The organism is Paraburkholderia sp. WS6 (assembly GCF_030464835.1).
In the GTDB taxonomy this organism is placed as follows: domain Bacteria; phylum Pseudomonadota; class Gammaproteobacteria; order Burkholderiales; family Burkholderiaceae; genus Paraburkholderia; species Paraburkholderia madseniana.
On record NZ_JALQCK010000035.1, the window covers coordinates 57,672 to 105,746 of the forward strand.

Annotated in this window: 36 protein-coding genes and 1 pseudogene (1 of these 37 cut by a window edge); 7 read left to right on the forward strand and 30 right to left on the reverse strand. The window is 57.7% G+C overall.

Annotated features, from left to right (window positions below):
• The 14 genes from M0D64_RS32090 to M0D64_RS32155 all read right to left on the reverse strand — a co-directional run.
• On the reverse strand, positions 1-1,056 hold the 5' portion of the coding sequence (locus M0D64_RS32090; protein WP_266260761.1) for a DUF1329 domain-containing protein. It extends 348 nt beyond the left edge of the window; 1,056 of the gene's 1,404 nt are visible here — the first part of the coding sequence; its start codon is at positions 1,054-1,056; the stop codon falls past the left edge of the window.
• 33 nt (positions 1,057-1,089) lie between these two features.
• The gene (locus M0D64_RS32095; protein ID WP_266260762.1) at positions 1,090-2,769 is read right to left on the reverse strand and encodes a DUF1302 domain-containing protein; all 1,680 of its coding nucleotides are present in this window, start codon (positions 2,767-2,769) and stop codon (positions 1,090-1,092) included.
• 759 nt (positions 2,770-3,528) lie between these two features.
• Positions 3,529-3,828: a hypothetical protein gene (locus M0D64_RS32100; protein WP_266260763.1), complete on the reverse strand. Its 300-nt coding sequence runs from the start codon at positions 3,826-3,828 to the stop codon at positions 3,529-3,531.
• Positions 3,829-4,284: 456 nt separating this feature from the next.
• Positions 4,285-5,517 (reverse strand): EAL domain-containing protein, encoded by a 1,233-nt coding sequence (locus tag M0D64_RS32105; protein ID WP_308102525.1) that lies wholly within the window; start codon positions 5,515-5,517, stop codon positions 4,285-4,287.
• Positions 5,518-5,553: 36 nt separating this feature from the next.
• Complete coding sequence (gene istB, locus M0D64_RS32110) at positions 5,554-6,369, reverse strand: IS21-like element helper ATPase IstB (RefSeq protein WP_007178552.1); 816 nt, start codon at positions 6,367-6,369, stop codon at positions 5,554-5,556.
• Complete coding sequence (gene istA, locus M0D64_RS32115) at positions 6,366-7,865, reverse strand: IS21 family transposase (RefSeq protein ID WP_266260764.1); 1,500 nt, start codon at positions 7,863-7,865, stop codon at positions 6,366-6,368. The genes istB and istA overlap by 4 nt, the downstream gene beginning before the upstream one ends.
• A gap of 1,498 nt (positions 7,866-9,363) precedes the next feature.
• Complete coding sequence (mmsB, locus tag M0D64_RS32120) at positions 9,364-10,263, reverse strand: 3-hydroxyisobutyrate dehydrogenase (protein ID WP_266260765.1); 900 nt, start codon at positions 10,261-10,263, stop codon at positions 9,364-9,366.
• A 30-nt stretch (positions 10,264-10,293) separates the two neighbouring features.
• Positions 10,294-11,412, reverse strand: coding sequence for an enoyl-CoA hydratase/isomerase family protein (locus tag M0D64_RS32125; RefSeq protein WP_266260766.1), 1,119 nt, complete (start codon positions 11,410-11,412; stop codon positions 10,294-10,296).
• A gap of 7 nt (positions 11,413-11,419) precedes the next feature.
• Positions 11,420-12,208: an enoyl-CoA hydratase gene (locus tag M0D64_RS32130; protein ID WP_266260767.1), complete on the reverse strand. Its 789-nt coding sequence runs from the start codon at positions 12,206-12,208 to the stop codon at positions 11,420-11,422.
• A gap of 395 nt (positions 12,209-12,603) precedes the next feature.
• Complete coding sequence (locus tag M0D64_RS32135; RefSeq protein ID WP_266260768.1) at positions 12,604-14,109, reverse strand: CoA-acylating methylmalonate-semialdehyde dehydrogenase; 1,506 nt, start codon at positions 14,107-14,109, stop codon at positions 12,604-12,606.
• A gap of 61 nt (positions 14,110-14,170) precedes the next feature.
• Entirely contained in the window at positions 14,171-14,704 is a 534-nt protein-coding gene (locus tag M0D64_RS32140) for a DUF2889 domain-containing protein (protein WP_266260769.1), read from the reverse strand.
• Positions 14,705-15,141: 437 nt separating this feature from the next.
• A complete protein-coding gene (locus M0D64_RS32145) occupies positions 15,142-16,305 on the reverse strand; it encodes a MaoC family dehydratase N-terminal domain-containing protein (RefSeq protein WP_266260770.1) in 1,164 nt (387 codons plus the stop codon).
• The gene (locus M0D64_RS32150; RefSeq protein ID WP_266260771.1) at positions 16,302-17,261 is read right to left on the reverse strand and encodes a CoA transferase; all 960 of its coding nucleotides are present in this window, start codon (positions 17,259-17,261) and stop codon (positions 16,302-16,304) included. The genes M0D64_RS32145 and M0D64_RS32150 overlap by 4 nt, the downstream gene beginning before the upstream one ends.
• Positions 17,248-18,399 carry a CoA transferase gene (locus tag M0D64_RS32155; RefSeq protein ID WP_266260772.1) on the reverse strand — a complete coding sequence of 384 codons (1,152 nt, stop codon included), beginning with the start codon at positions 18,397-18,399 and terminating at the stop codon, positions 17,248-17,250. The genes M0D64_RS32150 and M0D64_RS32155 overlap by 14 nt, the downstream gene beginning before the upstream one ends.
• A 211-nt stretch (positions 18,400-18,610) precedes the next feature.
• On the opposite strand from M0D64_RS32155, the gene M0D64_RS32160 reads away from it, so the two are divergent.
• A complete protein-coding gene (locus tag M0D64_RS32160; RefSeq protein WP_266260773.1) occupies positions 18,611-19,051 on the forward strand; it encodes a MaoC/PaaZ C-terminal domain-containing protein in 441 nt (146 codons plus the stop codon).
• Positions 19,052-19,242: 191 nt separating this feature from the next.
• Complete coding sequence (locus M0D64_RS32165) at positions 19,243-20,109, forward strand: IclR family transcriptional regulator (RefSeq protein ID WP_266260774.1); 867 nt, start codon at positions 19,243-19,245, stop codon at positions 20,107-20,109.
• A gap of 27 nt (positions 20,110-20,136) precedes the next feature.
• Here the strand turns inward: M0D64_RS32165 and M0D64_RS32170 are convergent, their stop codons facing one another.
• The 5 genes from M0D64_RS32170 to M0D64_RS32190 all read right to left on the reverse strand — a co-directional run bounded on the left by M0D64_RS32170 (position 20,137) and on the right by M0D64_RS32190 (position 27,160).
• A complete protein-coding gene (locus M0D64_RS32170; protein WP_266260775.1) occupies positions 20,137-21,027 on the reverse strand; it encodes an SMP-30/gluconolactonase/LRE family protein in 891 nt (296 codons plus the stop codon).
• 367 nt (positions 21,028-21,394) lie between these two features.
• A complete protein-coding gene (locus M0D64_RS32175; RefSeq protein WP_266260776.1) occupies positions 21,395-23,053 on the reverse strand; it encodes an AMP-binding protein in 1,659 nt (552 codons plus the stop codon).
• A gap of 126 nt (positions 23,054-23,179) precedes the next feature.
• On the reverse strand, positions 23,180-24,802 hold the full coding sequence (locus M0D64_RS32180) for an NAD(P)/FAD-dependent oxidoreductase (RefSeq protein WP_266260777.1): 1,623 nt from the start codon (positions 24,800-24,802) through the stop codon (positions 23,180-23,182).
• 1,382 nt (positions 24,803-26,184) lie between these two features.
• Positions 26,185-26,358, reverse strand: a complete 174-nt coding sequence (locus M0D64_RS32185) for a hypothetical protein (protein ID WP_266260778.1) — start codon at positions 26,356-26,358, stop codon at positions 26,185-26,187.
• Between the two features lie 559 nt (positions 26,359-26,917).
• A complete protein-coding gene (locus M0D64_RS32190) occupies positions 26,918-27,160 on the reverse strand; it encodes a hypothetical protein (protein ID WP_266260779.1) in 243 nt (80 codons plus the stop codon).
• Positions 27,161-27,567: 407 nt separating this feature from the next.
• Here M0D64_RS32190 and M0D64_RS32195 point away from each other — a divergent pair, with 407 nt between their 5' ends.
• Positions 27,568-28,224, forward strand: a complete 657-nt coding sequence (locus M0D64_RS32195) for a TetR/AcrR family transcriptional regulator (RefSeq protein ID WP_266260780.1) — start codon at positions 27,568-27,570, stop codon at positions 28,222-28,224.
• A 1,117-nt stretch (positions 28,225-29,341) separates the two neighbouring features.
• Here M0D64_RS32195 and panD read toward each other — a convergent pair.
• The 5 genes from panD to aceF form a co-directional block, all read right to left on the reverse strand.
• Positions 29,342-29,749, reverse strand: coding sequence for an aspartate 1-decarboxylase (gene panD / locus M0D64_RS32200; RefSeq protein ID WP_266260781.1), 408 nt, complete (start codon positions 29,747-29,749; stop codon positions 29,342-29,344).
• Positions 29,750-29,824: 75 nt separating this feature from the next.
• Entirely contained in the window at positions 29,825-30,658 is an 834-nt protein-coding gene (gene panC, locus M0D64_RS32205) for a pantoate--beta-alanine ligase (protein WP_266260782.1), read from the reverse strand.
• Positions 30,659-30,903: 245 nt separating this feature from the next.
• A complete protein-coding gene (gene ilvB, locus M0D64_RS32210; protein WP_266260800.1) occupies positions 30,904-32,637 on the reverse strand; it encodes a biosynthetic-type acetolactate synthase large subunit in 1,734 nt (577 codons plus the stop codon).
• 96 nt (positions 32,638-32,733) lie between these two features.
• On the reverse strand, positions 32,734-34,473 hold the full coding sequence (gene lpdA, locus M0D64_RS32215) for a dihydrolipoyl dehydrogenase (RefSeq protein ID WP_266260783.1): 1,740 nt from the start codon (positions 34,471-34,473) through the stop codon (positions 32,734-32,736).
• A gap of 128 nt (positions 34,474-34,601) precedes the next feature.
• Positions 34,602-36,236, reverse strand: coding sequence for a dihydrolipoyllysine-residue acetyltransferase (aceF, locus tag M0D64_RS32220; RefSeq protein ID WP_266260784.1), 1,635 nt, complete (start codon positions 36,234-36,236; stop codon positions 34,602-34,604).
• A gap of 268 nt (positions 36,237-36,504) precedes the next feature.
• On the opposite strand from aceF, the gene M0D64_RS32225 reads away from it, so the two are divergent.
• Positions 36,505-37,032: an Lrp/AsnC family transcriptional regulator gene (locus tag M0D64_RS32225; RefSeq protein ID WP_266260785.1), complete on the forward strand. Its 528-nt coding sequence runs from the start codon at positions 36,505-36,507 to the stop codon at positions 37,030-37,032.
• A gap of 214 nt (positions 37,033-37,246) precedes the next feature.
• Here M0D64_RS32225 and mdeB read toward each other — a convergent pair whose 3' ends face one another.
• Together mdeB and M0D64_RS32235 are read right to left on the reverse strand one after the other, a co-directional pair.
• Positions 37,247-39,961, reverse strand: coding sequence for an alpha-ketoglutarate dehydrogenase (gene mdeB, locus M0D64_RS32230; RefSeq protein ID WP_266260787.1), 2,715 nt, complete (start codon positions 39,959-39,961; stop codon positions 37,247-37,249).
• 842 nt (positions 39,962-40,803) lie between these two features.
• Positions 40,804-41,196 carry a nuclear transport factor 2 family protein gene (locus M0D64_RS32235; RefSeq protein WP_266260788.1) on the reverse strand — a complete coding sequence of 131 codons (393 nt, stop codon included), beginning with the start codon at positions 41,194-41,196 and terminating at the stop codon, positions 40,804-40,806.
• A gap of 447 nt (positions 41,197-41,643) precedes the next feature.
• Between M0D64_RS32235 and M0D64_RS32240 the strand changes: the two genes are divergently transcribed.
• Both M0D64_RS32240 and M0D64_RS32245 read left to right on the forward strand, forming a co-directional pair.
• Positions 41,644-42,681, forward strand: coding sequence for a methyl-accepting chemotaxis protein (locus M0D64_RS32240; RefSeq protein ID WP_266260790.1), 1,038 nt, complete (start codon positions 41,644-41,646; stop codon positions 42,679-42,681).
• A gap of 103 nt (positions 42,682-42,784) precedes the next feature.
• Positions 42,785-43,486, forward strand: a complete 702-nt coding sequence (locus M0D64_RS32245) for an IS6 family transposase (protein ID WP_266260791.1) — start codon at positions 42,785-42,787, stop codon at positions 43,484-43,486.
• A gap of 678 nt (positions 43,487-44,164) precedes the next feature.
• Here the strand turns inward: M0D64_RS32245 and M0D64_RS32250 are convergent.
• The gene (locus tag M0D64_RS32250) at positions 44,165-45,184 is read right to left on the reverse strand and encodes a helix-turn-helix domain-containing protein (RefSeq protein WP_266260793.1); all 1,020 of its coding nucleotides are present in this window, start codon (positions 45,182-45,184) and stop codon (positions 44,165-44,167) included.
• 541 nt (positions 45,185-45,725) lie between these two features.
• Here M0D64_RS32250 and M0D64_RS32255 point away from each other — a divergent pair.
• A complete protein-coding gene (locus M0D64_RS32255; protein ID WP_154567754.1) occupies positions 45,726-45,920 on the forward strand; it encodes a hypothetical protein in 195 nt (64 codons plus the stop codon).
• Positions 45,921-46,132: 212 nt separating this feature from the next.
• Here M0D64_RS32255 and M0D64_RS32260 read toward each other — a convergent pair.
• The 3 genes and pseudogenes from M0D64_RS32260 to M0D64_RS32270 all read right to left on the reverse strand — a co-directional run.
• A pseudogene (locus M0D64_RS32260) lies at positions 46,133-46,548 on the reverse strand (DDE-type integrase/transposase/recombinase); the annotation flags it as partial.
• 76 nt (positions 46,549-46,624) lie between these two features.
• Complete coding sequence (gene ltrA / locus M0D64_RS32265) at positions 46,625-47,878, reverse strand: group II intron reverse transcriptase/maturase (protein WP_266260795.1); 1,254 nt, start codon at positions 47,876-47,878, stop codon at positions 46,625-46,627.
• The coding region (locus M0D64_RS32270) for a hypothetical protein (RefSeq protein WP_266260797.1) at positions 47,871-48,075 on the reverse strand (205 nt) is incomplete at its 5' end. The genes ltrA and M0D64_RS32270, both read right to left, overlap by 8 nt.

Below are 48,075 nucleotides of genomic sequence, written 5' to 3' on the forward strand. Positions count from 1 at the left end.
TTTCTCCATTCGGACAGCCGCCGGATTGATATGTTGTGGTCCGACGGCGTCTTTGGTCAGCATCGTGTTGGTGACGCCGTACACGTTGTACGGGACGATCATTTCCTTCTTGCCAACAAGTTTGAAGTCGAAGCGATCAAGTCGGCCTCGAAACCCGTCTACGTCGTCCCAAAAAAGGGAGCCACCAAAGGAGGCGATCGGCGTGTCATAGCCAAACTCAGGTGCGGCGCGGACGCGCCGCTGACCAGGCGTATAGAACCAAACTTTTTGCCCTCCATCACCACCTTCCACCTCGGGCAGGTAGTAGGTCAGAAAAACCGTACCGGCCGACGAGGGTGGCGCGATCAGTTTGGAAGACGCGCCATACGTCGCGTTAAAGGTGGACTGGCGCATCTTTCCGCTGTGCTCAGCCCACGGGCGCAAAACATAGGCATCAACATCCGGCAGCAGGGCGATCTTCCCCGCGGAGTCCACTTGAAAGGCCTTGACTCGCTCTTCTGTCACGACCGGTCCGAATCCTTCCTTGAAGTTCCACATAACTTCGTAGCCATTCTTGGGAATCGGGAACGGCACACCTGCGAAGGGCAAGCCGTCGCTGGCGGCTCCCTTCAAATTGTCCCCTTCGACTGCTCCGCCCAACGTGGCGGTCGTTGCGTTTTTTTGCGTGTTTTCCAGGAACCATGCTGAGTAAGCTACTGAGCGGCGCGTCGGATAGACATCCAGGCGATAGGTTGGAAATTTTGCAAGAAGCGCCTTGTCACCCTCGGTGAGAACAGCCTGATACTTGTCCGCGTTCTTCGCGTCGATGGAATAGAGCGGCTTGTCGTCGGCGAACGGATCAGCGTAGTGATCCGCCTGCGCCGGTGGCTTTGTAAGGCCACCAGCGTAGGCCGGGATCGAACCGTCGGAACTTGCGCCCGCTTCGGCTCCGAATTTCGTGAGGGTAGAGCCAAGCGCTTTTGCTTCGTCAGCCGTGACGGCAGCTGTAGCGAGGCCGGATGACAGGAAATATGCGCTGCAGACGACAGCAGCAGTCTTCAAAATAAACAAATTCATTTGAAATTACCTCTTACTAAAGTCCGTGCCGGTTCAGAACGACGTCTTGAACGTGAGTTGTACCCATCCCTTATCGTTTAAAGCGATCGGCCCGTTCCCGCTGGAATAGAACTGGCCAACACCAGGAAGATTTGATTTTTGATTCGCTCTCGAGTGGTAGCCGTTGTACTGCAGCGTTACGGTTGACCCCCGTGGCGCAGTAGCTTTCACCCCTATTGAGTAGACGCTGCTTCCTTGAGCCGAGCCGGCGGCATACGCCGCATTCCCATAGATCCCTGTCGAAAGGCTCATAGGCATACTCAGATTGATGTTGGGGAAAGCTTGCAGCCACTGCGGCTCAAAAGAAATAGACATACTGACCGCGTGCTTGGTGGCACACCCATCCCATTTGCTGTTGGTTGTGCAGGCGGCATAGCCAACGCCATTGAACATTGATGCGTTGTCCGTCACTTTCAGCAGATTTGTGTAGCTGATTTCTGCCAGCAAGACGCCAGCGTCCCACAAAGGTGTCGAACCCAATTGGATGAATGCGTTCGCGATGGCGCTCACAACATCGCCCCGAGCTCCAGCGGTGGTCGGGACCCCTGGAATTCCATTGGTCAATGCACTGTTCAGTGCGGTGTCCTTTCGATAACTGGTTTCGAATCCAGTACTAACGTTGCCAAAGGCGCGCTCAAAGCTCAGGCCGAGCAGTTTGACGTTCTGCGCGTAGCTTTCGTGTAGAAATCCGCCGCCGTTGGCATTCAGGTCCAGCAACGTCCACGGCTGGACTTCGTCGAACTGCCGGTAGTAAAACCCAAGATCGCCCCCTGCCCAATCGGGAGACCAGGTTGCTTTCACGCCAAAATTGTTGTTGGTGTTCCTCGGCTTGATTTCATTACCTGCGGACACAGGACCACCTGCGACCCCCGCCAGAGCGCCGCCGCTTTGTGGACCTGTGCCCAAAAAGTCGGCCGCGCCAAGGTAGGTACCGCCTTGCGGATATCTGTTGCCACGGAATTCGAAGAAGTACTGCGCGGACACAGAGAACTGTGGGTTCACCTCGGCCGTTGCCATGATCTGAGTGCGCGGCAGGAACAACTCTTTCACTTCCGATCCGGGCTGCGTAAAAGCCTTGATGAAGTCGACTGGGTGTTGTGAATAGGAAATACTGCCGAACGAGTCGAACAACGCGTTGCCCCATTGCTGGGTGAATCGCCCTACTTTGAAATACAGTGGGACGCTACCTACCCGCGGGTTTGCAAACACGAATGCGTCAAGCAGCTCGGCACCCTCGATGTGATATCTCTTCGTATCCCCCGAATACTCACCACTTGGATAAGTCAGAAACGACGGAGGGAATGCTGGATTTGTCGCTACGGAGTCGCTGTACGCAAAGTCTTTCCAGGCGGACGCCGAGACCCGAAATCCTGCTTGCTTTTGATAGGATCCCTGGAACTCGAAGAGACCCTGAACTCGATTAGTTACCAACTCGCCCGGATCGAACTTGTAGTCGCCTTCGGCATAGAACGGGCCATTTCCGATATTGCTGTCACGTCCTTGCGCCCGCATACCCACTGTGTACTGCAATGAGGTATCCAGATTTAGATCCCACTCGGGGGGGGTCGTGAACTTGTAAGCATGAGCAACGCCAGTCGTCGCCATCATTGACGCTGCCACGGCCAGCTTTTTCCCGCCGCACCAACCACGCGCATTCTTAGGCTTTGGTTCCATCGTGTCTCCTACTGTCTGTTTTTATATGAACAGGTAAAGCACTACGTACTAGACTTCACGCCCGCGGATTGCCGGTTTTTTTTGGGGTCTGACTTCGACATCTGGCCTGCGTGAAGGTCTGAGGAACTCACCCTAGCTCGCGCCGCGGTCAACCGTCTGTCGCAGTAACGAGATGCTGGAGCGTCAGCGTTATCTGGTAATCGCTCATCGCATGGAGTTGTCTAGGGACAAAAGCTTTGCATCAACACAAACCAATTCTAGCGGGATGAAAAAATAATGCAAAGGTTGATTGCGTTGAAAGCGCTAGGGATTCCACTGATAGGTGGATTGGCATGGGTCCGGATTCCGGATCAATCTGCGAGGCGCGAACGTTTCGCGCGCAGCGCCGGTGCGATCGTCGCCTGACCTTTAATCGCCATTGGTCAGCGATATCGGGCCCTGACTCGGTGGCCCGCGTTGGTGTGGACGTGATGAAGCGTCTTCTGTCTCGAGCGGTGGGTGCGGAGAGCGCTAGGCCGAGATCCGGCAGAAGCCTTCGGAAGAATGGGGGAAGCCGTCGTGATGAGGCGCGACGGTCATTGGATCACTGGGGGACTTCCTCTGAAATTCAAGGACGTGTCTGTGCGACGCATGACGAGAACAGGTTACCGACCACGAGCCAATGATTGGGGAAAAATGACCGCGTAGACAATGGATCCATCACGCGGACCAAAATCCGCACCCCCGATTCTGGTTCGTGGGTCTTTCTTCTGCGCAGGCTCAAGGTCGTTCGTATGAGCAGGTGCGCGTGAAGCGTTTGCGTGCCATTGGAGCGGAGCCTGCGCCCGAACCCAAAGTCGAGTGATGCGCATGCAGAGAAAGCTGCTGGCCGTGCCGGCTGCGTCGAATGCGAACGGTCCCCGAGGCCTTGTGCATCATCAAATGGGCAGCGGCCGCAGCATGATGCCGATCAATGTCATTACTGCGCACGGGAATAGCCGCAGCCAGCTCGGGGTATTGAATTATTTTTCGGACCACCCGTAAATTGATCAAACAGCGCGAAATTTTTTCCAGCTTCATTCTGAAGTTACGTAGCCGTAGACCCCCTATGCGTCGCAATGAAATCGATCATCCGGCCGCTCTCCGAAGTGAGTGGGCTGCGAGGCGCGAGCAGGTCTTGTATAGGGCGCTGAACACAGCTAGACCGTGAAACACGTCGGACCATGCTCAGCTGTCATCGACCAACATGCTCTTCGGCGGGAAGAGCAGCACGACGCTTCACGGGACTCCTCAAATAGCGTCTGGACAAGTGCGAGGTTCATGCTTCACCCGAAACGCGATGATCATATTTTATGTTCGCTCGCGATTCGATTGAAACGCAACGGGTTGGTGGCGCCGGGGAATGGGGAGTGGTCTTCCGTCGCGCCATAGTCCGGTACGGCCAAGGACTCTTTTGCTAACGGGACACTCCCTGATGTGGCAGTTCCGCCCGGGATCCGCGCTGGAATTCGAGACACCTCGGTACCCCCGCACGCGTCAACCCAGCATGGACATGGTATTGGCAGTGGTTGGTCCGGGAGTCGTTTCATCGCAACCTTTGAGGAAACGTGTTAATCGCGTGACGTTGAGAGTACGACTGTAGAAGAAACCTTGCCCGAAGTCAGCCTGACTTTCCTGGGCAATTCCGTGATGGATGGCGCTTTCGACGCCTTGAACAACAACCATTGCACCAAGATCGTGTCCCATTTTCGCCAATGCCCTGATCCTCGCCGCTCGCTCGTCGTTGTCAAGGGCCAACACAATTCTGTCGATTTTCAACATTTCAAATGACATACCCCGGGGCAGTTCGAGTTCCGCCTTAACACCCGATAGGGCAAAGCGCACGCCCTTCCCGCGTGCGTGTTTCATCGCCGGAATGAGCTGTTTGCTGAATTGCCCGAAACGGGTTGCATCGATGTTCACGAAGAGCGATGACAGTGCGCTCGCGCCGACGCTGTCGAGATCCTCCATAAAATCACGGCTCAAGATGTACGCGGGCGGAACGGTAATGCTGAGATAGAAGGTATCTGGCACACCCGCCTGACGCATTTCCTCGCCAGCCTGCTTCAAAATATGACGTGTCAGGGGTCGGATCACACTGCTTTTCTGGATGAACGACATGAAGTGCCCAGGGCCGCGTACACCGTATGTTTCGCTACTCCACCTTAGCAATACGTCAAAGCCGACGCATCGGGCGCGCCTTATGCCAAAGACGGGCTGATAGTCCAGCTGGAACTCGCCCCGTCGTAGTCCGGCGCGCGCTGCTCGCAACAAGGATCTGTCATAACGCACCGAAGACTTCAGCAACCATTCGGCGGCCGCGAGCAAGAGCGAAAACAAAAGCGTCCATAGAACGAAGCCGACATACCAGAATGTCGTCCCGTCGGCTGACCTCACTGATAAGCGCGTGACATACGCGCCGACTCGGGCCGAGAGCGATGTCGGCCGGTGCCCGTAAATTTCACCAGATGGACACGAGGAGGCGGACGAACGCGATTCGCATTGCGACGCTTCGCGCATTTCATCGGATTTCGTCGAGTCGACGTTCGCGCGCATATGATTTGAAGGTGTATCGCCCTGCGCGTTTACCCGCGATACATGGGTGGTTGAAGGCCAATCCAGCGACTGGGAATCCGTGATTAGGCTCGACCGTAGGCTGGGGTCTACTAGTGGGTTGTGCAGCAAGGAGCAGGTGGACAGCGTCAAGCAGAACGTCCGGTTTACCGACATTCATCTTGGCCGGTCGGCCGAGGTGATTGTCGCTGTTTAGCTGGCCATGGTTGTCGCTCCGTTCGGGTTGTCAGTGGGTAATTGACGGCGTCGCTCCTTCTGTTTGTCGCTGGCTTTGCGGCGCCGGTAGCTTTCGACGTTCAGCTCGAAGATCGTCGAGTGATGGACCAGCCGGTCGATGGCGGCCACCGTCATGCCGGGGTCAGGGAAGACATCATTCCAGCCCGAGAACGGCTGATTGGCCGTTATCAGAAGACTTTTGCGCTCATACCGCTCGGCGATCAGCTCGAACAGCACGCTGGTTTCCGCCTGGTCCTTTCGCACATACGACAGGTCATCGAGGATGATCAGGTCGAACCGGTCGAGCTTCGCGAGCGCCGAAGGCAGTTGCAGACTCTGACGCGCGACCTGGAGCTTCTGCACGATTTCGCCGGTGCGCGTGAACAATACGCGGTAGCCAGCGTCGATGAGTGCATGGCCGATGGCGGATCCCAAGTGACTTTTCCCGCCGCCGGGTGGGCCGAACAGGAGGATCGTGGCGCCTTTCTCAAGCCACGAATCGCCGGTGGCCAGCGCCATCACATGCGCCTTCGAGACCATGGGCACAACGCCGAAGTCGAAGGTGGCGAGCGTCTTGGTCGGATCCAGATGCGACTCGGTGCGATGGCGCTCGATTCTGCGTTTGGCCCGCTCGGCGAGTTCATGTTCGAGCAATGCACCGAGTAACCGGGAGGCCTGCCAGCTTTCCTTGTCTGAGCGTTCGGCGAAGTCCGGCCACAACCGGCCGATGGTTGGCAGGCGCAATTCGTTGAGCATCAGCGCGATACGGCCTGCATCGTAGGCGGCGTTCATGCGAGCACCTCCTCATCGAGCAACGTGTCATAGAGCGCGGCGGACGGCATGTCGACGACAACCACCGGACACTCGGCCTGGCGCGGCGCGAACTCATCGAACAGCGCCTTCAGGTCGGGCAGTTCACCGAGTTCGAGCAATGCATCGAGCCTCTGCGCCAGTTGCGCCTCGACGCCGTGGTTTCCTGCCAGCTCGAGCAGCCCCACCATGGTCTTGCATGCGCTGCGCGGCGTCAGTGCTACCTCGAGCCGCTCCCAGGTCCGCCGGTAGGCTTCACGCGGAAACAGATCGTCACGGAACGCGAGGCCCCTGAAGGCCTGCGGCTTGCGTTTGAGTGATTCGATGAAGTGCCGGTAGTCGATGCCGCGACCGCGCCGTTTGCTCGTGTGCGTGGCTCTCGCTGTGCTGTGCACGAGCGCGCCAGACAGATAGCAATCGAGCCGGTCACTGTAGAGGCGTACCTTCAGCCGATGACCGATCAGCCGCGACGGCGCGCTGTACAGGACGCAACGCACGGTGAACGTGCCGCAGTGGGTCACGCGCGCCTCTTCCTCAACGAAGTCGGTGGTACGGTGCTCAGGCAGGTCCAGCAGGTGTTCGCGCTCGATCTGGAACGCTGCTGCATTGCGCCGGTTGCGGCGCATTACCACTCCGCGCACGAACTCGTCGTACGCGGCGCGATCCGCGAAGTCGCGATGACCTCGCAACTCCAGGGCCTGATCGACCTGATCCTTCAGATAGCGATGCGAGGACTCGACGCTGCCATTCTCATGACCCATGCCACGGTTGTTGCGCGTGCCTTCCATCCCGTAGTGCTCGAGTAGAGCCGCATAGCGAACTGTGAAGTCTTCCTCTTCCTGCAGGTTCCTGAAGGCCGCCGACAGGCTGTCGGAGCGATGTTCGCGTGGGCAGCCGCCAGCCTGCCACAGCGCGTTCTGCAATCCCGTCGCGAGCGCCTGGAAGCTCTCACCACCATCAACCACGCTGGCGTATTCCCAGCGCGAGAACGCCAGCACGAAGTGATACAGCAGGTGGTTGAACGGGATGCCACCAATCGTTACGCATAACTTGTCCATGTGCGTGAAGTCCGACAGGCCTCGCGCGCCCGGTTGATACGTTTGAGGGAAGAACACCTCCTGGTTCGGCCCTTCGAGCGCGCGCCACTGGCTGACATGTCGCTCAAACGTGCGCCGCATGCTGTCCGGAAAGCGCTCGGGATGGTCCTCCTGCAATTTGCGCAGCAGGGTGATCGCCTTCAGCTTTGGCGCAGCGCGTAGCAATGGGACCACTTCGCTCTCCCAGACATCGGCGAACGGATCTGGGCGCGAGCGCCAATAGCGCCGCGGCTGCTGTGACGGTAGTCCGGCTTCGTGTTCGACACGCCGCGCCGTGCGCTCGCTCATGCCTGACTTCGCCGCAGCGAGCTTCTGCGGATGGTGTTTGCGATGGTTCATATAGAGGCGGACCTGCTGGTCGGTGATGCGGCTTCCAGACATGGGCTGACCGCCTCTTTTTAGATTCAGTCAGCCATCCTAAGCCCCGCCGATCCGGCGCCGCCGGCAGTTCCTCGTCTTCGGCGGCTACGCCGCCTCCGACTCCTCACTACCGGCCAAGATGAATGTCGGTACACCGGACGTACTCATTGTCGCCCCCCAAGCAGGTGGCGGAGGGGACGGGAATGTGCCCAGCATCGGGTCCGGCGAGCGCTGCGGGAATGATGATTGCATAGGTGCCGCCGAAGCCGCATGGCTGTGCCGGGTGAAATTGGTAGGAAGCGGGCCTGACAGACCAGTCGCTCATCGGCGGCCATATGGTTGCACCTTGAGATCCGCCCGTCGACACATCACGCTCAGCCGCACTGCAATGAGCAGGGGAGGCGAAAATGGAGGAGACGAAAAGCACGGCCGCGAGGCGGGACCTTGCCGGGGGATCTATTTCACGCCCAAGCCACACCAATTCAGCAAGCAGATTTTGCACGGCACCGACAGAGGCAGTCGTGAAGAGAACCATCCCGGCTCGACGGGTGGCAGGCCCGCACAGAACTTCAATCCGCCCCCATACTTGGCTAGCTCCCAACACGAATCGTTTCGATCTCGAAATCATCTTGGCCTTCATTCATGAAAAATTGAGTTGTGTTGGCTCCCGCGTGCGTGCCGATTAGGCACTTCTTCTGCCGGTCGACGTCACTTTCTTTGGTTTAATCAGAAGCCGTGTGCTCATGCGATTGACCGTGCGTCACCTCGCGCCGTTCTCGGCTTTTCTGCAGCAAATCCGGCGCGTTTGAATGGATCAAATCAGGCCAACGTCTGCCGTGCTGGGCCGTACGAAACAAGATGAATTTGTGTCAAGCATCGCCACTTACCTACCGGGTGCCTTACTTGTAGGCGCCTGTAGGGAGTTGGCTGAAGTTACGGAGCACCTAAGCGATTCGCATAGAAGGTCGTTTGCTATTCGGCGGGAAGATGCGCCACATTCCGTCTGAATGACGGAAAAAGAACATCGCGACCCGGCCTCTCGTCGTGAGGGTCTCGACAAGGACATAGCACATCTGCGTTGACCGCCTATTCCTGAACTCGATGACGCGCACTCCCGTTGCGGGGTCCGGCGCGAGCCAGTGTTCGACCATCTGGCGCAGAGACTTGAGCGCGCTAGCCATTTCCATCTCCTTACATCCGCGACCGCCGCCACTTGTTCAAGTCCAATTCTTCGCACACGCGGCGGTTTAAATCTATTAAGTAGTTGTACGAACTGTGACCGATTGAAAACTGGTCAGTTTCGGATTGGCATTCGTACCACAGTATTTAAAAAGCAATCTCGCGTTGTATTCAGGACGTATTCAATCTCCTTTGATGGATGCTTCTTGCACGGCCGGCGTGACTACCAGAATCTTGCGCGGCGGGGATCCCGTCGACCGACGCCGGCTTTGAGTCCGCTACGTCGGGGGTCTAGCGCAGGCGACCGGTACGTCCATCGATTAGTCATAGGGAGAAGACGTCAACAAGCGTCTTGACCGAGCAGCATGATCACGCTGGAAAAGTCCAGCCCGCCACGCCCCACATTCTTATTGAGCGCGTACAGGTTTCTGGCGAGCTCACCCAAGGGTATGGTGGCGCCAACGCTAATTGCTGCCTCGGCCGCTAACCCGAGGTCCTTCAGCATCAAGTCGTTACCAAAGCCGCCGGTGTATCCGCGTGAGGCCGGCGCGTTGTCCAATACACCAGGCCACGGATTGCAGACCTCGGTAGCCCAACTGCGGCCAGTGCTCACCGCCATCATCTCTGACAGAACCTTGGGATCCAGGCCATGGGCCACGCCGAGGGAGATGGCCTCGGCGGTGACCCCCATGATCACGGCGAGGGCCATGTTGTTGCACAGCTTGGCGACCTGTCCTGCACCCGAGGCGCCGATATGGAAGATGTACCTACCCATGGCGTGCAGCGCCGGCTGGACCAATTCGAGTGCCTCGGGTGTCCCGCCCACCATAAACGTAAGCGTGCCGGCCGAAGCGCCTGCCGTACCACCCGAAACGGGAGCGTCGATCATGTGCATTCCGCGCAACTGAGCTGCTTGAGCGACTTTTTGCGCGGACATCGGCGCAATTGTGCTGCAGTCGACGACCAACGAACCCTGAGGCAGTTGCTCCAGAATGCCCTGGTTGCCAAGGTACAGTGCTTCGACATGGCGGCTGGCGGGCAGCATGGAGAAAACCATGTGCGCTCCTGCAACGGCTTCCTGAGCTGAGGCCGATACGGTCAACCCCTTTTCTCGTGCGATCTGACAGGCTTCGACGCTGAGGTCGAATGACCGAACGGTATAGCCTGCACTCTGCAGATTGAGCGCCATCGGGGCGCCCATATGGCCCAGGCCGAAAAATGCAATGTGCGTGTTTTTCATTGAAATTGAAGGTGAGATTTTCAGATGGATTCAGGTGAGATCGGCAAGGGGGTGTTGTCCTCTAAACCGGGGTGCGAGTTGCGCCTCAATCTGATCGAACGTCACCTCGTCCAAAGACGAGGCCTGCCAACGGGGGTGCCTGTCCTTGTCCACCAACAGCGCACGGATACCCTCGACAAGATCGGGGTGCGTCGCACAGCCGACCGCTGCCTGGTATTCCAGCTGGAATACCTCCCCCAGCGACAGGTGTCGGCAGCGGCGCTGCATCTCGAAGGCGACTACGGCGGAGGTCGGGGAGCCCTTCACGAAATTGACTCCCGCTTGTGCCAAGCAGGCGTCTTCATCCCGAGCGAGCGCTGCGAGACGAGGCGCGATATCGCTAATGGTGTCTCTGCCGATCACCTTGTCGATACGCGCGAGGTGCAAAGCCATTGTGGATTGCGGCATATCAATCTCAACATACTTCTCCAATAGATGGCTGAGGCGAGCGGAGTCGGACTCCGGCTCACCTTGCCAGGCTTCCGCCACGATCTGGTCCAACACGGTGGACAGACGGCCCTCTGGCAGGGCGTAGTCGGCCATTCCCAAGAAACAGGCATCGCTGGAATTCAACTGCGCACCGGTCAAGGCCAGAAACAAGCCCGCCTTTCCCGGCAGTCGCGGCAGGAACCAGCTGCCACCCACATCGGGAAACAGGCCAATACGGATCTCTGGCATGGCCAGACGGCTTGTTGGCGTCACCACGCGATGAGAAGCGCCTACCATCAGGCCTATGCCCCCTCCCATCACGGCGCCGTGTCCCCAGCAGAGTATTGGCTTGGGATAACGGTGGATGTGGTGGTTCAGCCGGTACTCCCGTTCGAAGAAGGACGCTGCCCTCACGGGAACCTCGCCGGAACGCGTGCTGCGGATGGAGCGGTACAGATCCAGGACATCTCCACCGGCACAAAAGGCTTTTTCACCCGACGCATTCAGGATTACGCCAACCACTTGCTCATCCTGAGCCCACGCGGCCAGCTGCGGGGCGAGCAAATCAATCATCTCTAGTGACAAGGGATTCAACCGGCTCGGCACGTTGAGCGTGGCAAGTTTGAAGACGCGGCCTGAAGCGGTGTGCAGCGTGCTGAAATTCACCTGAGAGTCCATCATGTTCTCCTCAGGCATTGCGCCACACCGGGTTTCGCTTGGCAAAAAAGGCAGCCACACCTTCGCGCTGATCTTCAGTTTCGAACAGCCCGAGGAATGCCTCGCGCTCGGCCGGCAGCATTTGCTGAGGACGCCCACCTCGGGCACCCTGGATTAACCGCTTGCACGCCGCTACGGCACGGGGGCTTTGCCGGCCCACCAACTCCGCCATGGAGATGGCTTTTTCGAGCGCCTGACCAAAACCCACCACCTCGTCTATCAGGCCGATGTCACGGCCCCTGTCGGCATCAACCTTCTCTCCAAGCAGGATCATGCGCTTGGCCCAAGACTCGCCTACCGTCCACGCAAGCCACTGGGTACCGCCGGCGCAGGGCAGCAAACCGACACTGGGTTCCGGTAACGCCAACACCGCGTGCCGTTCGGCAACCCGCATGTCACATGCCAACGCGCATTCCAGTCCTCCGCCCATCGCGTAGCCATTGATGGCGGCAATGGTGACACCCGGGAAGGAGGCGAGCGCCTCAAAGGCCTCTCCGAAGCAACGGGCCATGGTTGACGCGACCGCCATGTCGCCATCGGCAAACAGCTTCAAGTCCGCCCCTGCACTGAAGAACTTGTCGCCCTCCCCCGTTATTACGAGAGCATAGATATCGCGATCTGCCTCGAGGTCACTCAGCAACGCCTTCAAGGCGGAAAGACTTTCTGTGGTCCACGTATGCGCGGGCGGGTTGGAAAGCATCACTATGGCCGTGTGGCCCTGCTTTTGTAATTTGAGGCCATCGTATTGGGAGGCGTTCATTCGGGAGTCTCCTGGTTATGTTCTTGCAGCTCGCTGCCGTGCCGCGAAAACGTGCGTAACCTCGGATGGCTGCAAGGAATCGTGGACAAGGGCATACCGCGATCGTGACCAGTCTCGAGCCCTGGCATAGCTTCACGTCGCATACGCCGATGCCTCCCGATACTTATGGAGCATAGAGACCAGGAAGAGCGCAGCTCCCCCGGCAATGGTCCCGCGCGGAGAGACACCTTTAGAATCCGATTGCGCTGCCTTAGGCGCGGGGGCCCGGCTGGCGAAAAGTCGGTTGCGTTGTGCTCTACCGAGCGGTGCTCGTCGCTCTGGTCAACTTTCATACTTTCATACACCCGTCTTTCGGAGAGGAGGAAGCCGTGACTGCCCCCCTCGGTGTAGCGCTATTACTTAAGGCTGATGGTGGTGTTAACACCTTGCGTGGCGGACTGGTCATCGAACCAACGGGCCGTCACAGTCTTGGTTTGCGTGTAGAAAAGCACAACCTGCTTTCCATACGGGCCCAGGTCGCCCAGTTTTGATGCCCGCGAGCCAGTGAACGAGAACATGGGTACGGGCACCGGGATAGGGACATTGATGCCCACCTGGCCGATATCGATGTCGTCCTGAAACTTGCGGGCAGCTGCGCCACTCTGGGTGAAGATCGCTGTGCCGTTCCCATTCGGGTTGGCATTGATAAATTCGATGGCGCCGTTTAGGTCCTCAATCTCGAGGATGGAGAGCACAGGGCCGAAAATCTCTTGATCGTAGATGGCCATGCCCGGCTTCACGCTCGAGAAGATAGTCGGCCCGACGAAATTACCCTTCTCATAACCGGGTACCTTGACGTTGCGCCCGTCGAGCTCCAACGTGGCGCCATCGGCAATTCCCCGTTCGATTAACCCGATTACCCGGTCGTGCGCCGCGCATGAGATGAGCGGCCCGACGTCGGTTCCATCCTCAATGCCGGCACTGACCTTCAAGCCTTTGGCCTTGCTCACCAATTCGGGAATCCAGTGCCGCGCCTCACCTACGAGAACCACGACCGGCAGCGCCATGCAGCGTTGCCCAGCGGCTCCGAACGCAGCACCTGCGATGGCATTCAGCGTTTGTTCCTTATTCGCATCCGGCAGCACGATGGCATGATTTTTCGCGCCCATCATGCACTGGACACGCTTGCCATTTTGACTTGCACGGTGGTAGACGTGAGTTCCTACCTTGGATGAACCCACGAAAGAGATTGCCTTGATATCGGGGTGGTCACAGATTCCATCGACTACCTCGGCGGCGCCGTGTACGACGTTCAACACACCCTTTGGGATTCCGGCCTCGATGGCCAGTTCGACCAGTTTCATCGTCACCATTGGATCTTGTTCCGATGGCTTGAGCACGAAGGTATTGCCACAAGCAATGGCCATCGGGAACATCCACAACGGGATCATTGCCGGAAAGTTGAATGGCGTGATGCCCGCACACACGCCAAGCGGTTGTAGGAGTGTGTAGGTGTCCACCCCGCTGGCTACGTTATTGGCCATCTCACCAAGCTGCAGGTTGCCAATCGAGCCGGCGTGCTCTACGACCTCCAGGCCGCGGAAAACATCCCCTTCTGCATCCGCAAGTGTTTTACCTTGCTCTGCAGTCAGCGTCGCGGCGAGCGACGCCATGTTTTCCCGGATGAGTTGCTGGTATTTGAGGAAGATTCGGGCACGGGTACTGATGGGCGTTTTCCGCCACGAGGGGAACGCGGCCTTAGCGGCGGCAACGGCGGCGGCAACTTCATTGGGCGTCGCCAGAGGCACGCGAGCCAGTACGTCTTGCGTCGCGGGATTGACGACATCGCGCCAGTGCTCGGTTTTTGATTGGACAAAGCAGCCGTCGATAAGCAGTGGGACGGATGGGACGGAGGTCAACATGGCGTTTCCTGTATTGATCAATCAGAGTTTTCTAGATGGCAGAGCAAAGTGAGCCAAATGCTCAACTTTCCAGTTTCTTGGCTTGTCGGATCATTCGAGACTCCGAGGTCAGGGCGATACAGGCATTCTCGAGCCGGGGCTCGATCGACAGGCCGACCCGCGTCCAATCCCCGTTCTCTTCATCGCTTTGATCTAGCCGGGCCCGTTCCCGCATTCGCAGGTACATGGTCAGCGTGTGCGATCCCGCCAAGTCGAGGGCCAACGCCATAAAATGACTGCAGCCCGCGGTGCCCCCGAGCAGGTTTTTAACGTTGGTGCTAAATCCGCTACTGACGCGCAAACCGACCAGTTGACTCATGGGTTCGAGACTTGCGGCGCATTCTCGATATGGCTGCTGGGACGCATGAGCTGTTACGCTGCGGATCGTCAGGTCTGGCAAGGAGATAGTTCCTTCCAGCGACAAGGCGTGAATGACTTCAGGGCCGTCGTCTGAGTCCGAATGATCCTCAAGGGAAGACCGAAAGCGTACAAGGTCATCGCTGATTGGATCGATCCTAAGCTTCTTGACGCGCTCCACCGAGCGTGAAAGGTTCATCGCGGCCTCCTTGTTGAGTGAGCGACCGCGCAAAATACGCGTACGTCAACAGGCACTCGGTAATTAAATTAAAAAGTATGACTAAATAACCATTACGTATGGAGAGCAAAGCTTCGAAGCCGATCCTATACCTTGATCACCCCGCTAGTGCCCGCCCCCCCTTCTTGGAGCGGGATGCGACAGGGATCTATAAGCGTGTCGCCAATCGGCACGTCGAACTCGGCGGCACACTTCAATCGCTGGATTAACTCAGCGGAATACACGGGCCGTATTCCGGCGCCATCTTCATATCGTCCTTGATGTCTTCCACAGCGAAATCGGAGGACACCCGTACGACTGCGCAATTCTGGACCAGCTGCGTCGATGCGCCCCGTCTCGACGTCCGCCATGCCGATTCCAATGGGCCCCACGGTCCACGATCGGCATGGCGTGCATCCTCAAATAACTGCAGCCGACAACACCGGCAATTTGACCTTCCCGCGCTCGCGCGAGGGCAGCATGACCGATGCCGTACCCTTGGCTGAGGTCTGCCCCAATTGGTTGGTGGCCTCGATTTCGATAGTTACGATGCCCGCACCATCACTAATCGACTTGCCGGTGACCTTGCCTCGCCACCAGATGGTGTCGCCCACCACGTTGGGCTTGAGAACGTCTACGTTCAAAGTGTGCAGGAATCCATGGTCGCCGATCCAGTTGGTCAGCATGTGCTGAGCCCACGAGATGCGCTGGGGTCCGATGTCATATGCACCACCCATGCCCACGTCGCGCCCGGTCGAGGTTTCCAAATGCCCACGGCCTGCGGACTCTTTGGTGCCCGTCTTCGCATTGATGTGGTAGTCCTGGTGTCTCCGCCGATAGCGGATAGCATCGCCGTGCACGCCACCGTACGGTTGGGCCCCTTGCTGCGCCGCGTACCAAGCCATGATGTCAATCAGGTTCAAGGGGCCCTTCACCACCTGCGGCACCGAATCCCCGACCTGCACATCCTCCCACCACAACGGCCTGTCACCGGTACGCGGTTCGGCCAGGATCTGGTTTTCGATATCCGCAACCTCTTGAGCTGTGTAGCGATGCGGCTCTATCGCTTTGACGGCTTCGGTATTCTTGGTTTCCAGTAGTTTGTCGCCACGAGGCGTTCTTGCGCATCGACCTTCGGCGATGGCGACCAGCCGATCATGCTGGTTGTAGTAGCGGACTTCCCCAATCTGCAGCACCCATTGTGAGAAGCGGCGGCCGCTCTTGACGTCCTGACGCACGAGACGCGCTTCAACGCGGAAGGTGTCGTCGATGCGCACGGGTTCGAACCATGTCCAGCTTGTCCCGGCGTAGATCCACTGCACACCCGAGAGCTTCGGCGCGACGACTGTTCCATCGACGGCATACAGAATGCATGGCGGTGCGACGATGTCACCATGAGGTGATTTGCGCGCATAATCGCGGTCGAACCAGAGTGGGTTGTTATCTCCCACGCTCCACGCAAAATGGCGAATCGCATCGCGAGTGGCAGTCTCAATCCATTGCATTCGATCACGTCGCAACGGCACCCCGATCAAAGTTTCTGCCTCGGCGATTCGTTCGTCCGTAATGGTGCCCCAGCTCATTTACTGTCTCCTTTTTGCGTTGTGCGCCGAACCGTAAATGGCGAATTGAGTTCACCGGACTCATTCATGAATCCAACTCGAAACAGGTTGGAATTGCGTGCCTCTTCGAGCGTGAGGACAGGTGCCATCGGCCCGCCAGTCGCCAGAGCGCGGTCCAGGAGTTGACTGCGATCATGCTTCATCAGTTCTGCGTTTAGCAGAGGCAGAATTCGACTGTCGTCTTCGGATAGCTTGAACGGATCCTGAAATTCCTTCTCGCTGGACCAGTCGGGATTCCCCAGTGCCGCCAAGATTCCTTGCCAATCTTGCCGGGAGCGCGCCTGAACTGCCATGTAGCCGTCCTTGCACGCGAAGAAGCCTTGCGGGAAGACGCCCCCGTGCTCGACTGCGGTCCGCCCATTGCGGCGCCAGCCGTAAGGCACCCCTGCGTGGTTACCCGAGTTCTGTTCTGCGAAAGCGCGCAGTACATCGGCGGCAGAGACGTCAATCGTGCGGGGAAGAGCCGAGGTTCCGGCTGAAACGGCAAACTGCAGGCTGAGTGCAAGGCTCGCACCATACATTCCCGCCCATTTTTCAGGAATGTGGGCAGGCATCACGCCCGGTGGCCCGTCAGCAGCGCCGATCACGGTGGAGACACCCGAGACGGCGCACGCAAACTCGCCAACGCCAGGACGCCCAACCTCGTAGTCCCACAATCGGACCACGGGTATCCCATCGACATCTTGTGCGTGCAGCTCGGGTATCAAGGCATCACCGGCGACGATGATGGCCAGTGCATTCGACTCTTTGAGCCGCGCCTCGGAGAGGCTGGCTGCGCCGGCCAAGGTAGCGCCGAACTGGGCCAGCCAGCGCGCCGCATACAGCGCGGAGCGGTTTCTTCCAACTACAACGAAGTGAGGCGAACCCACATTCAATGTGCGGTCTTCCGGTGTTGTCGACTGCTCAAGCCTGCGCATTGTTCGCCTCCTTTGCACGTTGTTCCAGCGAGCCATACTCCTCGGGCGGCCAGTTCAGCAGCTTGCCCAATACGTAGGCATTGCCCTCGCCAAGGGTGGGCGCAGTCTTGCGCAAGGGCGAACGGCTACCGTCGATCCACCAGGGTGCGGCCACGATGCTCTCGGCTCCTGTGACTGGATGCAAAGTGGGAAGCAGGGTGTCCTCATGTGCAGCACCGGCGCCAAACTCTGCAGGCCTCTCGATGACCCGGACCGCCCGGGCGCCCTCGCCCTCGAAGGCAGCGATGGCGGAATCGGCCGATGAGTCCGCAGCCGCGGCGCTGACACGTGCGAAGTCGTCCGCGAAGATCCGTCCACGCCAGTCCACACACAAGTGCTGCCCGTCCCCTGTAGCGACAATTGAAGCCGGTTCAGCCAGTTCAGAGCCGGACAAGCCCAACGAGTCAGCCAAGTCGGTAAGTTCCTTGTCGTCGTCATTCCCCACACTGGCAGCCGCTTCAAGTTGGGAAATCTCGACATGGGCGCCGACCCCGGTGCGTCGGGCATCCAGCACTGCAGATACTGACGCCAGTAGACCGAATGTCGCGGCATTTGGATCAGATGCGACAAATGTGGGGGACCCCAAAAACTCGTTATTCCGCGGATCCACCACCTTGGTTTCCAGACCCGACATGGAAGAGAGCACGAGTCCGTAGGCTCGCATCTCGGCCAGACGTGAAGTGGAACCAAAGCCTGCCAGCGACAGCAACACGATGGCGGGGTTGGCAGCCGCAAGTACGTCGAAGCCAATGCCCAGCCGCTCCAAAGTACCAGCGGTAAAGTTCTCGATCACCATGTCGGATTGGCGTACCAGATCGATCAAGGCATCGCGATGGTGCTCCAGCTTGAGATCCAGGGTAACGCCGATCTTGTTGCGGTTCAGCCCGTGAAAGGAATGCGACATCTCACGGCGAACCTGTTCCGGGTATTTGCCTGCGAGCCTCTCCACTCCTCGGGTCCGGTAAAGATCGAATCGCTTGTACCACTCGACTTTGATCACTTCCGCCCCGAGATCAGCGAGAAGCTGACCCAACAAAGGGCCAGACCATACCCAGCAGAGCTCAATGACGCGAACGCCCTTCAATGGAAGCGCGCTCATGGGCGCGCCTCCGATTGGGCGCTCCAAGTTCCTGTCTCCACCTGGAATACCGCTTCGTCCTTAGCGGGCTTCATAAATGTCTCCTTGATTGGATTCGTCACAATCAATTTACATTGCGGTCTGTTCTTTGTCAATACACAATACTGTTGTCCATAGACAATCTCGCCCGCTACGAATAGACTGCAAAGTAACCAATCAACCAGGAGCAGAAATGGATTTCTATACAGGCAAAGGCTTCAACCAACTACGCGTCGACGAGGCCTTTGAGAACAGCTGGACGATGACCGAAACCCACCTGGTGCTTGGAGCGGGGCTCTTCAATGATTTCAACCCGCTGCACGTCAACCAGCATTTCGCAGCAAACAGCCGCTTTGGCGGTCGAATCGCGCACGGTTACCTGACGAGCAACGCCATGGCGGCGCTGCTGGGTATGGTTTTCCACAGCACGGCCATCGCTTACGTCGAACACAGTATTCGCTTCACGAATCCCGTGCGCGCTGGCGACACACTAACGATTTGTTGGGTCGTGTCCCAGCTAGACGCCAAGCCAAAACTTGAGGGCGGCCTCGTGACTTTGACCGGCACCTGTGTCAATAGCGACGGTACCGAGGTGGCGAGGGCAGAGGCCAAGATGCTGGTGCACGACGCGTGACGCTATCCAGATTCAGTCCCTTCCAGGACAAGGAACCAGGTTCCAAATTCGGTCTCAATAGAGCCGATGTAAACGGGGACAGCCAACGGGCGTCGTCCTATTAAAATGGCGCGGCCATCGCCCATATTTGTCTATGTGGCAAAATGAACCGCGTTACCAGTTACCAGATCGCTTCGAGCGGAGTTAGATAGATGAAGACCGGCGGCACTAGAAAAGAGAAGGCCAGCGTCACGACCATAGGCGACGCTCAGTCAATGGAGCCAAGCCGGCAGCCCCGTCAAGAAGAGACTGCCGAGGCAGCGGGTAGCAGCACCAAAAGCGTTCCTGCAGTCCGACGTGCTGTGGCGATCCTTTCTTTCCTCGCAGAGCAGACCACTCCGATGAGCCTGTCGCAAGTCGCCCGTGCGGTCGACATCCTGCCTAGCAGTTGCCTTCACATCCTTCGGGAGCTCGCCGCACCACGCCTGGTTTCTATCGACCCGCGACAAAAGTCGTATCGCCTCGGCCCCGGCATCGTCGACCTTGCGAGGGCCGCGATGCGACAAGACCCCTTCGCGGAATACGCCAAGCCCCATCTCAAGCAACTGGCTGACACATACGGCGTAACTGCGACCGCGACGGCAATGATCGATGACGACCACATGGCGTGCGTCGCCTTTGCTCATCCGCCGGTGTCCATGTCTCTGAATGTCACATTGGGGGGGCGAGTGCCCACCTTCTCTGGCGCCGCGGGGCGCTGCATGGCCGCATTCGGCGACTATCCACGCAGCCGGCTGCGAAGTGGATTTGCGAAAGTGCGGTGGCAGACCCCTCTGACTTTCGAGGACTGGATGGAGGAAGTTGAACAGGTCAAACGGGCGGGATACTCCGAGGACCAAGGGGCGTTTGTGCTCGGCGTCACCACAATCGCAGCGCCAATATTCGGCCAGGATGCCTCTGTGCGAGGCATAATCGGCGTCGGCGCGATCACGGCCCAGTTGGACGACGAGATCAAGACCAAGGTCATCGCCTCCCTGAAGCATGCAGCCAGGGAATTTGGGATGCAACTCCCAAGCTAACTTCACGCCCCGCGGCCAAACCTCGACTCAGCCACCGAACGGGTAGACCGGCATTCCGGCGATACCTGGACGACACCGAAAGAGTGCCCCTGCCCCAGGTTCCGGAATCAAGCCGGTGTGTGCGGGCAAATGGTTGGCTGTAGTGATGTAGAGGTCCTGCAGGTCCTTGCCTCCAAAGCCGCAACTTGTGACCCCTGCGACGGGCAGCGTGACCGTGCCCACCCATTCACCTTCAGGGCTGTATCGGCGCACAACGCCACCGCAATACAAGGCTACCCACAAGTATCCCTGGGCATCCGTTGCCATGCCGTCAGGCAGGCCATCGGCACGATCGATATTTACAAAGCGCCGACGGTTGCTGATGCCGCCCGTATGAATGTCGTAATCAAAGACGTCGACCCCTCGTTTGGCAGTGTCGGCATAGTACATCTTGGTCTCATCGGGACTCCATGCTATCCCGTTGGAGATGTACACGCCCTCTGCGGCCTTGGTCACGCTATAGTTGGGATCAATGCAGTAGAGAGAACCGGCCTTGGGCTCAAATGTGGTTGAAAACGTGCCAGACCAAAGCCGGCCGAGACTATCGCACTTTGCGTCATTCATTCGGTTGCCCCGCTTTTCGAACTCCAGCGGAACCAGCAGGTCGGCGTCAGGGTCATTCTCCTGGACCGACAGCAATCCATCTCTTGCAGACACCACCAGCCCTCCTCTTTTTCGAGGAATCGCTATTCCAACGGGCTGATTCAAATAATGAACAAGGAGTTTTCCGGTCATGGGATCGTATCGATGGACTGCGCCATTGAACGATTCCACGAACAGCAGTGTTGAAGTTGCGTCATCCCATATTGGGCCCTCACCGACCTCCATTTTTGGGTTGAATACGACTTCCAGTGTTGAGGAGTATTCGATAGGTGCCATGATTCGATCTTCTAAAGTAAGACGGAAAGAGGAAGGGTGTGGGCGTGGGCCGCGCTAAATTCCCAAAGAGGCTTTCGCCCGAATGTCATCCGTCAGTGAAGACGGATGACATTTGGCGGAAACGCAACCGAAATGGCCGCCCCGCTCGTCATGCATCAACGATCCCTGGAATCCTTCGGATTTCACCAGCACGGCCTGCCTTAGTGGCCAGAAGAAATGGTGTCGCTGCGCGAATGTTCTGGCACGAGTACCTGCTGAGAGCGTATCCGTAGTGGCGTTTGTTCTCTGAGCTCTTAAGGCAGGCTGAATCCCACTGCTAAACCATCAACCACTCTGCCGTTGATGCACTTTATTGTTCTCACGATCATCATGCGCCTGCCGTCCAAAATCGATGCTGTTCGTGGTCCCAAGTCGTTGGGGTGAGGCCTCTCTCACCGTGTTTGCGCAGTTGGGCGCGCTGCACTTTCTCTGTCTGTGTTTTCGGCAGCCACTCATATATTTCGACATAGCGGACAGTCATCGCCTTTGGCAGGGTTGCCGCCAGTTTGTCTGCAATCTCTGCGGGCGAGGCTGTTGCTCCGTCCACAAGTCGTGCGCAGAGCTTGATTTCATCCTCAGGAAGGTCGGAAGGCACCGCGATAGCCGCGCATTCGAGGATGATCGGGTTCTGTAAGGCGATTAGCTCAACCTGTTCGGCCGAAATATTTACTCCCCGACGCCGAATGCGATCACCGACGCGTCCAAGGAAGTAGAAATAGCCATCCTCGTCCCATTTTCCGCGGTCTCCGGTGTGGAACCACAAGTCACGGAAGCGCTCGACGGTCTGGTCGGCGTCATTGTAGTAACCCATAAACATGAGACTAGGATGCTTCGGGCGTACGGCAATCTCCCCATCTGAGCCAACGGGAACCTCACAACCGTTCTCGTCCAAGATGGCAATGTCGAACAGACCTGAACTGATGCCGCAACTACCCGGACGACGAGGTAGATCTTCCGGATAGTGGGCCACCACGGTCAATTCGCTCATATCATAAATAGAGATAATCCTTACGTCGAAGCGTTCCTCAAACTCCGGGTAGTGTCCCGCGGCGGTGTACATGACCGGGATCTGATGTTTCCGGTCCAACTCGCTCGGGGGCTGCTTCATCAACAGAGGAACCAGGGGGTCTAACAAGTGGGCTCGGGTAACCCCATGGTCACGGATGTCCTGCCAGTATCGACTTGCACTGAACTTCTTGGCCACAACCATGGTGCCAGCAGCACACATCGTCGACAGCACGCCGGTGATAGTCGCAAATACATGGTGAAACGGGAAGCAGGTATACATCGTATCCTCGCGCCCGAAATCCATCATGTCGTTGAACTTGCGCGCGCTGGCTAGCATATGCCCGTGGTCCATCATCACGCCCTTTGGCAAGCCGGTCGTTCCAGAACTGAAGCGAATGGACGCCAGTCCACGTGAATCGATGTCGGCGGGCGGCAGGCGACTGGCCCTCCCGGCGTCTTCCACCTGGGAGAGAGACACGAACCGTTGAATTCCCTTGGGCACCTTGCCCGATTGCATTGCCGATTCGAAGACCGGATCTGTTACCACTACAATTGAGAGTTGTTCGCGAACTTCCGGGCTAGCGCTTTCGAGGGCCTCCAAGCCATGCTCGTCGGCAAAGGCGGCGGTCACCTCGATCTTTTGAATGGCATGGTCGAGCACCTCACCACGGAATTCGGTGTTGATCGGCACATCCACCATCGCAGCCCCGAGTGTCGCAAACCACGCGTATACATGCAGCGGCGAGCCGCTTAGCAATAGCCCGACCCTTTCCCCGCTCTTGACGCCGAACTCGCGCAACCCAAGGCCAATCGCTGCCGAGCGCTCGTAAGCATCACGGTAGTTGATCTGCTCGCCATGGTCGATGAAGTTCAGGAAGGTCTTGACTCCGAGCTCCTCCGCCCGCGTCTGGATGATGTCCCAGATCGAATCCGGCTTGGCGTTCAAGTCGAGTCCGTTGAGTCCGCTAGAGTATTTCATGGGTTTCATAAAATTCGGATATTGAGCACAACCTCGTAACGACTAGACGGCATGGCGAGGGCGAAACTCAAGGTAAATCGGTGCGCGCGTTATCTCCCATTTATGATGGCAGAGACGCGCACTTTCTCACTGGATTTCGAACCCGGGATAGCCTTCTGAGACTTCCTGGCTAAGGTGTTCACGGTAGCGTTGAGCTCCGCCGGCATAGATCATGTTGCGGGTGGTCGGCTCGCGATCGACGTTGGAGTTATAGCCGGTGAACCACGACTGCTCGCGTCCGAACAGAATACGTTGCAGCCACACCTTGGCCTGCTCGCCCCATGCAATCTCGGTCTCAGCCTTGGCCTCAACCCGGGTGCTGTTCGTCTTTCGCATATGCTCGAGCAGGCCTGAGCACCAGTTCACCGCCTCTTCAATACCGCGCGGGAAGTTGGTCGCTACCGATCCACTCTGAGGACCCGCCAGAGTAATCATGTTCGGGAATCCCTGGACCGCCAACCCATAGGCGGTGACCGGACCTTGGCGCCACTTATCCTTCAACCGCAGCCCGTCGGATCCTACAATATCGATTTTGTCGAAAGACCCGGTAATCGCATCGAATCCAGTCGCGTAAATGATGATGTCGAATTCACGCTCCTGATCGCTCGTCTTAATCCCTAAAGGCGTCACGCGCTCGATCGGTGTTTCGCTGATATCAACGAGTTCGACGTTGTCGCGATTGTAGGCCTCGTAGTAGCGAGTCTCCATTGGGACACGGCGCGTACCGAACCCGTGATCCTTTGGAACGAGCTTCTCTGCGACTGCAGGATTCTTTACACGCTGGCGAATCTTGTTCGCTACAAACTTCGACATCTCCGCATTGGCCCCGACATCAGTCAGCATGTCCTTAAAGTTGCCCAGCCAAATCCCGAATCCCGGACTTGCATAGAGCTTTTCCCAGAATTCCTCGCGTTCTTGTGGACTTGCCTCCATCACCTTGCGGGGGTCGACATCGTGGATAAAGCCACTGGGCGTGTTGTGACACCTCTCAAAAATCTCGTCGTACCGTCCTTTAATATCCAGCATCTCCTCGGACGAAATCGGACCGTTGTTCAGCGGCGCACACCAGTTCGGCCGGCGCTGGAACACAGTCAGGCTGCCGACCTTGTCGGCAACTTCGGCGATGAGCTGGACGCCGGTTGATCCTGTTCCGACCACAGCCACGCGCTTTCCAGAATAATCGACCGGCTCTCGAGGAGCGTAGTAAGTGTGGAACGACTGTCCCTTGAAGCTCTCAACCCCCGCGTAGCGCGGCAGAGTCGGCGCAGATAGCAAGCCGATCGCCGTAAGCAGGAAGCGGGTCGTCAGCGAACGACCATCCGAAAGTGCAACTGACCACGCCCGGGCTTTCTCATCCCAGTGGGCCGACGTTACGGTGCATTGCAATTGCATGTACTTGCGTAGACCAAACTTCTCCACCACCCGCTGGAGATATCGTTCGGTTTCTTCTCGCGGGGCGAAGCGCTCGGTCCAGTTCCACTCAGCGAGCAGATCCTTCGAGAAGGAATAACCGTAGGTTTCACTCTCCGAGTCAAAGCGACAACCGGGGTACCGATTCCAGTGCCACGTTCCACCAACGTCGCTCGCACGATCGACCACAGCGGTCTTCAGCCCCATTCTGTCCAGACAATACGCCTGGTAGATTCCACACACCCCTGCACCAATGACCAATGCTTCGTATTGCGGGGCAACGCTCTCGGCTAAATCCATTCCATTCTCCTCCATGCATCCTTGTAGACTAAGAGTTCACAACGACGAAAAGAACGTAAGTACTTTCCATACGTACTCCTAATGTGCGCTTGCATCTTTGTTGTTATCTAAAACTACAACTGACGAAGCTATCTCAGACTCACACCACCCTTCAACGCGCTTCGACAAAGTTCGCGAAGGCAAATCTAGGCGAAAAACCTCCGCGTCTCCGATGGGCGTAACTTCATCTTCGATTGGTGACGTTCGAGCAATCGCCTATGAGTGGCTATCTTCTTGAGTCAATATGGGATTTTTAGGGTTATCGTCTTAGACGAGATCCCGCAGGCCATGCCGTCCACATCCAATTGCCTCGCTAACCTCACCGATTCGTCGCAAATCCGATCGGCGAATCATGCCGGAATAGGACCGAATCCCCGCCGTTCGCAGCGGATGCGGTTCCAGTTGCCATATAGCTGGTGCCGTCGCGACGACTCCCTGCGCGAACCGGGGCGCCGTCACCTCACCTCTTCCATCGACTCGTTCGTTTCCCGTCGTCCCGAGATCTCAGCACAATCCCTTGTTAAGGCGGTGCCGCCGCATTTGCTCCGATCGTGCCGAACAATGAGATGGGTATTGGACTACTTCAGACGGTCGGTATCCCACGCTTGTCCCGCTCCTTCCCGCTCCTTCGAACATGCGGACAGGTGCAAGCGGTGCCGCTAACAGGCTTGCCACCTCGTTCGTTCAACGAAAGTCGGTTCGACCTCGACACTCCAGGAAAACGTCTCCTCGTTCAATATTGATCTGGCCATGTTGAGTCTATAGTTGCCGCATGTGATTGTCAATGCACAATGTTATTGTGTATGGACAAAGAGAGAAGATGCGGCGCTTGCGGAAAGCTTTGAGTTTCAATGTGCCCTGTGGCTCCAATTTCTGTCATCGGAAGACCGTCTAATCGCGGGTAGCAATGTGCGCCATTGCTAATGCCTGGCAGGCGCCACACGGTTCTCGGCAACGTGTTCGAGGACCACGTCAGGCTTCCACAACAGGATCGTCGCTGCGATGGCTTAAATCGACGGTAGATATGTCGGGATTGGAGGCGTCGAAAAAATTGTGCGGCGAAACTGTGGTCGCTCTAGTTGGGCGCGATGTTCGTCCGTCGTGCGCTTCACCGGGAAAACCGTGAGCGCCAATGATCTGGCTTTGGTAATCGGTGAGCGGCACACTGACCTTTACTCCGAACTCAAACGGGCGACGGGATTTCCGGGTGAAACGACGTGCATACCTGTGGTGTGCGACGGGTGCCGACTCGTACATGCTGAGTGCTCAAGCAATGAGCCCGTAGCTCATTGCCTTCGTTGCACCAACTCTTGCGCTCCACAATCGACAGACTGGTCCGTCATTCATATATCAGACTCGGTGGTGTGAGTCTCATGGGCAACCGACTTGAGTAGCGCGTCGGCAAAGCGCTGCAAAGCCTGCACTGAACCGACTACGCTACGGTATTCCTCATTGCCGATGCGGCCGTCAAGGATAACGTGCATCCCCGAATCTATTGCCATTTCAAAGATGTCCACTTGAGTCCTCTCCTCGCGCCTATTCAAAGCGCCACCTGCATGCCCAGCCTTCCGCTTACATCGGAAAAGGATGTCCAGCAACGGCTCCGTTCCGATATACCAAGAAACCTCAATTCACGATGCGACTCGTCGCGACGAGCTATCGAGTGACGTGAAACTGCCCGGGTGGGAATGCAACGATGTACCTGCAGTTTCCGGGGTAGGAGGCGCAATGTGGAGAATCACCGGAAACACGCACCTCAGACCCTTTCGCTGTTAGCCGTTCTTGGGATGCGATTCGGGCGTGCCATGCGGTTGCGAAGGCAGTTGCAACGCTCAGCGCGCAAACTATCCGAACAAAGCCAGCTGAAGGTTTCATCACCGTTACCTCACACAAACTGACGTGGGTTTGACATTAGACACACCCACAACGACAAGCGCCAAAATAAACGTCTCGCGATCCGTTACACAATTAGTTATCTTAAATATATTAATATATGTTCCTATCGCTGCCCGACCCGATGTGTGCCGGCTCAGATCAACATAGCCGCGGGTTTCGCGTCGAACAGACGGTAACCAGTCATCTGATCGACGAGCCGCCATGCATCGTGGGCCCCTTGGGCGATGGAGGAAATACCCCCCACGAACCGTCGTCGTGCTGGAAGAAGAAGATTCTCAATGATCGAACCCATGACTGTGCGAGTACGTAACGTCCATGGTTTGAGTTGGCGCGGCCGTATCGCACGACGCGCACAGGAGCGGCCGGTGTAGGCGCCAGCCACTTGTCGATCATCAAACGCAAAGACTTTTCGTCGTGTCCCATTTCTTGCTCCATCCACCGCCGCAAACTGCCCGAACCCGTAGCACTCGTCGACACGGATGATGTCGCAACGCAAAGGCGCGGTAATGTGTCGATTGACTAAATATTAGGTGGTCAGTTGACCCATATGCAAGATTTGTTTCGCCAGGGTAAACACGGGAGAACGACCGCGCTTCTGTGCATGTAATCAAGAATTTTGGGCTGGGAAGCAAAAAGTAAGTTGTGGTTTAATTAGTCTGATGACGTAAAATGAATTTGTCGGGAGATCCGGTATCGGCAGGTGAAGCCGCCTGTGAGCCAGCATTCACGCAGTTGTTGAAAGATCACGGGTTCACTGGCAAGGACAATAGAGGACGCCGACTGAACGCACGCATTCTGCGCAAATGCTTCGTCACGGAAGAATTGTTACGATGAAGGAAATGACCATTACATCGGCCGAAGCCCTTGGCAAATCAGAGGGTGAGGCTCCGCGTCGCGGCAATAGGGCGACTCGAGTGCCAGCGATTCTCGAGGTGGCCATCAATGTCTTTGCGACGCAGGGCAACGCTGGGTTCACGCAACGCCGCATCGCAAGCGAAGCAGGGATTCGACTGAGGACCCTGCAGCACTATTTCGGCACCCGGGAAGAACTGCTGCGGGCCACGATTGAGGAATTAGCACGGCGATCATTCGCGCGTTACCTAGCGATTGCGAAAGACAAACTCAGATCACCGGAAGCACGTCTTGACGCTATCGCCGATGAGGTGTTCTCGGTGCTGACGGGGGTGGGTGCAAGTGTAGGCGCCTTCGCAATCGAATACTGGTGTTTGGCTGAGCACGAACAGTTTGCACGTGTGCTGCTTGAAAAACACACCGGCGAATTTCAGGAAATTTTTGTGGGCTTGGTAGCAAAGATAAATCCCACGCTAACCGCAGCTGAATGCACCCTACGCGGTGCGCAGATACTTGCGCACATGTATGGTTTGCTGGTCTATATCCGTCAGTCGGGCGATAGCGGCCCGGATCTTGATGCCTTTCGGCAAATTACAAAGGTCGTCTGGAAGGCACTCAGCAAGGCTCCACAATAATCGCGGCGTGTAAGAGCCGTAGCGTACTGTTCACGGGTGTCTCCAACATCCCGTGAAATGGGCTACTGAGGGCATCGCCGTGTACCCCCGCGCGATACCGGGGCTCTCTACACCGTAGCGCGATTCGTCACTCGGCTCGAGGAGGCCATCGACATGAAGCTTTGTCGCGGAGCCTGACGCCCTGCCCGATCGCGGCCCGGCGCCGTGACCCGCCCGATGATCGCTTCTTCCCCAGCATGTCGCAAAGGCGACGTTCCGACGGCATAAATGGAGCGGTGGGCATTGACCGTTCACGGCCTAACTGTGCCCCCGAACTCTCGAACCGCACATCGATGCCAATCGGTTCTGGAGGGCCTCACCCGGCTTTCTAGCAGGACCCTGCATCCGCGGAGGGAGGGCGGTGTCCATTTCATCTCAGCCGGACTCAGCCCAATGACATTCCGAGGCATAGGCGCGAGTCATGTTTCACCTGAAGAGCTCGAGGCAATCCAACGTGTGGAAGTTGACACGCAATATCCGATAGCGACGATCCGGTCAGTCACAGCAGGCCGCAGGTTGCCACCGTTACCAGATTTTGCGAACCCAGCGTAACCACCACCGGATGCCTCCTTCCCGCGTGTCCGCTGCTCGGGCCCTCAGGGATCGGGCGTCAACGGGTACTGCATCCGCACTGCGATTCCGAGGTATTGCCCTCGCGGTTCCGTTCGGGAACTGGAGCAGTAAGATGCCCCTTTCTGTGGCAACAACCACGGCCCCATCGCACGTACAAGCCAGAGCCACAACCCGGCTATTAATCTCGACGCGCGCAATCGCTGTACCGCTGGGCTCGCATACTAAGACCGTTCCATCTTCCCCGCCCGAGAGCACAACAGCCTGCGGGCGTTCTGAGCGGCACGCCCACTACGGAGGGGAATTACGCACTAACCTTGCAGGTAGTCGACTCGGGGAACAAAACAGCGGCGGACGATTTCGTCGTCTCCATCAAGGCATAGCAGTGCATCGGCGGTGGAGATATCGCGACGAGTTACCATAGCCCGCACCAGAACAAACTCCTCCCTCAACCGAGCAACATACCGATTTCTCATTTTTGGAGCGTGTAGGCTTGTTCGACCGCAGGCTAACGATCTGCGGCCGTGGGCCACTTCCACCTTTGGGTGGGCACATGATCATGGGTGCCCTTGATGCGGTTGCTTTCGTCGACGAAGACCAGATCCGGCTTCCAGCCTGCCTCCAATTCGGCTTCATCGACCGACGCAAATGCAGCAATGATCACCGGATCGCCCAGCTGCGCCCGGCGTGCTGCTGAGCCGTTCAGCGAGATCATGCCGCTCCCGCGCTCGCCCTTGATCGCGTAGGTCGAGAAGCGTTCGCCGTTGTTGATGTTCCAAATGTCAATGCGCTCGTTCTCGACGATGTTCGCCGCTTCGAGCAGGTTTTCGTCGATCGCACACGAACCTTCGTAATGCAGCTCGCAGTGGGTCACCGCCGCGCGATGGATCTTCGACTTCAACATGTTGCGTTGCATGTTCAATCCTTTGCCTTTGCTACGATTTTCGCCGCGTTCGCGCGTTCGCGCGTTGGCGCTCGCGGCGGCGAATCCTCAGATTTCGAGGTTGTCGATCAGGCGTGTCGCGCCAAGCTTCGCGGCGGCGAGCACGACGAGGGGCGCATCCAGTTCATGCGCAGCGGGCGCGAGCAGGTTCGAGCGCTTGCGAATCGCCACGTAGTCCGGCTTCCAGCCGGCCGTGGACAGCGACACCATCGCTTCGTGCTGCAGCATTTCAAAATTGCGGTTGCCCGACAGGACACGCTCGCGCACGCGTGCGAGCGCGGCCGCAAGCATCGGGGCTTCGGCGCGCTCGGCCGGCTGCAGATAGCGGTTGCGCGAGCTGAGTGCAAGGCCATCGATGTCGCGCACGGTTTCGGCAGCGATCACTTCGGTCGGCAGCGCGAACTGCTCGCACATTGCCCGTACGATCATCAGTTGCTGATAATCCTTCTTTCCGAACACGGCGACCCGCGGTTGCACGCATGACATGAGCTTCATTACTACCGTGCAGACGCCCGTAAAGAAGCCTGTGCGGAACTCGCCCTCGAGAATGTCGCCCAGATCGTGCGACGGATGGACGCGGTATTCCTGCGACTGCGGGTACATCTCCCTTTCGGTCGGCGCGAACAGGATATAGACGTTCTCCTTCTGAAGCTTCTCGATGTCCGCTTCGAACGTGCGCGGGTATTTGTCGAAGTCTTCGTTCGGGCCGAACTGCAGACGGTTAACGAAGATGCTCGCGACCACCGGATCGCCGTGCTGACGCGCAAGGCGCATCAGCGACAGATGACCCTCGTGCAGGTTGCCCATGGTCGGCACAAAGGACGTTCGGTTCTGTCCGCGTAACTGATCACGCAGGTCATTGATTGAGCTGATTACTTTCATTACTTCGGAAATATTTTGATGCCGACCCAAAGGTTTGGCCGGGATTTCAATCGTGTGGACTCGCGGCAGGTGTTGACGCAGAGACAGCGTCAAACTGGCCACGCGCTCTACCCGGGGGTGGACGACTCACGCCATTAACGGCCACGGTCGATGCGTCACCGCTCGATCAGCAATTCTTCATTTCGGTCTACCATCTTCGTACGGCATTCAGTCACGTTGTTCTCTCGCAATCGGCTCGCCGAGAGCTAGACGTCGCCCGAACTCATTAACATTTCCGTCAAGCCGGAGCCGGCGCGCACCATCGGCCATACGTTCTCAGACGGATCGATAACGAAATCCAGGAATATAGTCTGGTCTTTCATAGACATTGCTTCCCGCAGTACCGGTTCGACCTCTTCTGGTCGCTCGATGCGATAGCCAACATGACCATAGGCGCGCGCAAGGGCGGCGAAGTCCGGCAATGCGTCCATATAGGAGCTGGAGTATCGGTCCCCGTAATGCACGTGTTGCAATTGTCTGACCATGCCGAGAGACCCGTTATTCAGCGACACGATCTTCACACCAAGGCCGTACTGCTTGCACGTTGAGAGCTCCTGGATGCACATCTGAATTGAGCCATCTCCCGTAACGGTCACAACATCAGCGTCGGGAAAAGCACGCTTAACCCCCATCGCGTAGGGCAGTCCAACACCCATGGTGCCGAGCCCCCCGGAGTTGATCCAACGACGCGGCTTGTCAAATGCATAGAGTTGCGCAGCCCACATCTGATGTTGTCCAACATCCGAGCATATAAACGCGTCTCCGCCCGTGACTTCCCAAAGCTTCTGAATCACGAATTGCGGCTTGATGACCTTATCGCTGTGGTCGAAAGTGAGGCAGCGCCTCGCACGCCACGTATCGATCTCTTGCCACCATACCTCGCGTCCCGAACGATCAACTGGTGCCTCGCCCAACATGGAGATGAGCGAGCGGAGTACCGACTTGACGTCGCCGACGATCGGCACATCGACGCTAACACGCTTGTCGATCGTTGCTGGATCGACGTCAACGTGAATGATGGTCCGGGTGGCCGTAAGGAAATCCGATGTGTTGCCGATCACGCGATCATCAAATCGCGCACCCAGCGCAATCAGGACGTCGCTATGCTGCATCGCCATGTTGGCTTCGTAAGTGCCGTGCATACCCGGCATCCCTACACATCGGGCATCAGTACCGGGAAACGCGCCGAGCGCCATCAATGTATTCGCGACGGGCGCGTCGAGCGCGTTCGCCAGTTTTGTGATTTCATCACTTGCGCCGGAGGCAATCGCCCCGCCGCCTACGAAGATGCATGGACGACGGGCAGCTCGCAGCGACTCTGCCGCCCGACGGATCTGTCCAGCGTGACCGTCCTTATGCGGCCTGTATGACCGCAACGAAACACTCGCGGGGTATGAGAACACGGCATGCGCGAGCAGAACATCCTTAGGAATATCCACGACGACGGGGCCGGGGCGTCCCGTGCTGGCGATATGAAACGCCTTCCTGACGGTTGTGGCGATTTGCTCAACGTCGAGGACGAGGAAATTATGTTTTACGATCGACCTTGTGATGCCGACGGCGTCGCACTCCTGGAAAGCGTCTTTTCCAATCGCGTCGGTGGGAACGTTTCCCGAAATAACGACCAGGGGGATGGAATCGAAATAGGCAGTTGCGATGCCCGTAATGGCGTTCGTCACGCCCGGGCCCGACGTCACCAGTGCGACTCCGACTTTGCCCGAAGCACGTGCGTAACCGTCTGCGGCGTGCACGGCGGCCTGCTCATGACGCACGAGCATGTGAGTAATCGACCCACTCGTCAGTAGCGCATCATAGACTGGCAATACCGCGCCTCCCGGGTACCCCCATACCGTATCGACGCCCTCTTCCCCTAGCGCTGACACGACAATCTGGGCGCCGGATACTTTCACCGGCGGCTTGTGAGGAATAGGCCTTGTCATGGCAATATTCTCGATCTCGGGTACTGGGAATTTCACTGTTCTCTCCGGGCGATATCTTTCCATTACATCTTCTCGACGAATCTTTGTTCCCGAGTGTCAAATTTTCCTGGGCGGGGGCAGATCGGTGCAGACGCCTTCGTACAGTTCTGCGGCCATCCCCATTGACTCTCCGAGCGTCGGGTGCGGATAAATCGTTTTGCCGATATCCGTCGCGTCCGCGCCCATTTCGATCGCGAGGCACACTTCGCTGATCAGGTCGCCAGCATTTAGGCCGACGATGCCTCCCCCGATCACCCGATGTGTCTCTTCATCGAAGAGCAGCTTCGTGAAGCCTTCGTCGCGGCCGTTGGCGATCGCGCGGCCCGATGCGGCCCAAGGGAATTTGGCCATTCCGTACTTGACGCCTTCGGCCTTGAGCTGGTCTTCCGTCTTGCCGGCCCACGCCACTTCCGGATCGGTGTAGGCCACCGACGGAATCTGCAGCGCATCGAAGTACGCCTTCTCGCCATGCGCCACGTCGGCGGCGACGTGCGCTTCGTGCACAGCTTTGTGCGCGAGCATCGGCTGGCCGACGATGTCGCCGATCGCGAAGATATGCGGCACATTTGTGCGCATCTGCTTGTCGGCATTGATGAAGCCGCGATCAGTCACCGCGACGCCCGCCTTGTCCGCGCCGATCTTCTTGCCATTCGGGCTGCGGCCCACGGCAACCAGCACGAGGTCGTAGCGTTGTGCTTCGGCCGGCGCCTTCTCGCCTTCGAACGAAACGTAAATGCCGTCGTCCTTCGCTTCGGCCTTCGTCGTTTTGGTCTTCAGCATGACGTTCGCGAAACGCTTGCTGTTGTATTTCTCCCAGACCTTGACGAGATCGCGGTCAGCGCCCGCCATCAGCCCGTCAAGCATTTCGACAACGTCGATCTGCGCGCCGAGCGTGGCATACACCGTCGCCATTTCGAGACCGATGATGCCGCCGCCGATCACGAGCATGCGCTGCGGAATCTGGCGCAGTTCGAGCGCGCCGGTCGAATCGACAACACGCGAATCTTCAGGCATGAACGGCAGCTTCACCGCTTCCGAGCCCGCGGCGATGATCGCCTGCTTGAACTTGACGAGCTTCTTGCCGCCTTCGGTCTGCACTTCCACGTGATTCGCACCGACGAACGCTCCGGTGCCGGTCACGACATCAACTCTGCGCGCCTTCGCCATGCCGGCGAGGCCGCCCGTCAGCTTCTTGACGACGCCTGACTTGAAGTCGCGCAGCTTGTCGAGATCGATCTGTGGCTTGCCGAACGTAATGCCGTGCGAGCCGAGCGCTTCGGCTTCGTCGATGACGAGCGCGGTGTGCAGCAGCGCCTTCGACGGAATACAGCCAACGTTCAGACACACGCCGCCAAGCGTTGCATAGCGCTCGATGAGCACGGTCTTCATGCCGAGATCGGCCGAGCGGAACGCAGCCGAATAGCCGCCAGGACCCGAACCGAGGACGAGCGTGTCGCATTCGATATCGGTGCTGCCGGAGAAGCTGCTGACCTGCTGCGCGGGTGTCGGTGTCGGTGCGGACGCCGTCAGCTTTGGAGCGATCGCGGCGGCATCCTCTCCAGCCCCTTCGAGTAGTACGATCAAGGTGCCTTCGGAGGCAGTGTCGCCCACCTTTAACTTGACATCTTTGACGACGCCCGCAGCCGGGCTGGGCACGTCCATGGTTGCCTTATCCGACTCGAGCGTTACAAGCGATTGCTCTTTTTCGACGCGATCGCCGACCTTCACCGCGATCTCGATCACGGATACTTCTTTATAGTCGCCGATATCCGGCACTTTGATTTCTACAACTCTCATGTAGAGCCTTTGCTATTGTGCGAGAACGACGCTCGAACGAATCCAACGCCCTGTTCGCAGGCATACGTTAGTTCGCAACGGGCCCGAGCCACGGTGATGTCCAGCTTCAGATCGCCGACGCAATCTTCCTAGAGGAGCATTCGTCTGCAATCGGTAAGCAACGAGACCAGATAGGCGTTGAAGCGACCGGCTTCGGCTCCGTCCAATGCTCTATGGTCGAACGATAGAGAGATCGGCAAGATCAGGCGCGGCACGAACTGCTTGCCGTCCCACACCGGTTTCATCGCACCGCGCGACAACCCGAGAATCGCAACTTCAGGCGCATTGATGATCGGCGTGAAAGTCGTGCCGCCAATGCCGCCGAGCGACGAGATCGAGAAGCAGCCGCCCTGCATCTGGTCCGGCTTCAGCTTGCCTTCCCGCGCAGCCTTCGACAGATCGGCCATTTCCGTTGCGATTTCGACGAGGCCCTTCTGGTCTGCATTGCGGATCACCGGCACCACGAGACCGTTCGGCGTATCGGCGGCGAAGCCCACGTTGTAATACTGCTTGAAGACGAGGTTATCGCCGTCGAGGCTCGCATTGAACGTCGGGAATTTCTTCAACGCGAATACGACTGCCTTGATCACGAACGCGAGCATCGTGAACTTGACGCCTGCCTTCTCGTGTTCCTTGTTCAGCTGGACGCGCAGCGCTTCGAGCTCGGTGATATCCGCTTCGTCGTTGTTCGTGACGTGCGGAATCATGACCCAGTTGCGGTGCAGGTTCGCGCCCGAAATTTTCTTGATGCGCGACAGCGGCTTCGGATCGATCGGGCCGAATTTCGCGAAATCGACCTTCGGCCACGGCAGCAGGTTCAGCTCGCCACCGCCTGCGACAGCCGGCGCACCCGCTGCTGGCGCGGCACGTTGGCCGGTCATGACGCCCTTCACGAACGCCGTGACGTCGTCCTGCGTGATACGGCCCTTCGGACCAGTACCCTGCACCTGCGACACGTCCACGCCGAGTTCGCGTGCGAACTTGCGCACCGAGGGCGACGCGTGGCTCGGGAGGGCACCGCCCACGCCAGCCGGGATCAGCGGCGCCTGCGCAAGCGCGGACGGCGAAGCCGGCGCCGGTGGGGGGGGCTGCGGCGCGTCGGACGGCTTTTCGACTTCCTGCTTCGGCGCCGGTGCAGCGGCCGCCGCGGGAGCCGGGCCGCCTTCCGTCTCGAGCAGCACGATAACCGAGCCTTCCGACACGTTATCGCCGACCTTGACCTTCACTTCCTTCACGACGCCGGCGGCTGAGCTCGGCACATCCATCGTCGCCTTGTCGGATTCGAGCGTGACAAGCGACTGCTCCTTCTCGACGCGATCGCCCACCTTGACCGCGACTTCGATTACCGGAATGTCCTTGTAATCGCCGATGTCCGGAACCTTCACTTCCTGCACGCCATGGCCGTTCGTGGCGAAAGTCGCTGCAGGGGAGCTCGCCGGTGTCGGCACGGGTGCAAGCGATTCGCTGCCGGCGCCCGGACCTGCTTCTTCATTTTCGAGCAAGAGGATTAAAGCGCCCTCGGAAACGGTTTCGCCCACCTTGACCTTGATTTCCTTGATGACGCCCTTGGCCGAGCTCGGCACTTCCATCGTCGCCTTGTCCGATTCAAGCGTGACGAGCGACTGCTCCTTCTCGACGCGTTGCCCCACCTCAACCAAGATTTCGATTACAGGAACGTTCCTGTAGTCCCCAATATCTGGAACTTCTATTTTTGTAACGCGCACATTCGTCTCCGACAACTAGCGTTTTGATAGTTCGCATCAAGCTTTCAAACCTAACTAAAATATCTCCCGATATTTCCATCTGTTGTCTCATTCCTCTATATGAACGGCACAGCTGATGATGTTCACGAAGCTCCAGCATGTGTGGTGTCCACAGGGTTACTGAGCTTACATGGAACTCAAGAGAATGAGCGTCTGATTTCTGTTGCACAAACACTGCTCGATAGTGTAAATATCCTAAGTAGACACTCATACGTAGGGAGCTTCGTTCATGTCATCACCGTCCAAACGTCTCGACCGGATTGACGTAGCAATCCTGAATCAGCTCCAGAGGAACGCACGGATCACGAACGCTGAACTCGCGCGCGCAGTCAATCTTTCTACGACTCCATGCTTCAATCGAGTGAGAAATATAGAGAAGCTTGGATTGATCAAGCAGCAAGTGACGCTGCTCAACCCTGAAGTGTTAGGTCTCAACCTGAACGTCTTTGTAAGTGTGAGTCTTGAGCGGCAGGTCGAGGCTGCACTGCGGACTTTCGAAGAGGAGATATCTGCTAGGCCGGAGGTGATGGAATGCTATCTGATGACCGGCGACGCAGATTACCTACTTCGTGTTGTTGTACCCAATACCAAGGCATTGGAACGTTTTATCCTCGAACATCTCACGACGATCAAGGGGATCTCTAACATTCGTTCGAGCTTCGCACTCAAGCAGGTACGCTATAAGACGGCCCTCCCGTTGCCAGCAAACGGACTGACACTGTCCGATGAGGATCCGACGACCGAGGAATGGCTATAGATATCAGTTCGGAAGTCTGTTGCGCATTTGAGTGACGGCGCGGAGCTCTCTATCGAGCAACGACGCAATTACGCATGCCATTTGTTCGTCCGAAAGATCGTGAGTCGACGGCCTATCCGATAGAAGTGCGCGTTGCCTGCAATCCGTGCATCGTGTGATCCCGGGAATCACTAAATGCGCAAGCAACGCCCACACGCCCCCACTGGTTCCGCGCTTATACCAACCACGGTGCATACTGCCCGCTCTGACTCCTTCCGTACTTATTGATCGCCTGTCGTACGGTGTCTGGCTCCTGAATTCCATCGTCGGCGAGTGATTTCAACGCTGCGATCACAATCGACACTCGATCCACTTCGAAGAACGCGCGCAATGCCTCGCGTGTGTCGCTGCGTCCAAAGCCGTCGGTGCCGAGCGTGACGTACCGACGCGGCACGTAGGCACGAATCAGTTCTGGTACTGCCCGCACATAGTCAGTCGCGGCAATCACCGGTCCACGCGATGCCGCGAGCGCCGAGGTCACATAAGGCGCAGCGTGGTCATTGGGTTCGAGCAACCGCTCAGCGCGCTCCGATGCCACGCCGTCACGATGCAGTTCAGTAAAGCTAGTCACACTCCACACGGCCGATTCAATATTCCAGTCGTCTTTCAACATGCGCGCTGCGGCCTGCACTTCCCCGAGAATTGCGCCTGAGCCAACCAGTTGCACCTGTGCGATGTCAATTGCTGCCGGCTCGAGTGCGTACATGCCCTTCAGGACGCCTTCACGAACGCGATCGACGTCTGCTGCAGGCAACGAGGGCTGCGCATAGTTTTCGTTCATGACGGTCAGGTAATAGAACACATCATGTTGACGTTCGATCATCTCGTGCATGCCTTCGTCGACAATGATCGCGACTTCATACGCGAACGCCGGATCGTAGGCGCGACAGTTAGGCACCGTTGATGCCGCGAGATGGCTCGTGCCGTCCTGATGTTGCAGGCCTTCACCGCCGAGTGTCGTCTTGCCTGCCGTCGCGCCAATCAGGAAGCCGCGAGCGCGCTGATCGGCGGCCGCCCAGATCAGGTCACCGATGCGCTGGAAGCCAAACATCGAGTAGTAAATGTAGAACGGCAGCATCGGCAGATCGTGCACAGTGTACGACGTTGCCGCTGCGATCCACGACGACACGGCCCCCGCCTCTGAGATGCCCTCCTCGAGTATCTGACCCCCAGTGTCTTCGCGGTAGTAGAGCATCGAGCCAAGGTCTTCCGGTTCGTACAGCTGACCGAGCGGCGAATAGATGCCTACCTGACGGAACAGGTTCGCCATTCCGAACGTGCGGGCCTCGTCCGCGACGACGGGCACAATACGAGATCCGAGTGACGCGTCTTTAAGCAAACTGCCGAGCATGCGCACGATCGCCATCGTGGTCGACATCTCCTTGTCGTTCGCCTCCAGTGCGAATTGCCCCCACGATGGCATGGCCGGCACCGTCGGCGTCTGCGACGCCGTCCACCGCCTTCTGGGCAGGTAGCCTCCCAAGGCAGTCCGACGCGCGTGCAGATACTGCATCTCGGGGCTGTCGTCCGCGGGTTTGTAAAACCTGATCTGCTCGACGTCCTGATCGGACAAAGGCAAACGGAAACGGTCGCGGAATGCCTTCAATTGTTCGACGTCGAGTTTCTTCTGCTGATGCGTCGTCATGCGCCCTTGGCCGATCGCGCCCATGCCAAAGCCCTTCATCGTCTTCGCGAGGATTACGGTCGGCTGGCCCTTATGCTTCAGTGCCTTGTCGTATGCCGCGTGCAGCTTGCGCACATCGTGACCGCCGCGACGCAGGCGGTCGATGTCGTCGTTGCTCAGGTGCGCGGCGAGCGCGGCCAGCTCGGGGTTCTGCCCAAAAAAACGCTCACGGTTATACGCGCCGTCGTTCGCGGAGAACGTCTGGAACTGCCCGTCGACGGTGTGTGCGAACGCACGCAGCAACGCGCCGGTGCGGTCGCGTGCAAAGAGCGCGTCCCAGTCCGAGCCCCAAACGACCTTGATCACGTTCCAACCCGCGCCGTTGAATTGCGCTTCGAGTTCGTCGATGATGCGGCCATTGCTGCGCACCGGCCCATCGAGCCGTTGCAGATTGCAGTTGATGACGAACACCAGATTATCCAGCCGTTCACGGGCCGCAAGCGACAAGGCACCAATCGATTCGGGTTCGTCCATCTCGCCGTCGCCGAAAAAGCCCCACACCTTGCGGCCTTCCGTCTTGAGCAGACTACGGTTCTGCAGATAGCGCATGAAGCGCGCCTGATAGATCGCGTTGATCGGTCCGATACCCATCGAGCCCGTCGGAAACTGCCAGAAGTCCGGCATCAACCACGGATGCGGATACGAACACAAGCCTGGACCTGCGATTTCACGCCGGTAGTGTTCGAGATGAGTTTCGTTCAGGAAGCCTTCGAGAAAAGCCCTGGCATACACGCCAGGCGACGAATGCGGCTGGAAATAGACCAGATCGCCGCCTTGAGCATCATTCGGGCCACGAAAGAAGTGATTGAAGCCCACTTCGAACAAGTCCGCCGCCGACGCATAGCTCGCGATATGGCCACCGAGCTCGCCGTAAGCGCGATTTGCCCGCACCACCATCGCCAGTGCGTTCCAGCGCAATGCGGCGGCGAGTCTCTCTTCGGTGTCGAGGTCGCCCGGATACGGAGGCTGCTGCTCGACGGGAATCGAGTTCGCATATGGCGTGATGTTCATGCGTGCCGTTGCGACTCCATTGGACGACGCATGCGCGGCCAGCCTGTCAAACAGATACTGAGCCCGCTCAATTCCCGCGTGCTGGACGATGCCATCCAATGCAGCGAGCCATTCGGCTGTTTCCTGGGGATCGTTGTCAATACGCGCTTGAGAGAGGGCGAGAATCGAATGAGTACCCGTTGATAAATCCGTCATGTTGCAACTCCGAAACGAGAGCGATGCTGTAATCCAGTGGGAATGCGTAAACAGGTTACGGGGGATGTCGCAGAATGTGTGGCTGTATTTGTGGAATGTGATCAGCTAAGGCATGCGATCTATCCTGCGAAACTCCCGAACTCCAGAATTTCTTGCGGGTCCGGACTCATACGTAAGTGCGTGAAGACCGATACGAAGTGGACGCGACACTGAAGTTAGGCAGTTGTGGGACGCGCATGTCTCGCTGGGCGTTCCGGCCACGCAGCCAACACGGCCGTCTAACCCCACCCAACGATGGGCAGATGCGAATACGCGAGGAGCTGGCCGACCATACCCGTTGGACTTCTTCAGGTCCTATCCTGCGTGTTGCAACAGTCCCGAAATCGCGTCGGAATGATTTGCCACAAGCCGGACCAAGGACAGTCCGTTGTCGACTTGAATGACATGGGTTTATGTTGGTCGCGAAACATCGCTCGCTGCCATGCATGCGATAGAACGTGTTAGTGCGCCGCTGACGGTCCGTCAGCTGAATAGTATTTTCGAAGAATCGTAATTCTCGATTCGCGATGTTTCGCGGACGGAAGTACGTACCGCATGGCCGCACTAAGACCGTATTGCGGAATGCTCCATGCACAATTCGACGCAGGGTTTGCCCTTCAGATAGGCACAGACACGTATGTTGATCTGAACGCATGGAACCGCGTATTGTGGGTGGCTGGCGGTAACGGTCCGACGGCTATCGAGCGACGCGGCCCAGCCGTCGATGGAAACGGCGACGGCTCCATTCACAAAACCGTATAACGTCCTGCCCTGCGCCACTTGCGGGTGACACGCTGACAATCTCACGTTGTTGCGGAATTGGATGAAACATCAGCCGCTCCAGGAACGACGTGAGTACTGTCGAGATATTCGTGGATCCGGACCACTTGCCCGTCTCTCACCGTCATGAATATTGCAACCGGGATATTAAGAACCTCTCCGGATTTCATGACGACCTCCGCTTCATATCGCTGAGCAAGACTATCGCCAGTTACGTGCCGCTCCAAAACCATGTACTTGAAAGATCCTAGTTCGTTGAGCATGACGAACGTATCGATGTTCTCTTGCTTGGTTTGGACCCGGCCCGTAAAGTTGTGCCATATGGTGACATCGTCTGCAAGGAGTTGTTCGACCGCTGAGACATCCCCCTCTTCTCTTGCGGCGAAAAATCTGCCCACGATTTCCTCGGTTGTCATGCTTCCTCCGCGTTGACTTTGACTTGGCGAACTGAAGGTCGAATCATCTCCATGCCGAGAGCTTACGGGGGATTTCGCAGAATTTGCAGCTGTATATAGGGTATCTGGCTAGTTCACGTATGTCGTTTCTGCTGCAAACCCCTTGATCCATGGAATTTTTCTACCGTCGGCAAAGCGGTGCGACGAATTCTGGTGGTGAGACCGGATCTTGCTCCCATGCGCGAGCGCGATGAAATTACTTTGTGGCGGATGCTCAGACGATTTCGATGGTACCGATGCTCGGCTAGCGTATCAGTGGCAGGGATGCCGTAGATGTTGTCGAATTATCAAATGGTAGAGAGGAATACGCATTAAGTGCATCTGCGGTCGCGATTAACGCGCCGATGTCAACAGGCCCGATCCTTGCATTACCGGAAAGGTGTTGACCCATCTACCAAGGCACGATCAATGTCGAATCCACAAGAAATCGTTGAACTTACACACAGCGTGAAAAAACTCGCGACGAACAAGATATCAGACATCAACGACATCAATAGAGAAACCACGTTTCTCGCGCTCAATGCGCTGATTGAGGCGGCGCGTGCCGGCGATGCCGGCAAGGGATTCGCCGTCGTAGCGAACCAGGTCAAGCACGTGTCAGCACGAATTTCAGACATTACGACAGTACTCAACAAGGAACTCGCAGGTTCGTTGTCGAAACTGACGGAATTGGCCGACGGTATGATCGAGCGTCTGCGCTCACACGAGGGGCAGCGATGCACCGATCTAGCGCTGAATATGATCGATATCATCGACCGGAACCTGTATGAGCGATCATGCGACGTCCGTTGGTGGGCCACCGATTCGGCTGTAGTCGACTGCCTGGCCAATCGAAATGCCGCGGCTCGAGAATATGCTTCCCGTCGATTGTCAGTTATTCTGGACAGCTATACCGTTTATCTGGATCTCTGGATCGTAGACGCTGGAGGGACCGTGGTGGCCAACGGTCGCCCAGGTACCTATCCCGTCATTGGCAAAAATATTGCCAATGCCAGATGGTTCATGGACGCAATGAAAACCGCGTCGGGTTCAGATTTCGTAGCTGCGGACGTGGAAGCGCTCCCGCAGTTAGGAGGTGCACACGCAGCTACCTATGCCACGGCAATTCGTGAACGCGGCGCAGTGGATGGTCAACCATTGGGCGCCCTCATCATTTTTTTCGACTGGACACCACAGGCCGCCGCAGTCGTTCGCGGAGTGCGCCTTAGTGATGACGAGTGGGCGCGAAGTCGCTGCATGATCGTGGACTCGACGTTTCGCATTATCGCAAGCTCCGACGCAACGGGAATTTTGAACGAACCATTCCGACTCACCACTGAGGGAAAGCCACGCGGATCTTACCGACTATCGGACGGGCGGACAGTCTCCTTCGCATTGACACCTGGGTATGAAAGCTACCGCGGGCTAGGTTGGTACGGTGTCGTGATACGGGCGCCGACTGCCTGACGTCGCCCTAGATGCTATGTGGGAGGGCATCGACAGAAAGGGTTTTGTTGCAATAAGGCGTTCTGGTAATCTGGCTCAATCGAAATGGTTGCGTGGGTGAAGAATGAAGACGATGGATCCGGGTGTGGCACACGTGCTTAAACGGCTACACTATCCGCTGGAGGTGATCCTGACCTGCGTGCGTTGGTACGTCGCCTATCCGCTTAGCTTACGTCATCTCGAGGAAATGATGGCCGAGCGTGGGATTGCGGTCGATCATTCCACAGTGCACCGCTGGGCTATCAAGCTTCTGCCCGTGCTTGAGAAGGCGTTCCGCCGGTGCAAGCGAGCTGTCGGCAAGATCTGGAGGATGGACGAAACCTATGTGAAGGTTCGGGGCGAATGGAGGTACCTCTACCGGGCCGTGGACAAGGAAGGCAACACGGTCGACTTTCTTCTGCGAGCCAGGCGGGACAAGGCCGCTGCCCAGCGCTATTTCGAAAAATCGATCCGGCAAAACGGCGTACCCGAGACGGTGACGATCGACAAAAGCGGAGCCAATCTGGCCGCGCTACACGCGGTGAACGCCGAGCGCGACACACCCATCAAGATTCGTCAGGTCAAGTATCTGAACAACGTGGTTGAGCAGGACCATCGGGCGATCAAACGCGTCATCCGACCGATGCTCGGATTCAAGGACTTCCGTTGCGCGCGTGTCATTCTGAGCGGCATCGAGATCATGCATATGATCGCCAAAGGGCAGATGATGCACACTGGCAAAATAAAGCCATCTGCAGCCTGCCAGTTCTACTCATTGGCAATGTAAGTAATCCTAACCATATTGCCTTTGTACAACTCAACCGCCTTACCGCGACAGAACCCGCCGAACTGTGTCGCGAACATGGGACGACGATCCTGCTGGCGATGCTGATGATGATGGGGCAAACCATACCGGTCTACGCGATCGTCTACTTCATGCCTAGCTATGCGACTCGCGTGATGCACATGCCCGCCGTCATCGGATTTCTGGCTTCCGCGTTGTCTGCGCTGCTGCTGGTCGTCATTCCGCCGCTGGCCGGCCGTCTCATAGACAGTCTGCCTCGCCGCAAACCACTGGCCCTCCTTGCCTCTGGATGCACGGCGCTTCTGGTCTATCCGGTCTTTCTGGTGATTACCCGTGCGACCAGCGCGCTGCCTATCCTGTGCGGCGTCGGGCTCATTAGCACAATGGTGGCGTTCGGCGCCGGCGCGGTCGCCCTGCTTGTGCTCGAAGCGCTTCCTGCACGGGTGCGCGCCAGCGGCATGGCCGTTTCGCATGCGCTGCACGTCGCCTTGTTCGGCGGCACTGCTCAATTCATCGTGACGGCATTGATCAGATGGACCGGCGATCCCATGTCTGCAGCCTGGTATGTGGCGCCGGCGTGTGTGATGAGCTTCTGTGCGCTGACGCTTTTCAAGGAACGGCGCCTCGAAACCTGAACCGCCGCGTGCGCATTGACGCCTATCACTGGGTCTGAACTATCTTGTCAGCTAGAGCCCGAAAATCCTGCGGCGCCATGTCGTAGGCTCGCCGGAAGGCGCGCGTAAAATCAGACGCACTTTTGAAGCCGAGTCCGTAGGCAATCTCTATCACCGCTAAGTGCGGATACCGGATCAGTTCATCGGCCGCATGGCGTAGCCTCAGGTGGCGGATATAAGCGCCAACGCCGCCTTCATGCTGAAACAGGCGATAGATGGTCGGGCGAGGAAGTTGAAGCGCATTTAACACACTTTCGGGGGAGAGTTCATCTTCAGTCAGGTGCGCCTGAATATAGCGCCGTACCTGACCGAACATGGCTGCCCGGGCTGCAGCGCGCGTGTCGCCGCTCAGGCGCGCCTGTCGTCCAAACGCTGCGACAAGGAGCTTGGCCGCCGCGCGTATGGCGCCGTCCGCCTCACCGGCACTCATGCATGCGATCGTCCGACTGAGCGCCGCAACGTGTTCGATGATCAGTCGCTCGAGCGGCGTCGAACCATGGAGCACACGGCCGTGGATGGCCTCCGGATCAGGAAAGACCTCCTGCACAAACTCGCCCGGCACGAAAAACGCGATCACCCTGCATGCTTGGCGTTGCATTCGAACGGGTTGGTTCATATCCAGTGCAAGGATGCTTGCGGCTGAGGGTGTGGGATCGCGCCGCGCAGTGCGCACGGCGACGTTCTCAACTCCGCCCTCCAGAAACACATGAAAGACGAAGTCGCGTACCCGGTCTGTCGAGATCCGGGCCAGTGAGCGCTCGAGCACAATCAGGTCCGACCGGCAATCCGTAAATACAAGCTCGCCAACCTGATAGCGGTCAATCGACGCTTGGAACGGCCTCTCCAGGTCAGATCGCGAGGGCAGCACGTCAACAAGGTGACCGACCCGATCCCGCCAGGCGAGCAAGCGCCGCTGTGGCGCTTCCCCCCGCACGCTGAAGTGACTGTGGGCAATGCCGTGCTTTAGCGGACGGCAGACATCAACCGTGGGTGCGGGGGAGCTCATGCGAAGAAGTTCGTTACTGGAATGTGCATGGACGTCTTCTTGAGTAGACGTTTTGGGAATTTAACCGAAAATCTGCCCGGCGTGAATTTTTCGAAAAACGGGTCTGGAATTTTTCAGGAGCTGACACGCACGGTCAAACCTGCGCGTACAGGTAAGAGTATGTTGAGTGTCAATTGTGGGCCGCAGTTCGCCAAGAACCAGCCATTGGGTCGTGCAACACAAACGACCCTTCGTGGCCGGCAAGCGTGCGCTCGCTCACCGGTTCCCTTCACAAGGGAGACACGACGATGAAGCAAGCGCTTAATCGGTGCCGCATCTTTGGAAGTGCGCTACGGCCAATATGTCCAATATGCGGGACACCCCGAATTGCCGTACTCCTGAACCTCCTTCTACCATCAACTCCCCGCTGCATATCGCAGCCAAATGCGCCACTGGTAATGCGTGGCCGCAAGCGAGCGCTATAGCCTGGCGGGCACGGCACACAAGCCGGTAGCCGGCGCATTCCATGTACAGCGCCTACTCGAACTCTCAGGAGACAGGTATGCTCAGCCCCCATGAATTTGCGACATTGATGCTCGTCAAGGACTGCGTCGAACAGATTGCCGACCGGGACGAACTTGACACGTTGCTCGAACGTCAACTGCTCGACATGGAGCAACTTGCGGGTGGTGCCGTGCTCCCTCGCGTTACGCAGGACGGAGATGCCCTGCTTCGTACCCTCGCGCGAATTCACTGACACGTCGGACCGTGTGAGCCCGCACGCTCGGTGATATGCGGGATTGATCGTTCTCCCAGGCCCTTGCCGCGGCCCCAGGATTTCCGAAATGTTCTTGAGGAGATTGGCATGCCTCGCGAGTCCGAATGGGTCAAATTCGTGCTCCACGACGAATTCCGGTTCTGTCGCAGTAAGGAAATTAGGAAGAGTCGGGACGGAACGGAGAGGAATGCTTATTTCGCAAGATCGTAGAACTGCTCGGCGACTGAACGATGCCGTCGACCGTCACTCTTCATCTGTCCTTTCGCTATCATGTGCATGAGTTCGATACCGCCTAAAATGACGCGGGCGCAACGAAAGCTCTTGAATCCTAGCATTGGCCGTACGATGCGTTTGATCGCTCGATGGTCCTGCTCGACCACGTTGTTCAGATACTCGATTGTCGAATTTTGATCGGCACTTCGCGATCAGCATTGATCGAATTTAGCCCTGCGAGATTCACCCCGCTCTTGTCGATCGTCACCGTCTCAGGTACGCCGTTTCCAAAGATCGCCTTTTCGAAATTGCGCCGGGCCGCGGCCTTGTCCCGCCTGGCGCGGAACAGGAAGTCAACCGTGTCGCCGGCCTTATCGACGGCCCGATACAAGTGGTAAGTAGGCCCGGGGAGTTTCGCCCCGAACCTCTCGCAGAACCGTACGTGACACTCTCGCGTCATACGGCTCCCGTTATCCAACCGGTCCTTCGACGACACGCCAGTGGACAAACATCCGCGGCACGGACTTTTTCATCTTGCGGAGCCATTCCACACTACGGCGCCTGTGGCCCGACAGTGTCTTATACTTGCGTCTGGCCCATTGCTCAAGCCTTCCGTCAACGTATTGGAAGAGCTCGTGCATCGCCGTCTGATAGAACGCACCGTAGTAGTTCCACCACCCTTGCATCGTCAGGTTACATTGCTGCGCAAGGTCATCAAGTGTCGCTGGTGTCCGACGATGTATTCGCCAGCCCCGCACTTTTTGCCGCATCCGGTTCAATGCATCTTTGCTCACCGCTGGCAGGAAACTGGTAAATCGCCGGTTGTATTTGCTGGATGCCACTCTTGGCCTGAACGTAAAGCCAAGAAACGTAAACTGTACGTTCGGATACACATGGGTACGGTTGCTATCTTTGCAGTACACGATCTGCGACTTCTCCGGATGCATTGTTAATCCGCACTCATCCAGTCGTGATGCGATCTCTCGCATCAGTTCTTCTGCCTGTGCCCGACTGCGGCAATGAACCACCGCATCATCGGCATACCGAGCGAAAGGAGAGTGAGGATAAGTTCGCTCCATCCAGAGGTCGAACGCATAATGCATGAACAGATTCATCAGGATGGGGCTGACCACTCCGCCTTGCGGAACGCCCCGCGCCCGTAGCAACTGGGTTCTATCCGCAGTCTCGAACGGCGCAGTTAGCCACCGCTCGATGTACAGCAAGATCCAGTCTTCCTTGATGTGACGTCGCACCGCCTTCATCAACAACGCATGATCGATCTGGTCAAATGCCGCCTTAATGTCAAACTCAACGACCCAGTCGTACTGCCAGCAACGCTTTCGCGTGACGGCAATCGCCTGTTTTGCCGACTTGCCCGGCCGGTATCCATAGGAATCTTCATGGAATATCGGATCGAGCACCGGCTCAATCATGAGCTTGGCCACGCTTTGCGCAACTCGATCAGACACAGTGGGCACGCCCAACTTCCTGGTGCCGCCCTTGGCCTTTGGAATTTCAACCTGCTTAACCGGCGGCGGGAAGTACGACCCCGACGACATCCGGTTCCACAGCTTGTAAAGATTTCCCGATAAGTTCTGCTCGAACATGGCGATCGTTTCATCGTCCACGCCGGCAGCGCCACGGTTAGCCCTCACCAGTTGATACGCTTCCCACACCATACGCTTTGCTATGCAATAGGGTTTTGTTGATGTCACGTCACTCATCCCCGCAATGCAGGTTGGCGACCTTCGTCAACCGGATAACGCCGCCCCTTCGCTCCACCGTCATTACAACGGCTTCAACACTACTACGGGCAGCTCCGCCCCTCACTCTGGCATCGGTATTCTTTCTCATGGTGTCTGCCACTTCCGAGTAGACGAGGAGGTTACCCTCCTCGCCCCTCACAGACCCGGACGAGCCC

Bases quoted from the DNA above. Each gene is read 5' to 3' on its own strand.
- M0D64_RS32155 (WP_266260772.1), bottom strand. From the start codon at position 18,399: ATGAGCGCGCTTCCATTGAAGGGCGTTCGCGTCATTGAGCTCTGCTGG.
- M0D64_RS32135 (WP_266260768.1), bottom strand. From the start codon at position 14,109: ATGTTGACCTCCGTCCCATCCGTCCCACTGCTTATCGACGGCTGCTTT.
- ilvB (WP_266260800.1), bottom strand. From the start codon at position 32,637: ATGACAAGGCCTATTCCTCACAAGCCGCCGGTGAAAGTATCCGGCGCC.
- M0D64_RS32145 (WP_266260770.1), bottom strand. From the start codon at position 16,305: ATGAGCTGGGGCACCATTACGGACGAACGAATCGCCGAGGCAGAAACT.
- istB (WP_007178552.1), bottom strand. From the start codon at position 6,369: ATGAACGCCGCCTACGATGCAGGCCGTATCGCGCTGATGCTCAACGAA.
- M0D64_RS32195 (WP_266260780.1), top strand. From the start codon at position 27,568: ATGAAGGAAATGACCATTACATCGGCCGAAGCCCTTGGCAAATCAGAG.
- M0D64_RS32105 (WP_308102525.1), bottom strand. From the start codon at position 5,517: ATGTCGGTAAACCGGACGTTCTGCTTGACGCTGTCCACCTGCTCCTTG.
- ltrA (WP_266260795.1), bottom strand. From the start codon at position 47,878: ATGAGTGACGTGACATCAACAAAACCCTATTGCATAGCAAAGCGTATG.
- M0D64_RS32130 (WP_266260767.1), bottom strand. From the start codon at position 12,208: ATGAACGCCTCCCAATACGATGGCCTCAAATTACAAAAGCAGGGCCAC.
- M0D64_RS32100 (WP_266260763.1), bottom strand. From the start codon at position 3,828: ATGAAGCTGGAAAAAATTTCGCGCTGTTTGATCAATTTACGGGTGGTC.
- M0D64_RS32190 (WP_266260779.1), bottom strand. From the start codon at position 27,160: ATGGGACACGACGAAAAGTCTTTGCGTTTGATGATCGACAAGTGGCTG.
- M0D64_RS32140 (WP_266260769.1), bottom strand. From the start codon at position 14,704: ATGAACCTTTCACGCTCGGTGGAGCGCGTCAAGAAGCTTAGGATCGAT.
- M0D64_RS32095 (WP_266260762.1), bottom strand. From the start codon at position 2,769: ATGGAACCAAAGCCTAAGAATGCGCGTGGTTGGTGCGGCGGGAAAAAG.
- M0D64_RS32170 (WP_266260775.1), bottom strand. From the start codon at position 21,027: ATGGCACCTATCGAATACTCCTCAACACTGGAAGTCGTATTCAACCCA.
- M0D64_RS32125 (WP_266260766.1), bottom strand. From the start codon at position 11,412: ATGATGGACTCTCAGGTGAATTTCAGCACGCTGCACACCGCTTCAGGC.
- M0D64_RS32245 (WP_266260791.1), top strand. From the start codon at position 42,785: ATGAAGACGATGGATCCGGGTGTGGCACACGTGCTTAAACGGCTACAC.
- M0D64_RS32150 (WP_266260771.1), bottom strand. From the start codon at position 17,261: ATGCGCAGGCTTGAGCAGTCGACAACACCGGAAGACCGCACATTGAAT.
- mmsB (WP_266260765.1), bottom strand. From the start codon at position 10,263: ATGAAAAACACGCACATTGCATTTTTCGGCCTGGGCCATATGGGCGCC.
- M0D64_RS32250 (WP_266260793.1), bottom strand. From the start codon at position 45,184: ATGAGCTCCCCCGCACCCACGGTTGATGTCTGCCGTCCGCTAAAGCAC.
- lpdA (WP_266260783.1), bottom strand. From the start codon at position 34,473: ATGAGAGTTGTAGAAATCAAAGTGCCGGATATCGGCGACTATAAAGAA.
- M0D64_RS32235 (WP_266260788.1), bottom strand. From the start codon at position 41,196: ATGACAACCGAGGAAATCGTGGGCAGATTTTTCGCCGCAAGAGAAGAG.
- panD (WP_266260781.1), bottom strand. From the start codon at position 29,749: ATGCAACGCAACATGTTGAAGTCGAAGATCCATCGCGCGGCGGTGACC.
- panC (WP_266260782.1), bottom strand. From the start codon at position 30,658: ATGAAAGTAATCAGCTCAATCAATGACCTGCGTGATCAGTTACGCGGA.
- M0D64_RS32255 (WP_154567754.1), top strand. From the start codon at position 45,726: ATGCTCAGCCCCCATGAATTTGCGACATTGATGCTCGTCAAGGACTGC.
- M0D64_RS32160 (WP_266260773.1), top strand. From the start codon at position 18,611: ATGGATTTCTATACAGGCAAAGGCTTCAACCAACTACGCGTCGACGAG.
- M0D64_RS32240 (WP_266260790.1), top strand. From the start codon at position 41,644: ATGTCGAATCCACAAGAAATCGTTGAACTTACACACAGCGTGAAAAAA.
- M0D64_RS32175 (WP_266260776.1), bottom strand. From the start codon at position 23,053: ATGAAATACTCTAGCGGACTCAACGGACTCGACTTGAACGCCAAGCCG.
- mdeB (WP_266260787.1), bottom strand. From the start codon at position 39,961: ATGACGGATTTATCAACGGGTACTCATTCGATTCTCGCCCTCTCTCAA.
- M0D64_RS32225 (WP_266260785.1), top strand. From the start codon at position 36,505: ATGTCATCACCGTCCAAACGTCTCGACCGGATTGACGTAGCAATCCTG.
- M0D64_RS32180 (WP_266260777.1), bottom strand. From the start codon at position 24,802: ATGGATTTAGCCGAGAGCGTTGCCCCGCAATACGAAGCATTGGTCATT.
- M0D64_RS32165 (WP_266260774.1), top strand. From the start codon at position 19,243: ATGAAGACCGGCGGCACTAGAAAAGAGAAGGCCAGCGTCACGACCATA.
- istA (WP_266260764.1), bottom strand. From the start codon at position 7,865: ATGTCTGGAAGCCGCATCACCGACCAGCAGGTCCGCCTCTATATGAAC.